The 57,671-nt window shown below is 61.6% G+C and carries 48 protein-coding genes and 5 pseudogenes (2 of these 53 only partly in view); 19 read left to right on the top strand and 34 right to left on the bottom strand.

Going from position 1 to position 57,671, the window contains the following annotated elements:
• From xylA to MF410_RS22000, 5 genes are all read right to left on the bottom strand, one after another.
• A protein-coding gene (xylA, locus tag MF410_RS22020; protein ID WP_097628684.1) for a xylose isomerase crosses the window boundary here: on the bottom strand, positions 1–707 show its 5' portion. It extends 604 nt beyond the left edge of the window; only the first 707 of its 1,311 coding nucleotides appear in the window; the start codon lies at positions 705–707; the stop codon falls past the left edge of the window.
• Positions 708–871: 164 nt separating this feature from the next.
• Entirely contained in the window at positions 872–2,326 is a 1,455-nt protein-coding gene (gene xylB, locus MF410_RS22015) for a xylulokinase (RefSeq protein ID WP_097628683.1), read from the bottom strand.
• 19 nt (positions 2,327–2,345) lie between these two features.
• The gene (locus tag MF410_RS22010) at positions 2,346–3,368 is read right to left on the bottom strand and encodes a LacI family DNA-binding transcriptional regulator (RefSeq protein WP_097628682.1); all 1,023 of its coding nucleotides are present in this window, start codon (positions 3,366–3,368) and stop codon (positions 2,346–2,348) included.
• Positions 3,369–3,575: 207 nt separating this feature from the next.
• Positions 3,576–5,174 (bottom strand): DHA2 family efflux MFS transporter permease subunit, encoded by a 1,599-nt coding sequence (locus MF410_RS22005; RefSeq protein WP_097628681.1) that lies wholly within the window; start codon positions 5,172–5,174, stop codon positions 3,576–3,578.
• Positions 5,175–5,201: 27 nt separating this feature from the next.
• Complete coding sequence (locus MF410_RS22000; RefSeq protein ID WP_097628680.1) at positions 5,202–6,422, bottom strand: HlyD family secretion protein; 1,221 nt, start codon at positions 6,420–6,422, stop codon at positions 5,202–5,204.
• A 152-nt stretch (positions 6,423–6,574) separates the two neighbouring features.
• Between MF410_RS22000 and MF410_RS21995 the strand changes: the two genes are divergently transcribed.
• From MF410_RS21995 to lysS, 5 genes are all read left to right on the top strand, one after another.
• Positions 6,575–7,255, top strand: a complete 681-nt coding sequence (locus MF410_RS21995; RefSeq protein WP_097628679.1) for a TetR/AcrR family transcriptional regulator — start codon at positions 6,575–6,577, stop codon at positions 7,253–7,255.
• A 105-nt stretch (positions 7,256–7,360) separates the two neighbouring features.
• Entirely contained in the window at positions 7,361–8,200 is an 840-nt protein-coding gene (locus MF410_RS21990) for an AraC family transcriptional regulator (protein WP_097628678.1), read from the top strand.
• Between the two features lie 157 nt (positions 8,201–8,357).
• Positions 8,358–9,107 (top strand): TerC family protein, encoded by a 750-nt coding sequence (locus MF410_RS21985; protein WP_097628677.1) that lies wholly within the window; start codon positions 8,358–8,360, stop codon positions 9,105–9,107.
• Between the two features lie 242 nt (positions 9,108–9,349).
• Positions 9,350–10,804 carry a glutamate--tRNA ligase gene (gltX, locus tag MF410_RS21980; protein WP_097628676.1) on the top strand — a complete coding sequence of 485 codons (1,455 nt, stop codon included), beginning with the start codon at positions 9,350–9,352 and terminating at the stop codon, positions 10,802–10,804.
• A 109-nt stretch (positions 10,805–10,913) separates the two neighbouring features.
• Positions 10,914–12,407 carry a lysine--tRNA ligase gene (gene lysS / locus MF410_RS21975; RefSeq protein WP_097628675.1) on the top strand — a complete coding sequence of 498 codons (1,494 nt, stop codon included), beginning with the start codon at positions 10,914–10,916 and terminating at the stop codon, positions 12,405–12,407.
• A gap of 167 nt (positions 12,408–12,574) precedes the next feature.
• Here the strand turns inward: lysS and MF410_RS21970 are convergent.
• Positions 12,575–13,316 (bottom strand): annotated as a pseudogene (locus MF410_RS21970) (hypothetical protein).
• A 179-nt stretch (positions 13,317–13,495) separates the two neighbouring features.
• Between MF410_RS21970 and MF410_RS21965 the strand changes: the two are divergent.
• The 6 genes and pseudogenes from MF410_RS21965 to MF410_RS21940 all read left to right on the top strand — a co-directional run bounded on the left by MF410_RS21965 (position 13,496) and on the right by MF410_RS21940 (position 20,096).
• Positions 13,496–14,405 (top strand): annotated as a pseudogene (locus tag MF410_RS21965) (LysR family transcriptional regulator).
• 121 nt (positions 14,406–14,526) lie between these two features.
• Entirely contained in the window at positions 14,527–15,687 is a 1,161-nt protein-coding gene (locus MF410_RS21960; protein ID WP_097628673.1) for an ABC transporter substrate-binding protein, read from the top strand.
• A 220-nt stretch (positions 15,688–15,907) separates the two neighbouring features.
• On the top strand, positions 15,908–16,894 hold the full coding sequence (locus MF410_RS21955; protein ID WP_097628672.1) for an ABC transporter ATP-binding protein: 987 nt from the start codon (positions 15,908–15,910) through the stop codon (positions 16,892–16,894).
• Positions 16,891–17,853, top strand: coding sequence for an ABC transporter permease (locus MF410_RS21950; protein WP_097628671.1), 963 nt, complete (start codon positions 16,891–16,893; stop codon positions 17,851–17,853). Before MF410_RS21955 ends, MF410_RS21950 begins: the two co-directional genes overlap by 4 nt.
• Positions 17,843–18,655: an ABC transporter permease gene (locus MF410_RS21945; RefSeq protein ID WP_097628670.1), complete on the top strand. Its 813-nt coding sequence runs from the start codon at positions 17,843–17,845 to the stop codon at positions 18,653–18,655. The genes MF410_RS21950 and MF410_RS21945 overlap by 11 nt, the downstream gene beginning before the upstream one ends.
• Positions 18,656–18,668: 13 nt before the next feature.
• On the top strand, positions 18,669–20,096 hold the full coding sequence (locus tag MF410_RS21940; RefSeq protein WP_097628669.1) for a gamma-aminobutyraldehyde dehydrogenase: 1,428 nt from the start codon (positions 18,669–18,671) through the stop codon (positions 20,094–20,096).
• Positions 20,097–20,237: 141 nt separating this feature from the next.
• Here the strand turns inward: MF410_RS21940 and MF410_RS21935 are convergent, their stop codons facing one another.
• Positions 20,238–20,861 carry a YjbE family putative metal transport protein gene (locus MF410_RS21935; RefSeq protein ID WP_239620054.1) on the bottom strand — a complete coding sequence of 208 codons (624 nt, stop codon included), beginning with the start codon at positions 20,859–20,861 and terminating at the stop codon, positions 20,238–20,240.
• Between the two features lie 273 nt (positions 20,862–21,134).
• On the opposite strand from MF410_RS21935, the gene MF410_RS21930 reads away from it, so the two are divergent.
• A complete protein-coding gene (locus MF410_RS21930) occupies positions 21,135–21,308 on the top strand; it encodes a DUF1328 domain-containing protein (RefSeq protein WP_003590176.1) in 174 nt (57 codons plus the stop codon).
• Positions 21,309–21,829: 521 nt separating this feature from the next.
• Here MF410_RS21930 and MF410_RS21925 read toward each other — a convergent pair.
• Genes MF410_RS21925 through MF410_RS21915 form a run of 3 tightly spaced genes read right to left on the bottom strand, consistent with a single transcriptional unit; the run spans position 21,830 to position 23,792 of the window.
• A complete protein-coding gene (locus tag MF410_RS21925) occupies positions 21,830–22,276 on the bottom strand; it encodes a DoxX family protein (protein WP_165503906.1) in 447 nt (148 codons plus the stop codon).
• A gap of 59 nt (positions 22,277–22,335) precedes the next feature.
• Positions 22,336–22,800 (bottom strand): tetratricopeptide repeat protein, encoded by a 465-nt coding sequence (locus tag MF410_RS21920; RefSeq protein ID WP_179867173.1) that lies wholly within the window; start codon positions 22,798–22,800, stop codon positions 22,336–22,338.
• Between the two features lie 17 nt (positions 22,801–22,817).
• On the bottom strand, positions 22,818–23,792 hold the full coding sequence (locus MF410_RS21915) for an MBL fold metallo-hydrolase (protein ID WP_097628666.1): 975 nt from the start codon (positions 23,790–23,792) through the stop codon (positions 22,818–22,820).
• 298 nt (positions 23,793–24,090) lie between these two features.
• Between MF410_RS21915 and MF410_RS21910 the strand changes: the two genes are divergently transcribed.
• Positions 24,091–24,840 (top strand): sigma-70 family RNA polymerase sigma factor, encoded by a 750-nt coding sequence (locus MF410_RS21910; protein ID WP_097628665.1) that lies wholly within the window; start codon positions 24,091–24,093, stop codon positions 24,838–24,840.
• Positions 24,837–25,634, top strand: a complete 798-nt coding sequence (locus MF410_RS21905; protein WP_097628664.1) for an anti-sigma factor — start codon at positions 24,837–24,839, stop codon at positions 25,632–25,634. Before MF410_RS21910 ends, MF410_RS21905 begins: the two co-directional genes overlap by 4 nt.
• A 70-nt stretch (positions 25,635–25,704) precedes the next feature.
• On the opposite strand, the gene MF410_RS21900 is transcribed toward MF410_RS21905, so the two are convergent.
• Together MF410_RS21900 and tal are read right to left on the bottom strand one after the other, a co-directional pair.
• The gene (locus MF410_RS21900; RefSeq protein ID WP_097628663.1) at positions 25,705–26,373 is read right to left on the bottom strand and encodes a DUF1345 domain-containing protein; all 669 of its coding nucleotides are present in this window, start codon (positions 26,371–26,373) and stop codon (positions 25,705–25,707) included.
• A 93-nt stretch (positions 26,374–26,466) separates the two neighbouring features.
• Positions 26,467–27,432, bottom strand: coding sequence for a transaldolase (tal, locus tag MF410_RS21895; protein WP_097628662.1), 966 nt, complete (start codon positions 27,430–27,432; stop codon positions 26,467–26,469).
• 417 nt (positions 27,433–27,849) lie between these two features.
• Here tal and MF410_RS21890 point away from each other — a divergent pair, with 417 nt between their 5' ends.
• Positions 27,850–28,875, top strand: coding sequence for a sugar-binding transcriptional regulator (locus MF410_RS21890; protein WP_097628661.1), 1,026 nt, complete (start codon positions 27,850–27,852; stop codon positions 28,873–28,875).
• A 96-nt stretch (positions 28,876–28,971) separates the two neighbouring features.
• Here the strand turns inward: MF410_RS21890 and MF410_RS21885 are convergent, their stop codons facing one another.
• Together MF410_RS21885 and MF410_RS21880 are read right to left on the bottom strand one after the other, a co-directional pair.
• Entirely contained in the window at positions 28,972–29,844 is an 873-nt protein-coding gene (locus MF410_RS21885) for a bifunctional helix-turn-helix domain-containing protein/methylated-DNA--[protein]-cysteine S-methyltransferase (RefSeq protein WP_088937521.1), read from the bottom strand.
• Between the two features lie 78 nt (positions 29,845–29,922).
• Positions 29,923–30,419, bottom strand: a pseudogene (locus MF410_RS21880) (DUF2244 domain-containing protein).
• Here MF410_RS21880 and nth point away from each other — a divergent pair.
• Entirely contained in the window at positions 30,418–31,224 is an 807-nt protein-coding gene (nth, locus tag MF410_RS21875) for an endonuclease III (RefSeq protein WP_179867169.1), read from the top strand. The pseudogene MF410_RS21880 and the gene nth overlap by 2 nt on opposite strands.
• A 28-nt stretch (positions 31,225–31,252) precedes the next feature.
• On the opposite strand, the gene MF410_RS21870 is transcribed toward nth, so the two are convergent.
• Complete coding sequence (locus MF410_RS21870; RefSeq protein WP_097628659.1) at positions 31,253–31,966, bottom strand: sulfate transporter family protein; 714 nt, start codon at positions 31,964–31,966, stop codon at positions 31,253–31,255.
• 235 nt (positions 31,967–32,201) lie between these two features.
• On the opposite strand from MF410_RS21870, the gene MF410_RS21865 reads away from it, so the two are divergent.
• The gene (locus tag MF410_RS21865; RefSeq protein ID WP_097628658.1) at positions 32,202–33,056 is read left to right on the top strand and encodes a MurR/RpiR family transcriptional regulator; all 855 of its coding nucleotides are present in this window, start codon (positions 32,202–32,204) and stop codon (positions 33,054–33,056) included.
• A gap of 4 nt (positions 33,057–33,060) precedes the next feature.
• Here MF410_RS21865 and MF410_RS21860 read toward each other — a convergent pair whose 3' ends face one another.
• The 9 genes and pseudogenes from MF410_RS21860 to MF410_RS21820 all read right to left on the bottom strand — a co-directional run bounded on the left by MF410_RS21860 (position 33,061) and on the right by MF410_RS21820 (position 42,974).
• The gene (locus MF410_RS21860; protein ID WP_097628657.1) at positions 33,061–34,644 is read right to left on the bottom strand and encodes an FGGY-family carbohydrate kinase; all 1,584 of its coding nucleotides are present in this window, start codon (positions 34,642–34,644) and stop codon (positions 33,061–33,063) included.
• On the bottom strand, positions 34,644–35,333 hold the full coding sequence (locus MF410_RS21855; protein WP_097628656.1) for an HAD family hydrolase: 690 nt from the start codon (positions 35,331–35,333) through the stop codon (positions 34,644–34,646). The genes MF410_RS21860 and MF410_RS21855 overlap by 1 nt, the downstream gene beginning before the upstream one ends.
• Before the next feature lie 97 nt (positions 35,334–35,430).
• The gene (locus tag MF410_RS21850; RefSeq protein ID WP_097630115.1) at positions 35,431–36,912 is read right to left on the bottom strand and encodes a mannitol dehydrogenase family protein; all 1,482 of its coding nucleotides are present in this window, start codon (positions 36,910–36,912) and stop codon (positions 35,431–35,433) included.
• 83 nt (positions 36,913–36,995) lie between these two features.
• Positions 36,996–37,995: pseudogene (locus tag MF410_RS21845) on the bottom strand (ABC transporter ATP-binding protein).
• A 17-nt stretch (positions 37,996–38,012) separates the two neighbouring features.
• A complete protein-coding gene (locus tag MF410_RS21840) occupies positions 38,013–38,843 on the bottom strand; it encodes a carbohydrate ABC transporter permease (RefSeq protein ID WP_064819036.1) in 831 nt (276 codons plus the stop codon).
• 1 nt (position 38,844) lies between these two features.
• Positions 38,845–39,717 (bottom strand): sugar ABC transporter permease, encoded by an 873-nt coding sequence (locus MF410_RS21835; RefSeq protein ID WP_131711872.1) that lies wholly within the window; start codon positions 39,715–39,717, stop codon positions 38,845–38,847.
• Between the two features lie 137 nt (positions 39,718–39,854).
• Positions 39,855–41,165, bottom strand: a complete 1,311-nt coding sequence (locus tag MF410_RS21830) for a sugar ABC transporter substrate-binding protein (protein WP_183854881.1) — start codon at positions 41,163–41,165, stop codon at positions 39,855–39,857.
• Positions 41,166–41,309: 144 nt separating this feature from the next.
• On the bottom strand, positions 41,310–42,260 hold the full coding sequence (locus MF410_RS21825) for a sugar-binding transcriptional regulator (protein WP_003582447.1): 951 nt from the start codon (positions 42,258–42,260) through the stop codon (positions 41,310–41,312).
• A 135-nt stretch (positions 42,261–42,395) separates the two neighbouring features.
• A complete protein-coding gene (locus MF410_RS21820; RefSeq protein ID WP_179612313.1) occupies positions 42,396–42,974 on the bottom strand; it encodes an exopolysaccharide biosynthesis protein in 579 nt (192 codons plus the stop codon).
• Between the two features lie 264 nt (positions 42,975–43,238).
• On the opposite strand from MF410_RS21820, the gene MF410_RS21815 reads away from it, so the two are divergent.
• Entirely contained in the window at positions 43,239–44,162 is a 924-nt protein-coding gene (locus tag MF410_RS21815) for an ROK family protein (protein WP_239620052.1), read from the top strand.
• Here MF410_RS21815 and MF410_RS21810 read toward each other — a convergent pair.
• The 10 genes and pseudogenes from MF410_RS21810 to MF410_RS21765 all read right to left on the bottom strand — a co-directional run.
• A pseudogene (locus MF410_RS21810) lies at positions 44,155–46,061 on the bottom strand (family 20 glycosylhydrolase); the annotation flags it as partial. The gene MF410_RS21815 and the pseudogene MF410_RS21810 overlap by 8 nt on opposite strands.
• Before the next feature lie 173 nt (positions 46,062–46,234).
• Positions 46,235–49,381: an efflux RND transporter permease subunit gene (locus MF410_RS21805; RefSeq protein ID WP_097629985.1), complete on the bottom strand. Its 3,147-nt coding sequence runs from the start codon at positions 49,379–49,381 to the stop codon at positions 46,235–46,237.
• A 25-nt stretch (positions 49,382–49,406) separates the two neighbouring features.
• Positions 49,407–50,546 carry an efflux RND transporter periplasmic adaptor subunit gene (locus MF410_RS21800; RefSeq protein WP_222135235.1) on the bottom strand — a complete coding sequence of 380 codons (1,140 nt, stop codon included), beginning with the start codon at positions 50,544–50,546 and terminating at the stop codon, positions 49,407–49,409.
• Between the two features lie 50 nt (positions 50,547–50,596).
• Positions 50,597–51,205 (bottom strand): TetR family transcriptional regulator, encoded by a 609-nt coding sequence (locus MF410_RS21795; protein ID WP_097629983.1) that lies wholly within the window; start codon positions 51,203–51,205, stop codon positions 50,597–50,599.
• Positions 51,206–51,406: 201 nt separating this feature from the next.
• Positions 51,407–51,838, bottom strand: a complete 432-nt coding sequence (locus tag MF410_RS21790) for an OsmC family protein (RefSeq protein ID WP_097629982.1) — start codon at positions 51,836–51,838, stop codon at positions 51,407–51,409.
• Between the two features lie 150 nt (positions 51,839–51,988).
• Complete coding sequence (locus MF410_RS21785; RefSeq protein ID WP_131711856.1) at positions 51,989–52,768, bottom strand: SDR family oxidoreductase; 780 nt, start codon at positions 52,766–52,768, stop codon at positions 51,989–51,991.
• The gene (locus MF410_RS21780) at positions 52,769–53,659 is read right to left on the bottom strand and encodes an aldose 1-epimerase (RefSeq protein WP_097629980.1); all 891 of its coding nucleotides are present in this window, start codon (positions 53,657–53,659) and stop codon (positions 52,769–52,771) included.
• Entirely contained in the window at positions 53,656–54,606 is a 951-nt protein-coding gene (araH, locus tag MF410_RS21775) for an L-arabinose ABC transporter permease AraH (protein WP_097629979.1), read from the bottom strand. Before araH ends, MF410_RS21780 begins: the two co-directional genes overlap by 4 nt.
• A 17-nt stretch (positions 54,607–54,623) precedes the next feature.
• Positions 54,624–56,129 carry an L-arabinose ABC transporter ATP-binding protein AraG gene (gene araG / locus MF410_RS21770; protein WP_097629978.1) on the bottom strand — a complete coding sequence of 502 codons (1,506 nt, stop codon included), beginning with the start codon at positions 56,127–56,129 and terminating at the stop codon, positions 54,624–54,626.
• Positions 56,130–56,194: 65 nt separating this feature from the next.
• Entirely contained in the window at positions 56,195–57,178 is a 984-nt protein-coding gene (locus MF410_RS21765) for an arabinose ABC transporter substrate-binding protein (RefSeq protein WP_097629977.1), read from the bottom strand.
• Between the two features lie 212 nt (positions 57,179–57,390).
• Between MF410_RS21765 and MF410_RS21760 the strand changes: the two genes are divergently transcribed.
• A protein-coding gene (locus tag MF410_RS21760) for a FadR/GntR family transcriptional regulator (RefSeq protein WP_097629976.1) crosses the window boundary here: on the top strand, positions 57,391–57,671 show its 5' end (the start). The gene runs 475 nt beyond the window's last position; only the first 281 of its 756 coding nucleotides appear in the window; it begins with the start codon at positions 57,391–57,393; its stop codon lies off the right edge, out of view.

Genomic DNA, 57,671 nt, shown 5'->3' with positions numbered 1-57,671 from the left:
TCCTGCGGCTTCGGCTCGATCAGGATCGTGCCCTTGTAGCCGATCTTGTGCTTGTATTCGACGACGAGGTTGAGGAAGCGCCCGAGCTGGTCGAGCTCCCGCTTGAGATCGGTGTTGAGCAGCGTCTCGTAACCTTCGCGGCCGCCCCAGAGCACATAGTTCTCACCGCCGAGCTTCTGCGTCGCGTCGATGCACGTCTTCACGGTCGCCGCTGCGAAAGCGAAGACATCGGGATCGGGGTTGGTCGCCGCGCCCGACATATAGCGGCGGTTGGAGAAGAGGTTCGCCGTGCCCCAGAGCAGCTTGGTGCCGGTCGCGGCCTGCTTTTCGGCGAAGTAGTCGACGATCTCATTGAGGTTTTTGGTGTTCTCGGCGAAATTTCTGCCCTCTGGACGCACGTCGGCATCATGGAAGCAGTAGTAGGGCGAGCCAAGCAGCGAGAAGAATTCGAAGGCGACGTCGGCCTTGAGCTTGGCGGCCTTCATCGTGTCCTCGAACCAGGGACGCAGGAAGGTCTGGCCGCCGAAGGGATCGCCGCCCGGCCAGGTGAAGGTGTGCCAATAGGCCACCGCAAAGCGCAAATGGTCTTCCATGCGCTTGCCCATGACGATTTCATCAGGCTGGTAGTAGCGGAAGGCCAGCGGATTGGTGCTGTCGGGGCCTTCGTATTTTACTTTCTGGATATCGCCGAAAAATCCGGTGCTCATCTTGGTCTCCTTGGGGTTCGTAATTCAGTCTTATCGGTTGTGCCATCCGGCCCCTCATCCGAGCCTTCTCCCCACGTGCGAAGGGAACTGAGGCGCCGCCGCGAATCTCTTCTCCCAGCGGGGAGAAGGTGCCGGCAGGCGGATGAGGGGCCGCCGGCCAGTTCTCAATGCGCCAGCGACTTGATCGCCGGATAGAGTGCGCGATAGCGCCTAAAGGCATCCTCGTAAGCGCCGCTCAGCGCCGACACCGGCTCGATCGTGCCTGATGTCACCGGCGGCGTGCAGACGGCAATCGGATCGGCACCCGTCGCAGCAATCAGGCCGAGGCGCGCGGCGCCGAAGGCCGCGCCGAAATCGCCATCGGCGGGCAGGTCGACCGGGACGCCGAGCGCAGTCGCGATCGACGCCAGCCAGTAATGCGAGCGCGAACCGCCGCCGATCGCCGTGACGCGGGAGATGCCGGTGCCGGCCGAACGCAGCGCTTCGAGATTGTCGCGGATGGCAAAGGCCACGCCTTCGAGCACCGCCTGGGTGAGAACGGCACGACTGCTTTCATGTTCGAGGCCGATGAAGGCGCCGCGGATGACGGCATCATTGTGCGGCGTGCGCTCGCCGGAAAGATAGGGCAGGAAGGTGACGCCGGTCGGCGCCTTCAGCGTCTCGCCGAGTTCGCCAGTGAGATCGGCCGCCGACTTGCCGGTCACCCCGGAATGCCAGTTGAGCGCATCGGTGGCCGAGAGGATGACGCCCATCTGGTGCCAGGTGTTCGGCAGCGCGTGGCAGAAGGCATGCACAGCACTTTCCGGCTTCGGCAGATAGGAGCCGTTGGCGGCAAAAAGCACACCTGACGTGCCGAGCGAAACGAAGGCAGCGCCATCGCTGACCGTGCCCATGCCGCAGGCCGAGGCAGCATTGTCGCCGGCGCCGCCGGCCACGACGACATTGCCGGATATGCCCCATTGCGCCGCAAGTTCTGCCCGCAACTGACCAGCTTGCTCGGTGCCTTCGACAAGCGCCGGCATCTGCTCCTCGGAAAGATCGGTGGCAGCGAGCAAGTCGGACGACCAGGCGCGTTTGCCGGTGTCGAGCCAGGAGGTGCCGGCCGAATCCGACATTTCGGAGATATAGTCGCCGGTCAGCCAAAGGCGCAGATAGTCCTTCGGCAAGAGCACCTTGGCGACCTTCGCGAAAACCTCAGGCTCATGCTTCCTGACCCAGGCGAGTTTCGGCGCCGTGAAGCCGGGGAAGACGATGTTGCCGGTCAGCGCGCGGAAGCGCGGATCGGCATCGAGGGCTACAGCCTCGACGTGGCTGCGCGTGTCGTTCCAGAGGATGCAGGGGCGAAGCACCTTGTCGGCGGCATCGATGAGCGTCGCCCCGTGCATCTGGCCGGAAAGGCCGATGCCCTTGACCGTGGCAAGCTCTTTCGGATGTTTCGCCTTCAGGCCGGCGACGGCCTCTTCGGTGGCACGCACCCAGTGGGACGGCTCCTGCTCCGACCAGCCGGAATGCGGGCGCGAGACGTCGAGCGAACCATTGGCCGAGCCGACGATCTTCTGATCGCCGTCGATCAGCATCGCCTTGACGCCGGAGGTTCCGAGATCGAGACCGAGATACATGGGGTATTCTCCTTTGCCGTTACGGCAGATTGTCCTTCAGGAATATGTCGAGGCGGATGCGCTCCTGCGCTGCGATGACGGCAAGGCCGTCCGCTTTGGCTTTCAATATGCGGATGGCGCTGCGCACTTCATGGCCGGCGTCCTGGTTGAGGATCGCATCGATCGTGTTGTCGATGAGCGCTGCGCGCGTATGTGCGGTCAGTTCGTGGGCAACCACGGTCAGCGTCCGGTCGGCAGCCTTCTCCTTCAGCGCCCGAATGAGGCCGCGATTGCCGGCGCCGAGGCTGTAGATGCCGACGATGCCGGCATTCCCGAGTGCATCGGCAACCAGCCTGTGGGCGACCTCGGGGTCGTCGCGGCCTTCGAGAACCGGCAGGATCGCAAGATCGGGAAATTCTTCTGCCATCACAGCGGCAAAACCTTCCAGCCGCTCGCGATGGTCGCGCACCAGCATGGAGCCGGCGAGCACGGCGATCTCACCCTTTCGCGGCCCGAGAAATCGGCCGAGCAGACGCGCCGCCGTCCGGCCGGCCGCGATATTGTCGACGCCGGCATAATGATGGCGAAGCGACCCGGTGAGATCGGAAACCAGGGTGACGATGGGAAAGCGCTCGCGCACCAGTCTGTCGACGACGGCGCGCACTTCAGGCGCATCGGTCGCGACCATCGCGATGCCGCAAGGCTTTTCCCGGGAAAGCCCTTCGAGCACGGAGACCAGGGCGGCCGGATCGAAGGCCGGCACCTCGATGATGCGGATATCGGTGCGCTCGGCCGGCGAGCGCAGAACCGCCTGCCGGATCTCGGCATTCAGCCCATGCATGAAGGAATTGTCGCTGGCGGGCAGGATAAAGACCAGCGGATAGGTGCGCCCCTTGGCAAGATTTGCGGCGGCCACGTCCCTGATATAACCGAGGTCGCGGATTGCGGTCTCGACCTTCTCCCGCGTGACGTGACGCACGCCCGGGCGCTGGTTGAGAACCCGGTCGACAGTCGCAAGGCTGACCCCGGCGGCGGCTGCGATATCGTGAACTGTTGGCCTCATCATTCCTCCTGACGAGACCATTAGCGCCAAACTTGATGTACGTAAATCAAAAAATCGAACAGGCCGATTGGCGCACTGTTTTTCCCGCCGGCCGTCTGCTTGGGACCAAGCCGACCGAGGATTACATGCTGATGACATAAGGGCTGGAAAACGGCAAATAAAAAGGTCCTCCGGAGAGGACCTTTCCATGGGGCGGCAGGCCGGAGGTCAGTGGCCGCCACCGCCTCCCCCACCTTGCGGTGCGGGTTTCTTGATCATCGCGACACCGAAGATCATCGCAACGAAAAGCGCGGTCAGGATCAGGAACACGTCGCTGAAGGACAGGATCACCGCCTGCTTGGTGGCGAGGCCGACCATCTGCTTGATCGCAACCGAGGCGCCATCCATGCCGTATGTGTTGAAATTGGCGGTCATATTGTTCATCTGGTCGATCGCCGCCGGATTGCCCCAGTCCATATTTTCCCGCAGGCGCTCGTAATGCACGTCCTGCCGGTTGGTGAGCACGGTGTTGATCACAGCAAGGCCGACGGCGCCGCCGAGGTTTCTGGTCAGGTTGAACAGGCCGGATGCGCCGCGGATGCGCGAGGGCGGCATCGTGCCGAGCGCGATGTTGTTGATCGGCACCATGCACATCATCAGCCCGAAACCGCGCAGGATCTGCGGGATGAACAGTTCGTAAAAATCCCAATCCGCCGTCAGGTGGATCATGATGTATGTGCCGGCGGCAAAGCTGATGAAACCGATCACCATCATCAGGCGCAGGTCCATCTTCGTCGACAGCCGGCCGGCGATCGGTGCGGTGAAGAACATCGCAAGCCCGGAGACGAACATCGTCTGGCCGATCATCAGCGAATCATAGCCGCGGATGCGGCCGAGATAGACCGGGTAAATATAGGTGAGACCATAGAGGCCGATACCCATGACGAAGGAGAAGATCGAGCCGAAGGAGAAATTCCGGTTCGCAAAGGCCTTGAGATCGACGACGGGGAACTCCACCGTGAAGGCGCGATAGAAGAAGATGATGGCTCCAACGCCCGAGGCGACGGCGGCAATTGCGATGGAACTGTCGTTGAACCAGTCGTTCGAATTGCCCTCTTCGAGCACATATTCCATCGTGCCCAGGAAGATGCCCATCGAGATCAGTCCCCACCAGTCGAACTTCTTGAAGAGCGACAGTTCCGGCTTGTCGAAATCGATGAAGTTCCAGGTGACGATGGTAACGATGATGCCGGGAACGATATTGACGAGGAACAGCCAGTGCCAGGAGAAAGCGTGGCTAAGATAACCGCCGACCGTCGGGCCGATGGTCGGCGCCAGCGTCGCGATCAGGCCGATGATCGGCGAAACGATGCTGCGCTTCGACGCCGGGAAGATGGTGAAGGCGGCCGCGAACACCGACGGGATCATGCCGCCGCCGATGAAGCCTTGAATGGCGCGGTAGACGATCATCTGGTCGATATTGGTCGCCGTCGCGGCGAGCGCGCTCGCCATGGTGAAACCGGCGGCCGAGATCGCGAAAAGATAACGCGTCGAAATGATCCGCGCCAGCGTGCCCGAAAGCGGGATCATGATCACCTCAGCGATCAGATAGGCCGTCTGCACCCAGCCGACCTCGTCGCTGCCGGCCGAAAGGCCAGCCTGGATTTCGGCGAGCGAGGCCGAGACGATCTGAATGTCGAGGATCGACATGAACATGCCGAGCACCATCGCGAAGAAGGCGATGAGCTTCCTCGGATCCATGCGCTCGTCGGCGTGGGCAGGCGCTGCCGGAATCGTTCCCGCTGTTGCTGTCGCGCTTCCGGCCATCGGAGAACCTCCGCCTTGTCTACAGGCTCACTTGCTCGGCGCCGTGCGGGTATCGACGTCGACGACGACGCTGAGGCCCGCGCGCAGACGCCCGCTGTCGAGCGCGTCCTGCGGTAGCGCGATGCGCACCGGCACGCGTTGTATCACCTTGGTGAAATTGCCCGTCGCATTTTCCGGCGGCAGCAGTGAGAACACCGAGCCGGACGCCGGCGAGATCGATTCGACGGTACCGACGACAGGATGGTCGCTATAGGCATCGACATGGACGTTGACCTTCGAGCCCGCAACCAGATGCTGGATCTGCGTTTCCTTGAAGTTGGCGTCGATATAGAGCTCACGCACCGGAACGAGCGCCATCAGGCGTTGGCCGGGCGAAACGAGATCGCCTTCCTGGACCGAGCGGTTGCCGACGATACCGTCATAGGGCGCCTTAAGCACGGTGAAGGAGAGGTCACGGGCGGCCTTGTCGCGCGAAATTTCCAGCGACCGAACCGAACCTTCGGCCTCCTTGCGCTGCGCCTGAAGGATGGTGATGTTGGCCTGCGCGGCGGTGATATTGGCATCGCCGCCGGCAAGATTGGCCTTGGCCTGGTCGAGCGCGATATTGGCATTGTCGAGATCGGCGGCAGTGCCGACCGACTTCGCCTGCAGCTCGCTCTGGCGCTTCTGGGTAATCTCGGCACCGCGAACGGCCGCTTCGAGTGCCACCTTTTGCGCCCGCGCCTGTACGAGGCTGGCATTGGCGCCTTCGATCTGCGCGTCGATGCGCTGCAGCGAAAGCTGTTCGGTGGCGATCTGGGCCTGCGCCTGATCGAGGGCGTTCTGATAGTCGCCGTTATCAAGCGTGGCAAGCACGTCGCCCGCTTTGACTTCCTGGTTGGCGACCACATTCACCTTCGCGACGTAGCCCGTGACCTTCGGCGAAATCGTTGCGATATCGCCCTCGATATAGGCGTCGTCGGTCGACACCATGAAGCGGCCGTTCGTCCACCATTCGTAACCATACCAGCCGCCACCCGCCAGAATGGCGAGCACGACGATCGGCAGTACCGGGCTGCGGCGCTTCTTCGGAGCTGCAGGTGCAGCGACCGGAGCTGAAGCCGGCGCCGACTGCGCGGGGGCAGACGGCTTTTCCAGGGCTTCCGCCATCGGAGCTTCGGCAACGGTAGCGACTTCGGCCTTTGCCTCTTCGGCTTCGGCGTTTTCGCTGACAATCCGCGCGACGTTGCTTTTCTGGTTGCTCGACATGACCACTTTACCGATCTTGGAGTAAATAATCGAACTGAACGGTTCGGTTCAGTTGACTTAAACCTGTTTTATCGTCATATCAAGATGTATAGAACCAATCGGTTCGATTTCTTTAAAGAAAATGCGAAACCGTGAACACGGTTAATAGAGATATGACGTTGAAACCCGACCACGCCGCCGTCTTCAGCCCTCCCGTTGGCGGAGGCAGGTTTGCCGCGGGCGAAGACCCGGCCAAGCGCCAGCAGATTCTCGCCGGCGCCAAGCGTGTCTTCATGAAGATGGGCTTCGACGCCGCCAGCATGAACGACGTGACGCGCGAGGCCGGCGTCTCCAAGGGCACCCTCTACGTCTATTTCACCAACAAGGAAGAACTGTTTTCGGCGATGATCGAGGCCGAGCGCGCCGCCTTCGTGGCGACCGTACGGACAGCCCTTGCCGAACATGACGATCCCGAAGCCGGCCTGTACGAATTCGGCATAAGCTTCGTCACCCATATGACCGATGAAAAGGTCATCAACGCGATGCGCACCGTTCTTGGCGTGCGCGACCGCATGCCGGTGCTCTGTCAACGCTTCTTCAAAGGCCCGGAAAACCTGCGCACCATCATGCGCGATTTCCTCGAACGGCAGATCACCGAAGGCAGGCTCGAGATCGACGATATCGATCTGGCTGCCGGCCAGTTTCTCGACCTTGCCAGCGGCAGTTTCTTCAAGCTCCGCCTGTTCGGAAGCATGGAAGAGCCGCCGCATCGCGACGAAATCGAGCGCGTCATCCGCGGCGCGATCCGGGTCTTCATGGCCGCCTACGGCGCGCGCCGGCACGAGAGCGCCTGACCGCATCCTTGACGGCCGCTGCCGACCGGCCGAAACTCCGCAACTACGATCAAACCCGGCTGCCGGCATTTCTCTAAGAAAGAAGCGGTAACAAGGGGAGTAAGGATGAGCGCCATCGCACGGGCGATATGGTTCATAGAGAGCCATTTCGAAAGCGATCTATCGCTGGAAGAGATATCGGAAGCAGCCGGATTGTCGCGTTACCACCTGTCACGCGTCTTCGGGCTCGTCACCGGCCACTCGATCAGCGGCTATATCAGAGGACGGCGCCTCAGCCGCGCCTTGCCGGCGCTTGTCGGCGGCTCATCCACCATTCTCGAGGTTGCGCTTTGCTCGGGCTACGGCTCGCACGAAGCCTTCACCCGTGCCTTCCGCGACCAGTTCGGCATGACGCCGGATGCGGTGCGCCGGCAGGGGCACGCCCGTAACCTTGTCTTGCTGGAGCCGATCAGAATGGACCCCGCCCACCTCAACAACCTCGAACCGCCCCGCTTCGAAACCCTTCAGCCGATGCTCTTTGCCGGCCTGCAGGAGATCTACCCCTATGGCGGCAATGCCGCCATTCCCTCGCTCTGGCAGAAGTTCAATGCCCATTTCGGCCATATTTCGGGCCAGAAAGGCAACGTCGCCTACGGCATCTGCACGCATATCGACGGCGAAGCGGAGAAATTCCGCTATATGGCCGCGGCCGAAATCTCCGATGCCGGTGATCTGCCGGCGGATTTTGCAACGCTCAAGCTTCCGGGCCAGCGCTACGTCGTCTTCACCCATCGCGGCCATGTCTCCGGCATCCCCGCGACCATGCACCGGATTTTCGGCACATGGTGGCCGACCTCCGGCCTGGAGCATGGCGAGACCCCCGACATGTTCGAACGCTACGACGAGCGCTTCGACCCCTATACCGGCATGGGCGTCACCGAAATCTGGCTGCCGATCAGAGCATGATGCCGGAAAGTGTGAGCGGTTTTCGGACGACATCATCCTCTTCTAGGGAATAAAAGTCACATCGATCTCGTATACCCCCTTGCGACGCTTGCGTGGCAGGCCGCCGACATTACATTGCGCGCGTCATTCATCATGTGACGCAAAGAGGTATACGCTGATGCAGGAAATCATGACGCTCATTCAGGATCCGGCCGCCTGGGTGGCGCTCATCACGCTGGTGGTGATGGAAGTCGTTCTCGGGATCGACAATCTGATCTTCATTTCCATTCTCACCAACAAACTGCCGCCCGAGCACCGGGAGAAGGCCCGCAAGATCGGCATCGGTCTGGCGCTGGTCATGCGCCTGGGACTGCTCGGCACCGTCGCCTGGATCGTGCAACTGACCGAACCGTTGTTCGAGGCCTTCGGACACGGCTTCTCCTGGAAGGACCTGATCCTGATCGCCGGCGGCCTGTTCCTCGTCTGGAAAGCCACCAAGGAAATTCACCACACCGTCGACCCCGTGGACCATCAGGAGGATTTCATCGCGAAATCCGTCACAACCGGCTTCGCATCGGCAATCGGCCAGATCCTGCTGCTCGATCTTGTCTTCTCCGTCGACAGCATCATCACCGCCGTCGGCATGACCCCGCATCTGCCGATCATGGTGATCGCCGTCATCGCCGCCGTCACCGTCATGCTGGTGGCCGCAAACCCGCTTGCCAACTTCATCGAGCGGAACCCGACGATCGTCATGCTGGCGCTCGCCTTCCTGCTGATGATCGGCACGACGCTGATCGCCGAAGGCATGGGCTTCCATGTGCCGAAGGGCTACATCTACGCCGCCATGGCCTTCTCGGCAGCGGTCGAGGTGCTGAACATGATCGCGCGCAACGCCCGCAAGCAGAAACGCGACGGCGCCCACTGAGACGGAAGCGGGACGGCGCGTCGCAACCGGCGCACCGTCCTCACTGCCCCGGGCCTTTGCAGACGTGGTTTTTCTTGACGCGCCCGGTTGAATATGGCCTAAGGCCAGCCGAACGGACGATCGGCGGATAGTGCGGGCGCATGCCCTTTTTCGGCCGGTTTGCCGATGAAGATATCTGCATCCTTCGGCCGCACGTCGCTTTCCCCGGAAAGCCGTCCGGCGTTCATTGACGGGCCATACCAATGACAACTTCCGGCGTCCGCGTCCGCATCGCTCCCTCGCCGACCGGCGAGCCGCATGTCGGCACCGCTTACATCGCTCTCTTCAACTACCTTTTCGCCAAGAAGCACGGCGGCGAGTTCATCCTGCGCATCGAGGATACCGACGCGACGCGCTCGACCCCGGAATTCGAGACAAAGGTATTGGATGCCCTGAAATGGTGCGGGCTGGAATGGAAGGAAGGCCCTGATATCGGCGGTCCCTACGGTCCCTATCGCCAGTCCGACCGCAAGCCGATGTACCAGCCTTACGCTGAGGAACTGCTGGACAAGGGCCACGCCTTCCGCTGTTTCTGCACGCCCGCGCGTCTAGAACAGATGCGCGAGGCGCAGCGCGCCGCCGGCAAGCCGCCGAAATATGACGGCCTCTGCCTCAGCCTGACGGCCGAGGAAGTGACCTCGCGCATGGCAGCCGGCGAGACGACCGTCATCCGCATGAAGATCCCGGCTGAAGGCTCCTGCGACTTCACCGACGGCGTCTACGGCGATGTCTCCATCCCCTGGGATTCCGTCGACATGCAGGTGCTGATCAAGGCCGACGGCATGCCGACCTATCACATGGCCAACGTCATCGACGACCATCTGATGAAGATCACCCATGTGGCGCGCGGCGAGGAATGGCTGGCTTCGGTGCCGAAGCACATCCTGCTCTATCGCTATTTCGGCTGGGACCAGCCGGTCTTCATGCATCTGTCGCTGATGCGCAATGCCGACAAGTCCAAGCTGTCGAAGCGCAAGAACCCGACCTCGATCTCCTATTATTCGGCGCTCGGTTATATCCCCGAGGCGCTGATGAACTTCCTCGGCCTGTTCTTCATCCAGATCGCCGAAGGCGAAGAGCTGCTTACGATGGACGAGCTGTCGGAAAAGTTCGACCCGGAGAACCTTTCCAAGGCCGGCGCGATCTTCGATATCCAGAAGCTCGACTGGCTGAACGGCCGCTGGATCCGCGAGAAACTGTCCGAAGAGGAATTCCAGGCGCGGGTGCTCAGCTGGGCGATGGAAAACGACCGCCTGAAGGCGGGTCTCCGCCTGTCGCAGACGCGCATTTCCAAGCTCGGCGAGCTGCCCGATCTCGCCGGTTTCCTGCTGAAGTCCGATCTCGGCCTGCAGCCGTCCGACTTCGCCAAGATCAAGTCTCCGCCGGAAGAGATCCTGGAGATCCTCAACACCGTTCAGCCGGATCTGGAAAAGATCCTGGAATGGAATGTCGAGACGATCGAGGCGGAGCTGCGCGCCGTTGCCGACCGCATGGGCAAGAAGCTGAAGGTCGTGGTTTCGCCGCTCTTCGTCGCCGTGTCAGGCTCGTCGCGTTCGCTGCCGCTCTTCGATTCCATGGCGATCCTCGGCCGCTCCGTCGTGCGCCAGCGCCTGAAGCTCGCATCCCAGGCCGTCGCCGCCCTCGTCGGCTCGAAATGACAGCCGAAGCCCTCCCCCTTGTGGGGAGGGTCAGGCCGAGCCAGCCGCCGCGCTTCGAACCGCGGAAGCATTGATTTAGAATTCGTGCCGCATCGATGAGGCGAATGACATGAACGACAAGACCGAAAACACCCTTTCCTCCGACGTGACTGAGGTGCGCGCCCAGAAGCTGAAGCTGCTGCGCGAGCAGATCGGCGACGTCTATCCGGCGCATTTCCACCGGACGCTGACCAATGCCGAGCTTGGCGCCAAGTACGAATCTCTGGAACCCGACGTCGAGACGCAGGATGTCGTCACTGTCGCCGGCCGCGTCTATTCCTCGCGCAACTCCGGCATGTTCATGGATATTCATGACGCCTCCGGCAAGATCCAGATCTTCTCGCACAAGGACGTCACCGGCGAGGAAGCCCGCGCTTTGCTGCCGATGATCGACATCGGCGACATCATCGGCGTCACCGGCATCGTGCGCCGCACCAAGCGCGGCGAGCTGACGATCAACGCCCAGAAGATCGAGATGCTGACCAAGTCGCTGCTGCCGATGCCCGAGAAATGGCACGGCCTCTCCGACATCGAGCTGCGTTATCGCAAGCGCCATCTCGACATCATGACCAACGAGGATTCGAAGCTTCGCTTCCAGCAGCGCTCGAAGATCGTCTCCGGCATCCGCCGCTTCATGGAGAATGACGGCTTCATGGAAGTCGAGACGCCGATGCTGCAATCGATCTATGGCGGCGCCACCGCCGAGCCGTTCAAGACGCATCACAACACGCTAAAGCTCGACATGTATCTGCGCATCGCGCCGGAACTGTTCCTGAAGCGCACGCTGGTCTCCGGCCTCACCGACAAGGTCTTCGAGATCAACCGCAACTTCCGCAACGAAGGCGTCTCCACCCGGCACAATCCCGAATTCACGATGATGGAGTGTTATTGGGCCTATGCCGATTACGAGGACATGATGGACCTCGTCGAGCGGCTGTTCGAAACCCTGGCGCTCTCCATTCATGGCACCGCCGAATTCGATTTCGGCGACAAGCAGCTGTCCTTCAAGGGTCCGTTCAAGCGCGTGCCGATGCCTGACGCCGTCAAGCAAGCGACCGGCATCGATTTCCTTGCGATCAAAACCGACGAGGAAGCACGCACTGCTGCCAAGGCTGTCGGCTTCGCGGTCGAGAAGGATTGGACCTGGGGCGAGTGCCTTGCCTTCATCTTCGAGGAAAAGGTTGAATCCACACTGATCCAGCCGTCCCATGTCACGCATTTCCCGAAGGACATCTCGCCCTTCGCCAAGGAAGTGCCGGGCGAGCCGCGCCTGGTCGAGCGCTTCGAGACCTATTGCAACGCCTGGGAACTCGGCAACGCCTTCTCCGAGCTCAACGATCCCGAAGAGCAGCGCCGCCGCATGGTCGAGCAGCTCGAACAGGCCCATGCCCGCGGCGAAAAGGAAAAGCAGCTGGACGAGGAATTCCTCGACGCGATCGACCAGGGCATGCCCCCGGCGGGCGGCCTCGGCATCGGCGTCGACCGCCTGATCATGCTTTTGACCAACGCCCCGTCGATCCGCGACGTCATCCTCTTCCCAGCCCGCCGCAACAAGGCCGACTGACGGGAATAAACGTCAAAACAAAATAAGCGGAGTGCCGACCGGCGCTCCGCTTTTAGAGCAATTCCAGGAAAAGTGCGAAGCGGTTATCCGTCCGGAATTGCGTTAAAATAAAAGCTTAGAGCGGTTCTGCGCTTCCGTGAAAAGCTAAACCGCTCTATGCCTCTCGTTCAGTGGGTCTTTGGCGCTTCCGCCGGCGGTTCTTCAGCCGGTGCCTCGGCCACCACATCGGTGCCGGCGCCCTCGGCGGTCGGCACCGTTTCGCTTTCGGCGGCCGGTGCTGCGCCATGCGCGCCGCCTGCGGCCTTCTTGCCATTTTCCTCACTCTTGGTCGAGCCGACGGCGACCGGGTCGACGCAATCCTCGGGATCCTTGAAACCGGCGCTGATCATAGCGATCTCATCCACCGGCAGATCGATCCGCTCGCCGAAGAACAGCCCGTTTTCACTGGCCCTGCCGTCATAGTAGCGCGCGGTATAGGACTTGTCGTCGAGGCCGGGAACGGTCTTGTCGGGATGCGGGATATAGACGACATCGGCGCCGATTGCCCGGCCGCGAATGTCGGCGCGCAATGTCGGGCCGTTCTCGTCGAGCACGACCACCTGGACCAGATCCGGTTTCTGCGCGGCATAAACCGCCTGGGCGACACGAAGCGCTGTCCTGACGCGGGTCATCCCGTCGGTCGGTTCGGTCTTGATGTATTTGCGCACCCAGATGTGGTTCTGCTTCCGGATCGTCACCAGATTGACGTCGCTGCATTCGAGTTCCGTAGCCGCCACCGGCGGCACCGATCAGCCTGTCCTTGCCGACATAGACGGCCGCGCCGCCGGAAACGCCCGCCAGAAGAGCGACTCCACCGATGATGATTGCCAATTTCCGGGAAGGCCGGAACATGCGCAGTAAGGCCTTCACGCCAACTGCTCCGCCATCTGAAACTCCAACGCAGGACAAGTGCTGATAATGCTAAGGAAATGACGTTTCCGAAAGTTTAAGTGAGGGTGCGAAGCCTGCGCCATTTTGAGAAAAGACCAAAACAGGTCCGCTTTTTTCAGCCGCTTGCCACGGCCTGTTTCGCCATGCTCTAAACGCTGATGGCCTTCACGCTTCGCCAGGTTCAATATTTTGTCGCCGTCGCCGAACAGGGCTCGGTAACGCGCGCCGCGCAGAACCTGTCGATCTCGCAATCCTCGGTGACGGAGGCGCTGAAAGAGCTTGAAACCGACCTCGGCGTTGCGCTCTTCGAGCGCCATCCGCGCGGCCTGACGATCACCCATAACGGCCACCAGTTCCTGCGTCACGCGACGAAGATTCTGGCCTCCGTCTCCGATGCGCGCACCAGCTTTTCCGGCCAGCAAAGCGCGCTTTCCGGCACGCTGAACATCGGCGTCACCTCGCTTGTCGCCGGCTATGTGCTCTCCGACCTCCTCGCGCGATACCGGCGCGCCTGCCCGGGCATCGAGGTCAGCGCCATCGAGGATAATGGCGGGTACCTCGAACATCTCCTGGTCGGCGGCGAACTCGACGTCGCCGTCATGGTGATCTCGAACCTGCGCGACCGCATGGCGCTGCAGGCCGAGATCCTCGAAACCTCGCCCTGATCGGCTCTGGCTGCCGATGGGCCATCCGCTGGTATCGGCCGACATCATCTCGGTCGCCGACATCGCCCGCGAACCGCTGATCATGCTGACGGTCGACGAAATCGAGGAGAATACCGGCAAGCTGCTTTCGGCCCTCGGCGCCCGCCCGCACGTCGCCTTCCGCACCCGCTCGGTGGAAGCGGTGCGCAGCCTGGTTGCCACAGGCGCCGGCGTGGCGCTGCTGCCCGATCTCGTCTACCGCCCGTGGTCGCTCGAAGGCGACCGGATCGAAAGCCGCGACGTCTCCGGATCGTTGCCGGTCGTCCAGGTCGGCATGGTCTGGCGCAAGGGCTCCAGCCTGCCGCAGGCCGCACGCGATTTCGTCGGCATCGCCGAGAGTCTCCGCTCCGGCCGCATCCGCTGATATCGGAATTTCCGATAACGCCTTTCTGATAAATGAATTTGCGAAAGCGGTTTTTTCGGCTCACCTTCTTCCTCAGGGAACAAACCGCCACGGAAAGTGGCACCAGACCGGGAGACTGATGATGACGCATCTCTTGAAATCCTGCACGGCAGGACTCGCCTGCCTGAGCTTCGCGACACAGGTGATCGCCGCCGAACCGCTGAAGGCGCTCGGCAAGGGCGAAGGAGCAGTCAGCATCGTCGCCTGGGCCGGCTATATCGAACGCGGCGAGACCGACAAGAACTATGACTGGGTCACCGATTTCGAAAAGGAGACGGGCTGCAAGGTCTCCGTCAAGACCGCCGCCACCTCGGATGAAATGGTATCGCTGATGAACGAGGGCGGCTTCGACCTTGTCACGGCATCGGGCGACGCATCGCTGCGCCTCATCGCCGGCAAACGTGTCCAGCCGATCAACACCGATCTGATCCCGAGCTTCAAGACCGTCGACGAGCGCCTGCAGAAAGGCCCGTGGTATACGGTCGGCGACGTGCATTACGGCGTGCCCTATCTCTGGGGGCCGAATGTGCTGATGTATAATACCGACGCCTTCAAGGACAAGGCGCCGACCAGCTGGAACGTCGTCTTCGAGGAGCAGACCCTGCCGGACGGCAAGTCGAACAAGGGCCGCGTCCAGGCCTATGACGGCGCGATCTATCTCGCCGACGCCGCCCTCTATCTGATGGCCCACAAGCCGGATCTGGGCATCAAGGATCCTTACGAACTGACCGAAGACCAGTACAAGGCGGCCCTCGACCTGCTGCGCGGCCAGCGCAAGCTCGTCTCCCGCTACTGGCACGATGCAATGATCCAGATCGACGACTTCAAGAACGAAGGCGTCGTCGCTTCCGGTTCCTGGCCCTTCCAGGTGAACCTGCTGCAGGCCGACAAGCAGAAGATCGCCTCCACCTTCCCGGATGAAGGCGTCACCGGCTGGGCCGACACCACCATGCTGCACGCCGACAGCGAACACCCGAACTGCGCCTATATGTGGATGGAACATTCGCTGCAGGCCAAGGTCCAGGGCGACGCCGCCGCCTGGTTCGGCGCTGTCCCCTCGGTTCCCGCCGCCTGCAAGGGCAACGAATTGATGGGCGACGCCGGCTGCGCCACCAACGGCTTCGATCACTTCGACAAGATCAAGTTCTGGAAAACCCCGGTCGCCAAATGCGCGACACAGAGCGAATGCGTGCCCTATCATCGCTGGGTGTCGGATTATATTGGCGTGATTGGCGGACGGTAATAGCCAGGTCAGCTTGTGTGGTTGAAGACCCCGCCCCGAACCCCTCCCCACAAGCGGGAGGGGCGACAAGTGGCACCGCCGAATCCTGCCGAAACACCAAGGTATTTGCGAAACGGTACGGCAGGTTAAGCCCCTCCCCCTTGTGGGGAGGGGTTTGGGGCGGGGTCTTCACTGGCCAAGACCAAAGCCCTCTATGAACATGAAAGGCCCGGAGCTCCCAATGACGTCAGCCGTCCGCTTCCAGCAGGTATCGCGCCATTTTGGCCAGGTTCGCGCCGTCGACGGCGTCGATCTCGAGATCGCGCCGGGCGAATTCTTCGCCATGCTCGGTCCGTCCGGCTCCGGCAAGACGACGTGCCTGAGATTGATCGCCGGCTTCGAGCAGCCGAGTGCCGGCCATATCCAGATCTTCGGCGAGACGGCCGACGGCGTTCCGCCCTATCGCCGCAACGTCAACACTGTGTTCCAGGACTACGCGCTCTTCCCGCATCTGAACATTCTCGACAATGTCGCCTACGGGCTGATGGTCAAGGGCGTCGGCAAGGCGGAGCGGATGAAGGCGGCGGGCGATGCCCTGGAGCTTGTCAAGCTGCCGGGCTATGGCGCACGCCGCCCCGGTCAGCTGTCCGGCGGCCAGCGGCAGCGCGTGGCACTCGCCCGCGCCCTCGTCAACAAGCCGAAGGTGCTGCTGCTCGACGAGCCGCTCGGCGCGCTGGACCTGAAACTGCGCGAGCAGATGCAGGAGGAGTTGAAGAGCCTGCAGCGCGCGCTCGGCATCACCTTCGTCTTCGTGACGCATGATCAGGGCGAAGCATTGTCCATGGCCGATCGTGTCGCCGTCTTCAACAATGGCAACATCGTCCAGGAAGGCACGCCGCAGGATATCTACCGCCGCCCGAAGACCCGCTTCGTCGCCGATTTCGTCGGCTCCTCGAATGTTATCGCGCCGGAGCTGATGGCCGCGCTCGGCGGCGAGAAACGCTGGGCGAGCTTGCGGCCCGAAGCGATCCGCCTGGCAGGCGACGGCATCGAGGCCACAGTCGAACATGCGAGTTTCCTCGGTGCCGCCACCCGTCTCGGCGTCGATCTCAGGGGCAGCCGGCTGCATGTGATGCTGCCGGCTGGCGCGCCTGTGCCTGATGTCGGCACCGGTATCCGCCTCGCCTGGCAGCCTGCCGATATCCATTACATGGACGATGCGGCATGACAGCGCTCACCATCTCCAACGCCAAGACATCGATCCTTCCCGGCCGCAGCGGTTTCTTCGGCCGGATGTCGGATGTCTTCTGGCGGCACCCGAAGTTGTTGCTTTTCCTGATGCTGACGCCGCCGCTGCTCTGGCTCGGCATCATCTACATCGGCTCGCTGATCGCCCTGCTCTTGCAGAGCTTCTTTTCGATCGACGATTTTTCCGGCCTGGTAAATTACGAATTCACACTCTCGACCTACGCCCAGTTGCTGAGCCCGACGAATTTCGACATCATCATCCGCACGGTCGTGATGGCCGCGCTCGTCACCATCGCTTCCGCACTGATCGCCTTTCCGATCGCCTATTACGCGGCACGTTATGCGCAAGGCAAATGGAAGGTACTCTTCTATCTCGGCGTCATGTTGCCGCTCTGGTCGAGCTATCTCGTCAAGGTGTACGCCTGGAAGCTGATCCTCGCCAAGGAAGGCATCCTCACCTGGATCTTCGAGAGGCTACATCTCTCCTGGCTGCTCGACGGCATCCTCAATCTGCCCGTCGTCGGCGGCAATTCGCTCTCGGTGAGCTACCTTGGCACCTTCATCGTCTTCGTCTACATCTGGCTTCCCTATATGATCCTGCCGACGCAGGCGGCCCTCGAACGTGTGCCAGGCAACCTGATCGAGGCCTCGGCCGATCTCGGCGCCACGCCGCGCCAGACCTTCCGCACCGTGCTGCTGCCCTTGGCGCTGCCCGGCATCGTCGCCGGTTCGATCTTCACCTTCTCGCTGACATTGGGCGACTACATCATCCCGCAGATCATCGGCTCGTCCAGGCTGTTCATCGGCCAGGCCGTCTACGCCCAGCAGGGAACCGCCGGCAACGTGCCGCTCGCTGCCGCCTTCTCCGTCGTGCCGATCGTCATCATGGCGCTTTACCTGTCGCTCGCCAAAAAGCTGGGGGCCTTCGATGCGCTCTGACCTCAAGAGATCGCCGCTGCCCTTGAAGATCGCTGCCACCGGCGGGCTGCTCTTCCTGCACCTGCCGATCCTGCTGATCTTCGTCTATGCCTTCACCATCGAGGAGAAGAGCTATCAATGGCCGCCGCCCGGCCTGACGCTGCAATGGTTCGCTGTCGCCTGGAATCGGCCGGACGTCTGGTCGGCGCTTGGCCTTTCCGTGCAGGTCGCCGTCATCGCCAGCGCGATCGCGCTCATCCTCGGCACACTCTGCGCGGCTGCCGTCAGCCAGACGAAGTTCTTCGGCCGCGAGGCGATCTCACTGCTGGTCATCCTGCCGATCGCGCTTCCCGGCATCATCACCGGCATTGCGCTGCGCTCCGCCTTCAGTCTGTTCGACATCCCCTTTTCGGTCTGGACCATCGTGCTCGGCCACGCCACCTTCTGCGTGGTCGTCGTCTACAACAATGCGGTCGCCCGCTTCCGGCGCACCTCCGGCTCGCTGATCGAGGCGTCGATGGATCTCGGCGCCGACGGCTTCCAGACCTTCCGCCATGTCATCCTGCCGAATATCGGCACCGCCCTTCTCGCTGGCGGCATGCTGGCTTTCGCATTGTCCTTCGACGAGGTCATCGTCACCACCTTCACTGGGGGCCAGCAATCGACTCTGCCGATCTGGATGCTCGAAGAGCTCATCCGCCCGCGCCAGCGGCCCGTCACCAATGTGGTCGCCATGCTCGTGGTGCTCGTCACCTTTCTGCCGATCCTGGCAGCCTATTACCTCACCCGCGACGGCGACCAGATTGCCGGCGCTGGCAAATAACAGGGAGAACATCATGGATACGCAGATGCTGATCGGTTCCCGCTTCGAAAACGGCACGGAGACGGAAGAGCACATCCTGAACCCGAAGACCGGCGAGACGGTGATCGACCTTCCCGAGGCCTCGCTCTCCCAGGTCGACGCCGCCGTCGATGCCGCCGAAAAAGCCTTCAGGAGCTGGTCGCAGACGACGCCGGGCGAACGTTCCGGCTACCTCCTGAAGATCGCCGACGCCATCGAAAAGGATGCCGCCGGCTTCGCCACGCTGGAGGCGCTGAACTGCGGCAAACCGATCAATTCAGTGCTCAACGATGAAATTCCGGCTATCGTCGATTGTTATCGCTTCTTCGCCGGCGCCGTGCGCAATCTGCACGCACCGGCCGCCGGCGAATATCTGCCCGGTCACACCTCGATGATCCGTCGCGATCCGATCGGCATCGTTGGCTCGATCGCGCCGTGGAACTATCCGCTGATGATGATGGCCTGGAAGCTGGCCCCGGCGATCGCCGGCGGCAATACCGTCGTCTTCAAGCCCTCGGAGCAGACGCCGCTGACGGCACTGAAGATGGCCAAGCTGCTTTCCGAAATCCTGCCCGAAGGCGTCGTCAACGTCATCCTCGGCCGCGGCGAGAGCGTCGGCAACGCGCTGATCAATCATGCCAAGATCGGCATGGTCTCGATCACGGGCGATGTCGCCACCGGCAAAAAGGTGCTGCAGGCTGCCGCCAAGACGGTCAAGCGCACCCACCTGGAACTCGGCGGCAAGGCCCCCGTCATCGTCTTCGACGATGCCGATATCGACGCCGTCGTGTCAGGCATCCGCACCTTCGGCTATTACAATGCCGGCCAGGACTGCACGGCCGCCTGCCGCATCTATGCCGATGCCAGGGTCTACGACAATTTCGTCGCCGATCTTTCCTCGGCGGTATCGAGCATCCGCTTCAACCAGGCCGACGATACTCAAAACGAGATCGGTCCGCTGATCTCCAGGCGCCAGCGCGACCGCGTCGAAAGCTTCGTCGCCCGCGCTTCCGAGCACAAGCACATGGAGGTCACCACCGGCGGCAAGGTCTCGGGCGACAAGGGCTTCTTCTTCACCCCGACGGTCATTGCTGGCGCCCTGCAGGACGACGAGATCGTCCGCCGCGAGGTCTTCGGCCCGGTCGTCTCGGTCACCCGCTTTTCCGATGCCGACGATGCCGTCGCCTGGGCAAACGACAGCGATTACGGCCTCGCCTCCTCGGTCTGGACCAAGGATATTGGCCGCGGCATGAAGACGGCCGCCCGGCTGCAATATGGCTGCACCTGGATCAACACGCATTTCATGCTGGTCAACGAAATGCCGCATGGCGGTCTGAAACAATCGGGCTACGGCAAGGACATGTCGACCTACGCGCTGGAGGATTACACCGCCGTGCGCCATGTGATGATCAATCACGGCTGACCTTCGTTAGAGCATGATGTTTCTCATGACATCATGCTCTAACTCTTTAATTTAGAACAGGATTCGGAGGGAAACCCAGACCCCACGATCCGTCGTTGCCGGCGGAGATGGGCGTTCTGCATTGGTTCGCCCCGGCGGATCTCAGGCTGTGTGGTTATAAAGCGCCAGCAATTGACCGCCGCCGCTCCAGATCATGTCGATCGCGACATAGACGATGATCGCAAGGCCGAACCAACCGATCCACCGATAGCAGTTGAGCAGCCTGGCGACGAAATTCGACGCGACGCCCATCAATAGCACCGAGAGGATCAGCCCGAAGATCAGCGCGCTCATATTGTCCTTGGCCGCCCCGGCGACGGCGAGCACATTGTCGAGCGACATCGAGACGTCGGCGAAGATGATCTGGCCAATCGCCTGCCGGAAGAGTTTCGGCTTGATATGCACGACGGCTTCGCCGGCATGAGCCCCCTCCGCGCCCTCCGAAATGAGCTCGCGGCCCATCGTCCAGCAGATCCAGAGCAGCATCAGGCCGCCGGCGAGCGTGATGCCGGTAATCGCCAGAAGCTTGGCGGCGATGACCGCGAAGACAATGCGGATGACGGCGGCCGCCGCGATACCGACGGCGATCGCCTTGCCGCGCAGCTCGCCGACGAGGCCGGCGGCAGCCATGCCGATGACGATGACATTGTCTCCCGACAGCAGGAGATTGATCATGATCACTTCGAAATAGGCGGAAAACGTATGCTGATCCAGAAAAGCTGGCATGGTGATCGAGCTTTCATCGACGGGGCAATCGACAGTCTCTTCAAACAGATCGGACAGGCTTTGAAAAGACCCGTATTCCCAATGCATGTCGCCCGGAAGTGTGCAGCGGTTCCGGGAAATAACGACATGCATAAAAACAGAGGACTAAAGCGCGTCGCATGAATCGAATTCGATGCGGCGCGCTTTAGGGAGAGAACGTCATTCCATTCCAAACGATCCGGAACAAATTGCCCGTTGCAGCGTCTTTCTCAGGCAACCGCAAAGGATGACGTCATGCTGAAATGGGCTCTGATATTTTTCGTAATTTCGATCATCGCCGGCTTTTTCGGTTTCTCCGGCGTCTCGGCAGCCACGGCGACGATCGCCCGCGTTCTCTTCGGCATCGCGCTGGTGATCTTCCTGATCTTCCTGGTTCTCGCGCTGATGGCCGGCCAGGCGGTCTTCTAGATTCCCCCAAACACAGGATTTGGGAGAGATGGATGGGCGGCAGCTTGAGACAGCAAGATCGTATGACTTGCGCTTGCCGCCGCGAGCCTACTGACGCGCCTCTGGCGGGATAGTGCCTGTCGTCGTATACCCGGCCTTCTGGCGGACACTCCTTGACTGTTTTGCACATCCGCTTTTCGAGCCTGCGGTCTATTTCAACTGGGGGACGCGACCGCTTTTATCAGTCATGTTCGGCCGAAGCTGCGCAACATAGCAGAAATATGCCGTCGGATCGCAAGACGTCGAAGAGTCTTGGCGCCGATACAGCAACCGCGGCATATCCGTTCGCATTCAATTTCGAGACGATATCGTTGCAGCGCCCTTTCCCAGAAAGACGAGAGTTGGCTTTTGCTGTTTGTTTTGCGCGGAAGGCATCACTGGCACACTCCTGACCTGTCGCCATAAGTGTAGCCGCAACGATGCCGCCGTTTGTTCGGTTTTATTCGATTTTATTGCGCCGCAGGATGCTCGCAGAGCCTCGACTACAGCACCGCGCGCAGCCAGGGATGCAGTCCATTTGTTCGCTTTCGCAGCAGATTGTCGATCGATATCGATCCTGCGCCCGACGCCGCCAGGACGAACATGCCGCCGGCAATCGCCAGGTCCTTCTCGAAATGCAGAAGCTCGTTCTGGCTCGCAAGATTGGTGTGGAAGAGCAAGGCGGTCGCCAGGCAGAAGAACGCCAGCGCCAAGGCGCCAAGCCGGCAGAGAAAGCCTGTCGCAATGGACAGGCCGGCACCGATTTGAAGGGCGATGGTGGCGAAGGCAACCGGCGCCGAGAGCCCGAGTTTTGCGAAAGTATCGACGGTCGCGGTGATATCCGTCGCGAGCGACCAGGCTTCATGCAGAAAGATCAGTGACAGCAGAAGCCTGCCGAGGAGAAGAATGAGATCGGCCAGTCCGGGCCGGCTTGAGGCGCTTTCCATCATATCCTCCGGTTTGAGACGGGCAGGCGGTCGTGCCGCCTGCTCTTGCGTTCATATGCTCGTCATTTGCCGCCCTTGGCCGCAATGGCCTTTTGCAGGTCTTCGAGTTCTTCGCAGCCGCTCGGGCAAAGTTGCTTCAATGATGACACCTGCTCCTCGGCCTTCGTCATCTCGCCTGTCTCGATATAGAGTTCGCCGAGATATTCACGCGCTGCCTTGTGATCGGGCTGAAGCTCCAGTGCCTTGGTGTAGTAGGTCAGGGACGTTTTGTAGTCGCCCGTCTTGCGCAGCGTATATCCCATCAGATTATAGACATCCGCCTGCTGGTTGTCCTCGGCAAGGCCGCGAAGCTCTGCCAGGGCGCCGTCGTAATCCTTGGTATCGATCTTGGCGCGCACCGACGACAGGTCGGGAGCGTCCGTCGATTCCATATTGTCGACGGCAAAGGCGGGAAGCGCCGTCACCGCGGAAAAGCCCGCGCATATGGCACAAAGCCAGATGAATCCGAGAATTGCATATTTCATGATGGTCTCCTTTCGGCCTTTCAGGCCTGGACTGTCGGTGTAAAGCCATAGGCATTTCCGTCCTTGACGAACCTGCCCGAGCCGGGGAAAGGGAAATGCGAGCCGCAGATCGCGATATTGTCGGCGATGATGCGGTCGATCAGGCGCCGGCGCGTGCCGACGGCCATCGGCCCGTCCTGGTCGTAGCTGCCTTGCCATTCGGGATGCGGCGCAAGCAGGGCCGGCACATACATGATGTCGGCCGAGACAAGCAGTTGCTTGTTGCCGGAGGTGACAAGATAGGCCGAATGGCCAGGCGTGTGGCCGGGCGCAGCGAGAAGAAGCACTCCCGGTGCAACCTCGGCCCCGTCGTCAACCTGCTTCCAGTTCTTCCATGTCGGAAAAACCTCGGCGATGCGTTTGCCGGCCGGTCTGCGGCCCTCCGCAAGCTTCTCGACCCGGCCGGGCTCGGTCCACCAACTGTATTCGACGGCGTTGACGATGAGTTCGGCGTTCGGGAAGACTGGATCGTTCGTTCCCTTTTCCATCAGCCCCCAGACATGGTCCGGATGGAAATGCGAGAGCATGATCGTGTCGATCTTCTTGTAGTCGATGCCGGCGGCCGCCATGTTCGCCGGCAGATGCGTGGCATTTGCCTGCCATTGACCGACGCCCGAGCCCGCGTCCATCATGATCAGACGGTCGCCGAGCTTCAGGACGACCACTGTCAGCGGAATCGGCATGAATTCGGTCGTGAGCCCAGCCTTGGAAAGCGCCTCCTTGGTGTCCTCGATCGAAGCGTTCTTGATGAAAGTCGGGTCATGCGGCTTTTTCCAGATGCCGTCATAGATCGCCGTGACTTCGACATCCCCGATCGTGTATTTGTAGAAGCCGACCATCGGCTCCAGCGGCGTTGCGGCGAGCGCCGGCATGACGAATTCGAGGTTCGACGACAGACCGAATGCAGCCGCCGCGGCAGCCGATCCCAGGACGGCGCGACGTGACATGGTAAACATGATTATGCCTCCTCTCGTTGATGGCATTTCTGGTGGCGAAGACTGGATTGTTCAGATGTCCTCGCTGCCGAACTAGATCGCCGGCACGGCGCACTTATTCCCAATCTCGGGAGTATTTTCTTCAAGCTGTTGAAAATGTTGTTCTATTTCTATCGCGCACGACTGACGCCCGCCTGCATGCAAAAAACTGGCGTCGACATGGAATAAAACCGCTTGCCGATCGGTCTAGACCGCAAGGGGCCGCATTGCATGCCTGCGGGTCCGACGCCCGAATTCGGCTGCTGTTGAGGCGGGGAGAATGATGACAAACATCCAGATCACCTATCCTCTCGGACCGACCGATTTGCTGCTGGCCCGGCATGCGCCGGCAGCCCGCATTCCACGATCACCGCTGGCCGTCTTTCTCGGCGGTGCGGCGTGGCTGTTCCATTTCATGGTCTCGGATAAATCGCGCAGCGATCGGGGCGCTTCGGCAACCGAGACGAGCGTGCAGCATGAATTCATGCAGCCCTTTCAGGACATCATCGTTCCCCATCTTGATGCGGCTTATAATTTTGCCCGCTTCCTCAGCCGCGATGCTGATGCCGCGCAGGATATTGTCCAGGAAGCCTTTCTGCGCGCCTATCGCAATTTCGAAACCTATCGTGGCGGCGACCCGCGCGCCTGGCTCTTTGCCATTGTCAGGAACTGCTGTCATGTCTGGCGCCAGCAGGATCGCCGCAAAGCGCGGTTCGAGCAGTCTTTGGGCAATGACGGCTATGCTGACCTCGACGAAGGCGGCGAATACCAGATCGCCTCGGAGGAGGATTCGCCGGAGACTGCGACGATCCGACGAAGCGAACAGCAGTGCGTACGCGCTGTCATCAGCCGGCTTCCGGAGGCGATGCGGGAAATCCTTGTCTTGCGCGAGCTTGAAGATCTTTCCTACCGACAGATCGCCGAGATCATCGATGCGCCGATCGGCACGGTCATGTCGCGGCTTGCCAGGGCGCGCCGTGAATTTGGCGAAGCCTGGGATGCATGCAGCAAAAGAGAGACGGCACCATGAGTGAAGCCCAGGAGAAAGACTGCCCGGAATGGCGCATCATGCTGCACGGCTTTGTCGATAACGAACTCGATTCCGTCCATACAGCGCAATTCGAGGCTCATCTTGCCAGCTGCGCGAATTGCAGGGCGGAGATGGAAAAGGTTCGTGCCGTGAGAAAGATCATCGATCAGGATGGCATCAAATGGAAACTGCCGGAGGCGCTGCGCTCGCAAGTGCTGTCAATGCTGTCTTTCGAACAGGCAGCCGCATCCGGCCTGCCGCTCCGGCGCCAAGCGCCAGTCTGGCGGCGCACGCTGGATTTCCTCCGGCAATGGAGCTTCGTGCCTTCGCTCGCGGCGCTGGGAGCAGGCGCCTTCCTGTTCATCAACGCACCGTCGCCGGCCTTGCTTTTGCAGGACCAGATCATGGCTAGCCATGTCAGGTCGATGATGGCCGATCATCTGACCGACGTGCTGACCTCGGATCAGCACACGGTAAAACCGTGGTTCAACGGCAAGATCGATTTTTCACCACCGGTCAGCGATCTCGCCAAGGGCGGTTTTCCGCTGATCGGCGGACGTGTCGACTACATCGGTGATCGCGCCGTTGCTGCTCTCGTCTACCGACGCCACGGCCATATCATCAACCTGTTCATCTGGCCGGCGGCCGCGGCCACCCAGACGACGACGGTGGATGACGGCTACAACATCAAGCAATGGTCGGACGGAGGGTTGGTGTTCTGGGCGATTTCGGATGTGGCTGCAGGCGATCTGGCCGAGTTCGAGACCCTCTTCAGGGCAGCGGCAAAGGGTTAATGCATGTCGCCCCGAAGTGTGCAGAAGTGTGCAGCGGTTCGGGGATAACGATATGCATCAATACAATGAGCTAAAGCAGGCTCGCACCGACATTGATCGCCAGCGCCAGGATCGTCGTATTGAAAAGGAACGACAACACGGCATGCAGCAAGGTCAGCTTACGCATGCTGGTCGAGCTGACCGCGACATCCGCCGTCTGCGCGGCAACGCCGATGGTGAAAGAGAAATAGAGAAAATCCCAGTAGCCGGGCTCTTCGATCCCATCAGGAAACTTCAGGCCGCCCTCCCCGTCTGTCCCGCCATAGAAATAATGGGCGTAGTGGATGGTGAAGAGCGTATGCAGAAACATCCAGGAGATCAGGATCGTCAGCACCGCAGCACCTGCCCGTGCCAGCGCCGCGTCGGGCGCCGCTTCCTTGATGGAATGAAGCTCGAGGCCGATGCCGGCGATGCTGGCAAGGGCTGCGCCGATCGAAAGAGCCAAAAGAACCGTATCGGAAAAATCGAGATCCTCGGCCTTTTTCCGGATACTTTCGACTGTCGCCCGCAGCATCTTGCGCCAGCTGAGCACGACAAAAACGCCGGCGCTGACATTCCAGCCGAACAGGATGTTGCCGGCGCTGACGTCGCGCGAGGTCACAGCCAAGAAGACCACCAGTCCGGCAAGGACTGATATGATGAAGCTCGCATGCTTGTAGGCAAATACTGCAAGCGAATTTGCCCGTACCTCATCCGCCATACCAGTCTCCGACAGCATATGTCCTTGATAACAGCACGAAAAAGGCGCGCCTGCCAGCCGGCAGCCGCGCCTTCGATTGCATCCCGCGCCCTATCAGGCGGCTGCGAGCTGCAGTTCCTTCTGCACCATGGTGCGCAACGTTCCGAGATCCTTGGCGAAAGCGCGGATGCCTTCGGCGAGTTTTTCCGTCGCCATCGCATCTTCGTTCATCATCCAGCGGAAGGTCTTCTCGTCGACAGAAACCTTCGGATCCGGCTTGCGGCCTTCCGGCGAAAGCTTGCGCTCCAGCTTGCCTTCATCCTTGGCGAGTTCGTCGAGCAGGTTCGGGCTGATGGTCAGGCGGTCGCAACCGGCAAGCGCTTCGATTTCGCCGGCGCTGCGGAAGGAGGCGCCCATGACGATCGTCTTGATATCGTTCGCCTTGTAGTAATTGTAGATTTCACGGACGGAGATGACGCCCGGATCTTCCTCGGCGGTGTAGTCCTTGCCCGTTGATTTCTTGTACCAGTCGAGGATGCGGCCGACGAAGGGCGAGATCAGGAACACCTTGGCGTCGGCGCAGGCGATTGCCTGGGCCTTGCTGAAGAGCAGCGTCAGATTGCAGTCGATGCCTTCTTTTTGCAGCACCTCAGCGGCGCGGATGCCTTCCCAGGTGGAAGCGAGCTTGATGAGAATGCGGTCCTGATCGATGCCGCGTTCCTTGTAGGCGGCGATGATCGATCGCGCCTTGGCAAGCGAAGCCTCGGTATCGAACGAAAGATCGGCGTCGACTTCGGTCGAGACACGGCCCGGGACGAGCTTCACCAGGGCTGCGCCGACGGAGATGGCGAGGCGATCGGCGACAGCGGAAGAAACGGCTTCGGAATTGCCGCCCTGCTTCTTGCCCCAGGCGATGGCTTCCTTGATGGCATCGGCAAACATCGGCGTGCCCAGAGCCTTCAGCACGATGCTCGGGTTCGTCGTGCAATCCACAGGCTTCAGTCGGGCGACGGCTTCGATATCGCCGGTATCGGCGACGACAGTGGTAATCTCGCGGAGTTGGTCAAGCTTGGATGTCATGGTCAATAATCCTTGTTGAACTTGGGCTGCGACCGGCGCGAGTTCCGCCCGGCAAAGGTGATCTACCGACAGATTGTCTGCATGCTGCAGGCGAGAATGCGCGCATCCGTCACGGATGATTCATAAACGTGAAGCAAAGTAGCCCTGTTCCCGGGCAAACCGCACGCCGAACGTAAGCGATACCGCCTGCGGCTGGAAGGCCGGTCGTGACTTTCGGCATGCCCGCACTATGTCCTCCTCGGACGGACAGAACGACTTTTATCGTCAGGACTATCGCCATCCGGCCAGGGAAAAGTCAAGGACATTTGTGCATTTCAATTGACATAAGTGTCACGCCCGTCATTATCCAGGCACAAGCGTATCGCTGCGACCTTTCATCTCGTGAGGGATTCAGGGCAGGAATTGTGCGGAGGAGATGTGGTCAAGCTTAAACGCGGCACGCACACGGCCTTTTCGGAAGCATCCTCGCTGCGGCTGAGGGCTGCATGGCTCTATTATAATGAGGGTCTGACCCAGAAGGACGTCGCCGAACAGCTCGGCATCAGCCGTACCACCGTGATCCGCCTGCTCGACGAAGCGATGAAGCGTAGCGAAGTCCAGATCTGGATCAACGATTCAATCGGCGACTGCGTCGAGCTTTCGGTGAGACTGGAGCGCGCCTATGGCCTTGACGAGGCAATCGTCGTGCCGTCACCGGTCGGCAGTGACGTCAATTCGCTGGCAAAGAATGTCGGGTTGGCGCTTGGCCAGTTTCTCTCCGAAGCCATTCCGGACGACTATACGATCGGCGTCGGCTGGGGCCGAACCATGACCGCCTCGCTGTCAAGCTTCCGGCCGCCGCGCCGCGCCAATTGCAAGGTCGTCTCGCTGCTCGGCGGCATCGTCGCCGTGCACCAGACGAACCCGATCGATTACACATGGCGGCTGGCCAATCAGCTCGGCGCCGAATGTTATATGTTCTTGGCGCCGCTTCTCGTCGATTCCGTCGAGACCAAGCGCAATCTGATCGAGAAATGCGGGCTGGATACGATCTACCGTCTGGCCGAGAGCCTCGATCTGGCGATTGTCAGCTGCGGCGATATCGGCCCGCATTCGACCTCGCTGTCGGAGGGCTGGATCTCGAAGGCCGAGCTGCGGGAGCTGATCGCTGCCGGCTGCGTCTGCGACACCATGTTCAACTTTCTCGACAAGGACGGCAATTCGGTCGACCACTCGATCAATCGGCGCGTCATGTCCGTCGATCTCGACACGCTGAAGGAGGCCAAGCATATCGTGCTCTCCTCCGGCGGCGCCCACCGCGCCGTCGCCATCCGCGCGACGATCAAGCGCATCGGCTGCAACACGCTGATCACCGATGAAAGCGCGGCACGGGCGCTGCTGGAATTAGCCGACACATCTCCGGCTGCCTCTTCTCCCCAGCGGGGAGAAGTGCCGGAGCGATAGCGAGGCGATGTGGGGTGAGCGACGCCGGGAGCGAACGGTCGGAGCGACAAGCGACGAACGCGTTGCTGCTAGGTCCCCATCCTCCGGACCCTGCTATCAGGCGTGCGCCGACTCCCAGCCAAGCATCGCCCGCTTGCGGGTCAAGCCCCAATGGTAGCCGGTCAGCGCGCCATTCTTGCCAACCGCCCGATGGCAAGGCACCACGAAGGAGATCGGGTTCGCCCCGACCGCCGCCCCCACGGCGCGCTGCGCCGTCGGCCGGCCGATATCCTTGGCGATATCGGAATAGGTAACCGCCTTGCCGAACGGGATTTTCATCAGACTTTGCCAGACGCTGACCTGGAAATCCGTGCCGATCAGCACGACCCGCAGCGGCTGTTCCGAGGACCATTTGCCGGGCTCGAAGATGCGGGCGGCATAGGGAACCGTCGCCTGCAGGTCCTCGACATATTGGGCATTCGGCCAACGGCAGGTCATATCCTCGAGGCAGGCTTTCTCGTCGCCGGAATCGCTGAAGGCAAGGCCGGCAAGGCCGCGGTCGGTGACCATGATCAGCGCGATGCCGAAAGGGCAGATGTGGAAGCCGTAGCGGATGGTAAGACCGCCGCCCTTCGCCTTCCATTCGCCAGGCGACATCGCCTCATGGGTTACGAAAAGATCGTGCAGCCGGCTCGGGCCGGAGAGGCCGACCTCGATCGAGGTCTCCAGCAGCGGCATGTCTTCCTTGCGCAGCAGCCGCTTGGCGTGGTCGAGCGTCACTGCCTGCAGGAAGCCCTTGGGCGACAGGCCGGCCCAGCGGGTGAAGGTCTTCTGCAGCTGTGTCGGCGACTGGTTGAGCCGCGCCGCGATCGCCTCCAGCGAAGGCTGGTCGCGATAATCCTCGGTGATGAGTTCGATCACCCGGCGGACAATGTCATAGTCAGGGCCGTCAGGCGTTATGTCTGTCTGCAGGTTCGCAATCATATTCATCGTCTTTCTCCTTGTCGTAAGGAGATAATCAATTGGCTGTTCGCAAACCACCCGTTTCTTGCGCACCGCGAGGTAAGTTCAGATACGCTGCTTGACCGTGGCCAGCGCCCCCTTGAAGGCCTTGGCGAAGCTTTCACGATCATCGGGGTTGAGGAACGAGCCGATATCGGTGCGCCGACCCTCGCCGAAGATCTGCATCGAGAGAATACCGATCTCCTGATGCCGGCGAACGAGGAAGCGCGTCCAGAACGGATTGAAATGGTGCTCCACCATCCGCCCCGATGGCGCAAACTTGCGTACCGATACGTCGGTACGCGACACCGTGATCTCCTCGCGCGCTCGTCCGGAGCGGTAGTTCAGCCAGAAGGCGCCGTAAAGCAATGCGAAATCCAGCCCGAAGAAAAAGCCGATCGGCCAGGCGCCGGTCGCGATGAAGAACATCCCATAGAGGAAGCAGACGGCGCCGGACAGGATCAGCAGCACCCGGAAGCCCCGGCGGCCGAGCGATCGGTGGGGAAAAGCTCGGCAGCGAAAACAGGCTGCTCGTTGAGGCTGTCGGCGTTGCTTTCCATCATGGCTGCTGAGTATAGATTCACCATGGCGAATCCGAAACTCAAATCCGTTACCAGACCGTCGCAAAACTCGAATGTGATCGCTCGCCGCAAACCGGCGGCGACGGTGAAGACCGCCTATTCGCTCGCCGAGCGTGAGGAGATCTTCCACCGCTTCTCGGTGCAGCGGCCGGAGCCGAGGGGCGAACTCGAGCATAGCAATCCCTTCACCCTCGTCGTCGCCGTCGCACTGTCGGCGCAGGCAACCGATGTCGGCGTCAACAAGGCGACCCGCGCCCTCTTCAAGGTTGCCGATACGCCGGAAAAGATGCTCGAACTTGGCGAGGAGCGGTTGCGCGACTATATCAGGACGATCGGCCTCTATCGCAACAAGGCGAAAAACGTCATCGCCCTCTCGCAGATGCTGGTCGATGATTTCGCCGGCAAGGTGCCGGAGACACGCGACGAACTGGTGAAATTGCCGGGCGTCGGCCGCAAGACCGCCAATGTCGTGCTCTCCATGGCCTTCGGCCAGGCGACGATGGCCGTCGACACCCATATCTTCCGAATTGCCAATCGCATCAAGCTTGCCCCCGGCAAGACGCCCGACGAAGTCGAGGCGCGGCTGATGAAGGTGATCCCGCAACATTACCTCTACCATGCCCATCACTGGCTGATCCTGCACGGCCGCTACACCTGCAAGGCGCGCCGCCCCGAATGCGAACGCTGCGTCATCGCCGATCTCTGCAAGTCGCCGGAAAAGAGTTGGGATGTGCCGGCGCCGCTCGTCGAACTACCGCCGCAGGTGATCGGCGAGGCCGTCGAGTAGAGCAGGTCGCCGTCCTGCCCGGCTAACCTCACGCCCGAAAACCCGCGTCGCGGGCGGAAATCATCTTGTGCAGATGCACCATCATGCCGGCGGCAAACAGCGGGGTCAGAAGGTTGACGAAGGGGATCGCCAGAAAAAGCGCGATCACCAGCCCGCCAAGAAATACGGTGGAGGCGTGTTTGGCGCGGAAGAGCCGCGCCTCCTCAGGCGACCGGAAGCGCATGGCGGCGAATTCGAAAAATTCCCGTCCGAGCAGATAGCCGTTCACCAGAAAGAAGGCGACCAGATTGACGCCGGGGATGAACAGCAGCAGCAAGGCGACGATATTGCCGAGGATCACCACGCCGAGGAATTTGATCGAGCTTGCCATCGCCGGGCCGAGCGGCATGGCGGTCCCCGCCGCGTCCTTGGGATAATCGCGTTTTTCGATGACATCGGCGACATCGTCGAGGAACAGGCCGGCGATCAGCGCCGTGACCGGCGACAGCAGCAATGCCAGCATCAGCGCAAGACCGATACCGGCAAGGATTGCGAAAATCAGGGCGAGCCACCCGGCCCAATCCGGCACATCGGGAAAGAAGCTGGTGAACCAGGGAAAGAGGAAGGCCATGAAGGCCCCGCGCAGCGCGAACCATAGACCGACCAGCACGAGAATCGTCAGCCCGAGCACTTTCCAGAAGACCGAACGTGTTTCCGGCGCGAACAAATTGGTCAGCGATTGTCGAGCGGCGTCAAGGATCATGTCTCAGCTTTCTCCGGTTGCGCCGAAGATGTAGGAAAGATTGATGCCACCCACAAGAGAGAATAAAATTGCAGGCGGTAATAGAAAACTTGTCGAAAATTAAATGCTAATATAGTATTGTCACGTATCTGAATATGCATGGGCCTGAGAAGCAGCTTCCGAAATAGTTGCAAAGACAAGGGGTCGCAACAGCGCATCCGCGGAACGCCTCTAAGGAAAAACGGGGGAGGCTGACGTGGAAGACTTTGTGCAAAAACTCAGGCAATACGCAAAAAACGGTACTCCGGCCGAACGCCGTATCGCGAAATATTTCACCGAACATCTGAACGACCTGCCTTTCGAGACGGCTGCGTCTGTCGCCGACCGGCTGGATCTCTCGCCGATGACCGTCGGGCGCTTCCTGCGCGCGCTCGGCTATCAGGGATTGGATAGTGTCAAAGTCGAGATTCGCGAGACCGTGACGACATCGCCGGCGCAATTGCAAAGCGCCATGAGCGAGCTGCATCAGGACGCCGCCGAGGGCAAACCGCTCGCCGTGCTGGTTGCCGAACAGATTCAGGCGCTCCACCATATCTACCATCTGACGGCGCAGCCGCATTGGTCCGAAGCCGTCAGCCTGATCAGCACTGCCCGCGAAGTGTCGATCGCCACACATGCCCGGCTTGCAAGCCTTGCCCATCATTTCTGCCAGCGGCTGACGCAAGCCCGCGACGGCGTGCGCACGCTTGACGGTGCCGACAATCGTTTTGCCGAACTCTTCGCCCGGCTGGCGGTCGACGACGCGCTGCTCGTCATCATCGACTGTCGCCGCTTCGCCAAGGCGCGGCTGCTTGCCAGGACGGCGCGGCGCTACGGTTATAAGGTCGTGCTCATTTCACCGCAGCAGGCGGACTGGATGGCGGATCAGTCGAACGTCATGCTGCCCTTGCCGCCTGCCCGCGCGCCCGACCTCGACAATCTACCGCCACTGATCGCGCTGCTTGATTGCCTGTCGGAATCCGTGATCCTCGAAGTCGGCGAAGAGGCGGCCCTTCGCCGCCGCCGCATGCTGGAATTTGCGACAGTCCTTGGCGAGACGGCCAACCACTGAACCGTTATTGCATCGTTTCCAGCTCGGCGCGATGCCTGTGCATGGCGAGAAGGCGGCGGTAGTCGCGGTCGTAGAGCGCCTGTTTTCCCTTGTCGGGAAGCCGAACGTCGCCGCCCGGATACATCGCCTCGCCAGCCGCCGCTAAATTCCCGTGCAAGCCGCAGGCGACAGATGCGGCGATCGCCGTGCCGAGCAGCACCGCCTCGTTCATCTTCGGCACCACGACCTTGCAGCCGGTGGCATCGCTGTAGAGCTCCATCAGCACCGGGTTCTTCACATGCCCGCCGGCAATATGCAGCGTATCGGGCACGTAGCCGTATTCCTTCATCATTTCGAGGATATGGCGGATCCCGAGCGCAATCGCTACCGCAGTGCGCCAGTAGAGCGTGCAGAGGCCATCGAAGGATGTATCGAGGCTCAGCCCGCTGACCACGCCGACGGCATGCGGATCGGCAAGCGGCGAGCGATTGCCATGGAAATCCGGCAGCACGAAAATGCGGCCCCCGAAGGCATCACCTTCCTCGGCCCGCAATTCGGCAATGCGTGCGACGATCCTCTGATGCAGCGCCGCCGTCGGCTCGCCGCCGGCGGCATGCATGCGCACGATGTGGTCGAGCAGCGCACCGGTCGCCGATTGCCCGGCCTCCACCAGCCAGGATTGTGGAAAGACCGCCTCGTAATAGGGCCCCCACATGCCATGGCTCGGCTTGCGTTCCCTGGAGAAGGTGACAATGCAGCTCGACGTGCCGGCGATCAGCGCCAATTGGTGTTCGCGCTTAGCAGGATCGGCGGCATACCCGCCGAGTGCACCGAGCGCGCCGGCATAGGCGTCGATCATCCCAGCCGAGACATGGCAGTCCGTGGTCAGCCCCAGCGCCTCTGCCGCACCAGGTGTCAGCCGGCCGACGCTGCCGCCGACCGGCACAGTCTCATCCGGCAGCTGGCCGCGCGCCTGAAGATCCTCGAGACCGATCCGCTCCAGGAAATCCTGCTGCCAGCCCTTTTCGAGATGGGCGAGATAGTTCCATTTCGCAGTCAGCGTACAGCGCGACCGGGCAGCCGATCCGGTCGATTTCCACGTCATGAAATCGGCGAGATCGAAGAAGTAGCCGGCCTTTTCCCATGTGGAGGGCAGCTTCTTCTTCAGCCACATCAGCTTTGGCATCTCCATTTCGGGCGACATGACAAGCCCGGAATGTTCGAGCACAGCGTGCTCCGTCGCCGTGCAGAAATCGGCTTCCTTCAGCGCCCGGTGATCGAGCCAGACGATCGTGTCGAACCGCCTCTCGCCGCCGGTGGAAACGCTGAGCTGATGGCCCTCGACATCGCGGACGACAAGCGAACAGGTGGCGTCGAAGCCGATCGCGCCGACCGAGGCTGCTGCGATGCCGGATTGCTCCATGGCGCTACGCACCGCCGTGCAGGCGGCGGACCAGATGTCTTCGGAATCGTGTTCGGCATGATTTTCGCGCGGCCGGTTCATCACGATCGGATGTTCGGCCTTGGCGAGCAAGCGGCCACGGGCATCGAAGACGCCGGCGCGCGCACTGCCGGTGCCGACATCCACCGCAACCACATGATCCCGCATCAAATCTTGATCCCGTCCAGCTTATGGTTGCGGACAAGGTGTATCAATTCAGGCATGGCGTCAAACACCACTTCCGGCGAAAGCCGGTCGAGTTCGGCGCGATAGCCGGCGAAGTTGGCATGCGATCCGCCGGTGAAGGCAAACACCGTCATCCCCGCCGCCTTGGCGGCGGCAACGCCGGCCGGGCTGTCCTCGACGACAATGCAATGTGCAGGTTCCACCCGCATTTCACGCGCCGCATGCAGGAAAAGATCGGGCGCCGGTTTGCCGCGCTTGACCATCGTCGCACTAAAGATGTCGGGCAGCCTGCCGAGCAGCCCGGTGACGGACAGCGACAGCCGGATCCGCTCCATCTGGCTTGAGGAGGCAACGCAGCAGCGAACGCCGAGCCCATCGATTGCTGCGGCGATACCGTCGATCGGCTTCAATTCAGTGCGAAAACGGGCGTAGAGATCGGTGCGGATGCGCTCGAGGAATTCCTCGCCGGCATGGACGTTGAATTCGGTATCCAGCGTGTCGACCATCGTCGACAGACTGCGGCCGAGAAAGCGCTCATAGGCCTGGTCCTCGGTGATCGAGACGCCGAGATCGTTCATCGCCCCGACCAGCACGCTAATCGAGATCGGCTCGCTGTCGACGAGCACACCGTCGCAATCAAAGATGATCAGCTGTGGTTCAGCGTCAGCCATGGAGGACCCAACCTGAGTTCAATTTCGGACGCACGACCGTCCCGCTTCCTTGCAAGGCCGGATGGACGGCGGCAATGAATGCCGTCATCCGGATTCCCTACACTGCGAGCTTGCCGTCGAGATAGAGCTGCAGCGTCTCCCGCGTGCCCTTTTCCCACAGAGTTTTGAGAGCATGGGCGAAACGCTTGCGGAAAAGTTCGGATTTCGCCACCGCGCCGAAAATATCGTCGAAGGCGAGGAAAGCCGACGGATCGTCTTTTGCCTTCAGCGCCGCCGCATGCAGGCGCTCGGCGCTGGCGTCGTTGAAGACGATATCCTTGCCGCTGTCGCTCTTGCCGGCGAAATAGCGGCACCAGAGCGCCGAGACCAGTGCCAGCCCGACGACATCCCGGCCCTGGTTGAGATTGTCGAGCGTCGATGGCAGGATGAATTTCGGCTGGCGGTTGGAGCCGTCCTGGGCCAACCGCGGAATGGTGTCGGCAATCTTCGGATTGAGCAGCCGATGTTCGATCAGCGCGAAATAATCCGTGAGCGACGTGTTCGGCACCGGCGGCACGATCGGGATGATCTCGTCTTTCTCGAGCTTGGCGAGGAAGGCGCGAATCAAAGGATCTTCCATGGAATCATGAACGAAATGAATGTCCATCAGCGCCGCCGGATAGGCGATCGCCGCATGCCCGCCGTTGAGGATGCGGATCTTCATATGCTCATAGGGCGTGACATCGGGAACGAAGGTCACGCCGACCTTTTCCAGCGCCGGCCGGCCGGCGGTGAACTTGTCCTCGAGCACCCATTGCTTGAATTCCTCGCAATAGACTGGCCAATTGTCCTCGATCTCGAAATTGTCCTTGAGGAAATCGATCTCCCGCTGGCCGGTTGCCGGCGTGATGCGGTCGACCATCGCATTCGGAAAGGCGACATTCGCCCGGATCCACTCGGCAAAGCCGGGATCCGACAATGCCGCCGTGCCGACCACGGCATTGGCGGTGACGATGCCGTTGTGGGGAATGTTGTCGCAGGACATGACGGTGAAAGGACCGATACCCCTAGCCTTGCGCACCTTCAGGCCGGCGACGATCAGGCCGAACACCGTCTTCGGCGCGTCGGGGCTGTTTCCGTCAGCGGCGATTGCCGGATGGGCCGGATTGAATGTGCCCGATGCATCGATGAAATAACCGCCCTCGGTGATCGTCATCGAAACGATGCGGATATCGGGATCGGCGAGCTTGGCGATGATCGCGGCGGGATCGCCGACCGGCAGGATGTCGATCATCGGCGCGGTGACGCGCGCCGCCGTCTTGTTGTTGTCCTGCTCGACCACCGTCGTCAGAAAATCCTGGGCTGCAAGCTTTTCGCGCATGGACGCATCCGACGGCAGCACACCGGCGCCGACGATCGCCCAGTCGTGATCCGCGTTTGAGTTGAAGAGGTCGTCAAGATAGACCGCCTGATGGGCGCGATGGAAATTGCCGACGCCGAAGTGCACGATGCCGGCTTTCAGCGACGCCCTGTCATATCCAGGGACGGCGGCGGTGCGCGCCGCGTCGGAAAGCGTTGCCAGCGATAGTTTGCACGTCATGTTTCAGTCCTCTTGAAGGTCTTGCCGAAACGGCCGGGCGCCATCGCCCGGCTCGCATGCCTGCCCCCAGCCGGCGGCCTGCCTCAGATGGCAAGGCCGCCCTCGTTGAATTTGTGAATACGCGAACGGTCCGGCGTCAGATAGACCGTGTCTCCAGCCTTGGCGGCAAAATCACCGCTGCCGCGCGCCGTCACCATGCCGATGCCGTCGGCATCGATATGCAGGAAAGTGTCGGATCCGAGATGCTCGGCGACCACGACCCTACCCTTCCAGTCGCCGCTCTCCATCGACAACAGCATGTGCTCGGGGCGGATGCCGATCGTATGGGCGCCGAGCTGTGCGGCGTTCTGGCCCGTTATGAAGTTCATCTTCGGCGAACCGATGAAGCCGGCGACGAAGAGGTTGCGGGGGCGGCTGTAGAGTTCGAGCGGCGAGCCGACCTGCTCGATATTGCCCCTGTTCAAGACGACGATCTTGTCGGCCATGGTCATCGCCTCGACCTGGTCGTGGGTGACGTAGACCATCGTCGTCTTCAGCTGCTGGTGCAGCTCGCTGATTTCGAGACGCATGTTGACACGCAGCGCTGCGTCGAGGTTCGACAGCGGTTCGTCGAACAGGAAGGCCGAAGGCTGGCGCACGATGGCGCGGCCGATCGCCACGCGCTGGCGCTGGCCGCCGGACAGCTGGCGCGGCTTGCGCTCCAGATAATCGGTAAGGTTCAGCACCCGGGCGGCATCCGTCACCTTGCGGTCGATCTCAGCCTTGTCGACGCCCGCCATCTTCAGCGGAAAGGCGATGTTGTTGCGCACGCTCATATGCGGATAGAGCGCATAGGACTGGAACACCATAGCCAGGCCGCGCTCCGACGGCGCCTTTTCGGTGGCGTCCCTGCCGTCGATGACGATCTTGCCGCCGGAGACATCCTCGAGACCGGCGATCAACCTGAAGCAGCGTGGACTTGCCGCAGCCCGACGGGCCGACGAAGACGACGAATTCGCCGTCCTTGATATCGAGATCGATCGAAGGGATGACCTTGGCTTCGCCGAAGACCTTGGAAACCTTCTGAAGGGTAATGCTGCCCATGTTTGTCTCCCTTTATCTTATTTCACAGCGCCGAAGGTCAGGCCGCGGACGAGTTGTTTCTGGCTGAACCAGCCAAGGATCAGGATCGGCGCGATCGCCATCGTCGATGCCGCCGACAGCTTGGCGTAGAACAGGCCTTCCGGACTGGAATAGGAAGCGATGAAGGCCGTCAGCGGCGCCGCCTTGGAGGCGGTGAGATTGAGCGTCCAGAACGCCTCGTTCCAGGCAAGGATGATGTTCAAAAGCAGCGTCGAGGCAATGCCGGGCACCGCCATCGGCGTCAGCACGTAGACGATCTCCTTCATCAGCGATGCCCCGTCCATGCGGGCCGCCTCGAGGATTTCGCCCGGGATTTCCTTGAAGTAGGTATAGAGCATCCAGACGATGATCGGCAGATTGATCAGTGTCAGCACAATCACCAGGCCGGTGCGCGTGTCGAGCAGGCCCGAATTGCGAAACAGCAGGTAGATCGGGATCAGCGCGCCCACAGGCGGCATCATCTTGGTCGACAGCATCCACATCAGCACGTCCTTGGTCCGCTTGGTCGGCGAAAACGCCATCGCCCAGGCGGCGGGAATAGCGATGATCAGGCCGATCAGCGTCGAGCCGAAGGAAATGATCACCGAGTTCATGAAGTGGCTGAGATAGTTCGACCGGCTCTGCACCTCCGCATAGTTCTCCGTCGTCCAATGGAAGAACAGGAACTGCGGTGGCGAGGCGATGGCATCGGCTTCCGACTTGAAGCTGGTCAGGAACGTCCAGAGGATCGGGAAGAAGATCAGGATGCCGAGCGTCCAGGCGATCGCGGTGACGATGACCTTGCGCTGCGTTGTGACTTTTCTGGCCATCTCAAGCCTCCAGATTCTTGCCGACGAGGCGGACGAGGAAGATCGCGACGATATTGGCAAGCACGACGGCGACGATGCCGCCCGCCGAAGCGCCGCCGATATCGAACTGCAGCAGCGCCTGGGCATAGACGAGATAGGTGAGGTTGGTGCTGTCGGTGCCCGGCCCGCCATTGGTGGTGACGAGAATTTCGGCAAAGACCGAAAGCAGGAAGATCGTCTGGATCAGGATCACCACGGTGATGGCCCGCGCCATGTGCGGCAGGATGATGTAGATGAATTTCGAGATCGGACCGGCGCCGTCCATTTCGGAGGCTTCCTTCTGCTCCTCGTCAAGCGACTGCAGCGCCGTCAGCATGATGAGGGTGGCAAAGGGCAGCCATTGCCAGGCGACGATCAGAATGACGGAGAACAGCGGCGCATTCGCCAGCCAGTCGATCGGCTGCAGGCCGAGCGCCTTGGCAAGATGGGCAAACAGGCCGTTGACCGGGTTCATGAACATGTTCTTCCACACCAGTGCTGCCACCGTCGGCATGACGAAGAACGGCGCGATCACCAGAATGCGCACGATGCCCTGTCCGTACATCGGCTGATCAAGCAGCAGCGCAAAGGCGATGCCGCCGATGACGGTGATCAGCAACACGCCGGCAACGAGCAGCAGCGTATTGATCAGCGCCGCGATGAAGGCCGGATCGGACAGGAAGTATTCGTAGTTGAGCAGACCGACGAAACTCTCCATGCCGGGGCTGAGCAGATTGTAGTTCAGCAGCGAGAAATAGATCGTCATCGCAAGTGGGACGATCATCCATGCAAAGAGGAGCAGCACGGAGGGCGCAATCATCAGGCGCGCCGCGGAGCGGGTATGCAAGGTTGCCATGGCAATCACCGATCTGATCTGAAGCGGGGAGCGGCCGCAGGAAGGCTTTGTCTGAAAAAGCGGCCGCCGATGCAGTTCGGGCATCGGCGGCCCAGAGGGGCGGATTGTCAAGAATCCGCCTCTTGCTCAGGAGGTTGTTATTTGATGTAGCCGGCTTTGGTCATTTCCCGGGTTGCCAGCTGCTGGGCGCTCTTCAACGCCTGATCGACCGAAATCTGGCCGGCAAGGGCTGCCGAGAACTGCTGACCCACCGCCGTACCAATGCCCTGGAATTCCGGGATCGCCACGAACTGGACGCCGACATAGGGGACCGGCTTGACGGTCGGCTTGGTCGGATCGGCCGCCTCGATCGAGTCGAGCGTCATCTTGGCAAACGACGCCGCCTTCTGGTAGTCCGCATTCGCATAGAGCGATTTGCGGGTGCCCGGAGGTGCATTCAGCCAGCCTTCCTTCTCGGCGACGAGGTTGCTGTATTCCTTGCTGGTTGCCCAGGCGACGAACTTCTCAGCCGCTTCGGCCTTCTGGGTACCTGCCGGGATGGCGAGGCTCCAGGCCCAGAGCCAGTTGCCGCGCTTGCCGAGGCCCTTGTCCGGGGCGAGCGCGAAGCCGACCTTGTCGGCGACCTGCGACTGCTTCGGATCGGCGACGAAGGAAGCGGCAACCGTTGCGTCGATCCACATGCCGCACTTACCGGTCTGAAACAGCGCCAGGTTCTCGTTGAAGCCGTTGGAGGAGGCGCCCGGAGGGCCGGCATCCTTCATCAGCTTGACGTAGAAATCGAGCGTGTCCTTCCATTCCGGCTGATCGAACTGCGGCTTCCACTTCTCGTCGAACCAGCGGGCGCCGAAGGAATTGGACATGGCCGTCAGGAAGGCCATGTTCTCGCCCCAGCCGGCCTTGCCACGCAGGCAGATGCCGTAGACTTCCTTGTCCTTGTTGGTGATCTTGCGGGCAGCGTCGGCAATGAAGTCCCAGGTCGGCGCGTCGGGCATTTTCAGGCCGGCAGCGTCGAACAGGTCCTTGCGGTACATGACCATCGAGCTTTCACCATAGAACGGCGCAGCATAGAGCTTGCCGTCTACAGTCAGGCCGCTGCGGATGGCCGGCAGCAGGTCGTCGACGTCGTAGTTGGCGCCGAGATTGTCGAGCGGCAGCAACCAGTCCTGTTTCGCCCAGATCGGAACTTCATAAGTGCCGATCGTCAGCACGTCGTACTGGCCGCCCTTGGTCGCGATGTCGGTCGTGACCTTCTGGCGCAGCACATTCTCTTCGAGGGTTACCCATTCAAGGTCGATGCCCGGATTCTTCGCCTTGAAGTCATCCGTCAGCTTCTGCATCCGGATCATGTCGCCGTTGTTCACGGTCGCGATTGTCAGCGTTTCGGCCGAAGCCATGCCGGCAAACGCCAGTGCTGAGCAGGCGCCCAGCAGAAAAGTTCTCAATGTCATATCTTCCTCCCAGAAGATGGGTGTGAGCATTCGCTTCGCTCATGGGCAATTACTCAACAAATGATACAGAATGTCAATCGGCAATCGTTGCTGCGGTGCCGAAGGAGGAAGCTATCCCATTGATTTAAAACAAGTGTTTTTTGCTCAATTCCTGAGCAAAAACTCAGCCGTCTCTTCGTCGGTAATCAGCGCGTTGATTTGCTGGCCGACAACCGCGGCCCGGATCGCCTTAAACTTGCGCTTGCCCTTGGCCAGACCGATGACCATCGACGCGTCGCGGGACGGGATCGGCGCCGACGCGACGCGTTCGTTGATCGGGTTGTCGAGCAACCTGCCATCGACGTCAAAGATCCAGCCGCAGATCTCGCCGACGGCGCCGCCGCGCATCAGCTCCATCATCTCGTCCTTCTCGAGGAAACCGTCGACGCAGAGCGGCCCGTCGATACCGAGTTCGCCGATGCCGACGAAGGTGACGTCGGCCTGCGCGCTCATATCGAGCGTCGAGCGCACCAGTTGCTGGCCGTGCAGCAGCTCCCGCTCTTCCGCCGAGGTGACGAGCACCGGCAGCGGCATCGGATAGTGCCGCGCCTTCACCGCATCGGCCATGCTGAAGATGACGTTGTAATAGGCGGCCGATCCGTCGGGGGCGATATTGCCGGTCAGTGAGACGATGCGGTGATTGGGACATTCGATCGCCGGCAGCTGGTCGACAGCCGCCTTCAGCGTACGGCCGGTACCGACGGCAAGCACGATCGGCTCGGCCCGTTTCAGCCATCGTTCGATCTCGGCCGCCGCCGCCTCGGCAATACCGACGGTCGCCGACGACCCGGAATCGCTCGGCACCACCTCCACATGTTTCAGCCCGAATTTCCGCCGCAGCTGGCTGGCGAGCTCCAGGCAGGCGGCGATCGGATGATCGAGCCGCACCTTGATCAGACGCTCGGCGACCGCCAGCGACACCAACCGCTGCGCCGATTGCCGCGAGATGCCCATCGCGGCGGCGATTTCATCCTGCGTGCGCCCGGCGACGTAATAGAGCCAGCCGGCACGTGCCGCATCGTCGAGGCGTGCCGCGGTCTCGGATCTTTTTGCCATTGAATGCCTACCACGCAAAGTGAGCCGGCGTGCCGCCGCCGAACATGATTTGAAATTGTATCGCGCCAGATCAAAACAAAAATCAGGCAAATGTCGAGCCTGTTGCAAAGAGCTCCGCCAAATAACCGACGCTGCTTAGGCAAACCATTGCATGACGAGATAGATCGCCGCCTTCACCAGGCCGTAAATCACGCCGCCGGCAACGACCAGCGACACGGCCGTCATGATGAAGCCGATCAGCGCAAAGAGCCCGTCGCGGCCCAGTATGCCGAAAGCGAAGACCGAGATCGTGATTGCCGGCAGCATGTTGCCGAGCGGCACCGGCAGCAACAGCACGATCGACAGCAGTAGGCATGCGGCCCCGGCGAGATATTCCGCCGGCGGCTCGGCGAAGATCGCCAACCTCGGCTTCAGCATCCGCTCCGCCCAGGCGAGCCAGCGATGGATGCGGCCGACAATGGTTTCGAAATCCTCCCGCCGCATCGAACGGTCGGCAATCACCCTCGGCAGCCAGGGCTTCAGCCCGAAGGTCAACTGTACCGCCAGGAAGACCAACGGCGCGCCGAGCACGGCCGACGTTCCGGGCGGCGTCGGAAAAGCGTTCGGCAGCGCGAAGATCAGCATCAACGCGCTGATCGCCCGGTCGCCCATCGTCTGGAACAGATCGCCGATCGAAATCCGCTCCCGACTCCGGTCGGCGGCCAGCTGCCGCAGGATGGATGAAAGGCGACGGCCTTTGGGACGGGGTGGACGGGGTCTTCTGCGTCTGTGGGAATCGGCGTTTTCGATGGTCATGATACCAGTGAGTGATGGACGTGCGGGCTCGGATTGTGGCCACGCAATATGCCAATTGAATGACTTGCGGAACCGAATAGCGATTGAGGCCGCGAGCGCATGGCAGACCGGCGAATGAAGGCTTGTAATTCCCCGCCAACAGTGCGAGCAGACAGCACAGACCAGAGAAACGGCAGGGTGGCAATGATCATCTCATTCGACATCGGCGGCTCCGCCATAAAGGGTGGCGTTGCCCGTTCCGAGACGGACATCGTCCCCCTCGGCCGGCGCCCGACGCCGAAGGATGATTTCGCCGCTTTCGTCGACACCCTGCGTGCCATCATCGCCGAAACCGGCGAAGAGCCGAGCCGTATTGCGCTTTCCATCGCCGGCGTGGTCGATCCCGACACGCAGCGGCTGATCTGCGCCAACATTCCCTGCATCCATGGCCGCACGCTGGCCGCCGATCTCGAAGCCGAACTCCGTCTGCCGGCACTGATCGCCAATGACGCCGATTGCTTCGCCATGGCCGAGGCCGGCCTCGGCGCCGGTCGCGGCCATCGCATCGTCTTCGGCGCCATACTCGGCACCGGCGTCGGCGGCGGCCTGATTGCCGATGGCCGCCTCGTCAATGAGGCCGGCGGTTTTGCCGGCGAATGGGGTCACGGGCCGATCATCGCCTCGGCAGCCGGCAATCCGCCTGCCGCCATTCCCGCCTATGCCTGCGGCTGCGGCCAGAAAGGCTGCGTCGACACCGTCGGCGGCGCCCGTGGCCTGGAGCGCCTGCACAAGACGCTGCATGATCTCGACCTTTCGAGCGAAGAGATCATCGCTCAATGGCAGCGTGGCGAGGAGAAGGCGACACGGACGATCGACGTCTATGTCGATCTCGTCGCCTCGCCCCTGGCGCTGACGATCAACATCACCGGCGCGACCATCGTGCCCGTCGGCGGCGGCCTGTCCAATGTCGAGCCGCTGCTTGCTGAACTCGACCACGCCGTGCGCGCCCGCATCCTGCGCAAGTTCGACCGGCCGCTGGTGGTGCGCAGCCAATGCCGCATCGAACCCGGCCTGATCGGCGCAGCGCTGCTCGGGCTGAAAGCCGAAGCATTGCTTCCTGAAGCATAGGCCACATCCGCACGATCGCTGCGAACCTGTCCCAATCCTTCCGGTCCGAGGGTGTCCATGCGGCCTCGGCGACGGCTGGAAGGCGCGGAAAGACCAGCCGGTTGAAATAGGCGCGAGAGAGAAAGTTTTCAGTCCAGATGCAAGCGTGGATGCCGCGCATCTTCTCCTGCAGCGCCTGCGGCAGTTCGCCCTCGGCTTCGTAAGCATAGGTATGTTCCGGGGCCGAATAGCCTGCCCATGCCGCGCCGGGCTCCGCCCAGGCTTCGGCCTGCGCCATGTCGAGATAATAGGCCTGTCCCGGCGTCATCACCACGTCGTAGCCTTGCTGCGCCAGCTCGACGCCGACGGCAGGCTTTTCCCACGCCATCAGCAGCGTGCCGTCGCGATCGACACCGCCGCCATGCGAGACCTCGTTCCAGCCGGCGAGCTTCCTGCCGCGCTCCGACAGCATCATCTTGATGCGTTTCAGGAAATAAGACTGCAGCTCGGCGGTGCCGGCAAGCTTCTCCCGCTTCATCAGTGCCTGACAGAGTGGCGAGCAAAGCCAGGCGCCCTGCGCTACCTCGTCGCCGCCGATGTGGATATATTCGCTCGGAAACAGCGTCACGACTTCGTCGAATACCTTGCCGAGAAATTCATAGGTGAATTCGACCGCCGGATTGAGCGCATTGTTGGCGTAACCCTGCACTGCGTGATAGCTGTCCGGCGCTTCCTGCCCGTCGACGAGCTGGGCAGCGAGAACAAGGCTGCGGTGTTGTGGCCTGGAATGTCGATTTCCGGCACGACCGCGACACCGAGCGAGGCGGCATGCGCAACGATCCGCCTTATATCATCCTGCGTGTAATGGCCGGCGCGTGTTTCCGCCCCGTCGCCGAGCTGTGGCACGAGGACCTCGTCCGGCCCGCGCCGCGCGCCGATCTCCGTCAGCGCTGGATAGGCCTTGATCTCCAGCCGCCAGGCTTCGTCGTCGGTCAGGTGCCAATGAAAGATATTGAGCTTGTTCCAGGCGAGGATATCGATCAGCCGCAGGATGTCGGCGACCGGATAGAACTGCCGGGACACATCGAGATGGCAGCCGCGCCAGTCATAACGCGGCTGGTCGGCGATCGTGCCGAAGTTGGGGAATTTAAATCGTTCGCCATCGGCGCAGGCGCCATGCAGCAGCTGCGCCAGGCTGATGAGGCCGTAGCGCCGCCCCGCGTCATCCGCGCTCGAAAGCACGATCTCATGCGCGGTGAAACGCAGCTCGTAGGCGAAGGCAGCGATCGACGATTCGGCGACGAAACGAATGCGCCGCCCGCCTTCGACGGCACTCAGCGAAAACGGCGCGTCTTCGGCTGAGTAGAGGCGCTGGTAGAGAGAAAGAACCTGGGAGAGGGCCTCGATCGCATCAGGCGGCGTCCTCTCGGCCGGATAGAGGGTGGCGGGCAAGTCACCCGCCTTCAGCCCGAGCGACAGCGGCCAGGGGAGCAGCGCGTAGGGTTCGTCGGCTTTGCCCGGCGGCAAGAGCGGCGGCGACACACCGCCATCCCGGCCTTCAAGCATCAGATCGCCGAAATCGACCGGAAGGTGACGGCCGTCGGCAAGCGTCAGATAAGCAGATTTGACGCCAGCCGTGACATGTTTCGGCTCTCGGCTCAGCCCCTCGACAGTGAACCGCCAGCGCCCGCCCGGCGGTACACTCAGCCCCTCAGGCGGCAGGAACTCATGAAAATGCGCAACCTGCCGCTTGAGGCTGGCGCCAGCGCAGACATGTTTGCCGGCAACCCGCGTCTCGGACGTATAGCAGAGCAAGAAGCCGGACAACGGCTCGGCAGAAAGATTGTGGAGCGTGAAGGTCAAGCGCCCGAAACTGCCTTCGACCGGGCGCCAGCTTGTCTCCAGACTATAATCGGCCATGTCGCGCCCTCCCCGTCAACGAACGGCCGGGATCACGGCTGGTCTTCCGGCAGTCCTTCGCAGCTTAGCCTGTTCGGGACTTCAATGGAATTGGCGCGAACTCAGACGGGGCGGACTTTGACGAAGACCTGTCGTCGGCAAAGGAAAGCGGCGCGGCTTTCGCCGCGCCGTCCTCACTCTGCTGCCAACGCCGGCGGATGTCTGTCATCCGCCTCTTCCTGGATGGCGTCGGCATCCCGACCTGGTTCGTCCCTTGCCTTCGGCTCCCGGCCGAAGAAGAGAGCGTAGCCGGCGGGCAGAACCAGAATTGTCAGCACTGTCGCAACCAGGATGCCGCCCATCATTGCGTAGGCGAGCGGACCCCAGAAGACGCCGCGCGAGATTGGGATCAGCGCCAGGACGGCGGTCAGCGCCGTCAGCATGATCGGCCGGAAACGCCGCACGGCAGCCCCGACGATCGCCTCCTGCCGGTGCATGCCGGCCTTGATGTCCTGGTCGATCTGATCGACCAGGATGATCGAATTGCGCATGATGATGCCGAGCAGGGCGATGACGCCGAGGATCGCCACGAAGCCGAAAGGAGCGCCGCTGATCAGCAGGGCGGCGGCCGCACCGATGATGCCGAGCGGCCCGGTGGCGAGCACCAGCATCGCCTTGCCGAAATGCTGCAGCTGCACCATCAGCAGTACGATGATCACCGCAAGCATGATCGGCGCCTTGGCGGCGATCGACATCTGGCTTTCCGCCGCGTCCTCGGCGCCGCCCTGGATTTCGACCTTGTAGCCGGCAGGCAGGCTGTCGCGCATGTCCTTCATGTCGGCATACATTTTCATCACCACGTCGTTCGGCTGCACCCCATCCGGCAGCGTCGCCCGCACGGTGATGGTCGGCAGCCTGTCGCGCCGCCATTCGATGCCCTGCTCCATAACCGGCACGACCTTGGCAAGCTGCGAGACCGGCACGAAACCGCCGAAATCCGTCGGCACATAGACCGAGTTGACCGCCGACAGCAGAGAACGGCTGGCGTCCGGCTCGCGGGCAACGATCGAGACCGTCTCCTCGCCGTCACGGAAATCGTCGAGGGCGGCACCCGACATGGCGGTCTGCAGCATCTGGCGCACGCGCTGCGAGGTGACGCCGAGCGCCCGGGCCCGGTCCTGGTCGATCACCAGCTTCATTGCCGGCACCTGTTCCAGCCAGTCGTCGTGGATGGCGCCGAGCATGGGGTTGGCCTGAAAGCGCGCCTTCACCTGATCGGCGATTGCCCGCACTTCTTGGCGGTCGGGCCCCATGACCCGCATCTGCACCGGCCAGCCTGTGGGCGGGCCAAGGAAGAGCCGATCGACCTTGCCGCGAATCTCCGGGAAATCTTCCGCAAGGATCGTCCGCAGCTTGACGATCAGCCGCTCGCGCGCCGGTTCGTCATTGGCCATGACGAGGAGCTGGGCGAAGTTCGGATTGCGCAACTGCTGGTCGAGCGGCAGGAAGAAGCGCGGCGCACCTTCGCCGATATAGGTGGCGATGAACCGCTTGTCAGGATCATCCATCATCTTCGCTTCCAGCGCCTTGGCCTGGACCTCGACCTCCTTGATGCTGGTGCCCTCGGGTAGCCAGAGATCGACGAGGATTTCCGGCCGCGACGATTGCGGGAAGAAATTCTGTGGAATGAACTGGAAGGCCCAGAGGCTGGTGGCAAAGGTGCCGAGCGTCAAGAGCAGCACGATAACCCGATGGCGTACCGCCCAGCCGACCGTGCCGCGCAGACGCCGATAGAAGCGCGTGTCGAAGGCGTCGTGATGCTCGCCGGCGTGATGGCGCTGCTTGAGGATCATATAGCCGAGCCACGGCGTGAAATAGACCGCGACGAACCAGGAGGTGACGAGCGCGATGCCGACGACATAAAACAGCGAACGCACATATTCACCGGCCGTCGATGCCGCGAAGCCGACGGGTATGAAGCCGGCCGTGGTGATCAGCGTGCCCGTCAGCATCGGGAAGGCGGTCGAGGAATAGGCGAAGCTTGCAGCTTCGATCTTGACCAGCCCCTCCTCCAGCTTTCGCTCCATCATCTCGACGACGATCATCGCATCGTCGACGAGCAGGCCGAGCGCGATGATCAGCGCTCCGAGCGAAATGCGCTGCAGGTCGATGCCGAGTTCGTACATCAGCGCGAATGTGGCGGCGAGCACCAGTGGAATGGCGATGGCGATGACCAGGCCCGAGCGCCAGCCGATCGACAGGAACGAGACCACCAGCACAATGACCAGGGCTTCGCCGAGCGCATGCATGAATTCGCTGACCGCATCCGTCACCACGTCGGGCTGATTGGCAATCTGATCGACGGCAACGCCATAAGGCAGCGCCTCCTCGAAGCGCTGATAGGTCGCCTCGACGCCCTTGCCGACGTCGGTGACGTTGAAGCCCTTGGCCATCACGACGCCGACCTGAACGCTGTCATGGCCGTTGAAACGATACTTGCGCTGATAGGGATCTTCGAGCCCGGAACTGACGGTGGCGATATCGCCGAGCCGCGTCACCTGGCCGCCGGCGCGAAGGCGCAACTCGCGGATATCCTCCGCCTTCTTCACGTCGCCTTCGACGGAAATGCGCACTGAGCGCAGGCCGGTATCGACGGAACCTGCCGGATCGACATTGTTCTGGCCCTTGATGGCGTTCTGCAGATCGAGGATCGTCAGGCCTCGCTCGGCAAGCGCTTTGGACGAGACGTCGATATAGATCTTCTCAGGCTGGTCGCCGATGATCACCGCCTTCTCGACACCAGGTGTCGTCAGCAGCATGTCGCGCGCCTGGATCGCGAATTTCTTCAGTTCCGGATAGGAATAGCCCTCGCCGCTGATCGAATGCAGCGTGATGAAAGTATCGCCGAACTCGTCGTTGAAATAGGGGCCGAGCAGGCCCTGCGGCAGCTCGCTGGAGATGTCGCCGACCTTCTTGCGCGCCTGGTAGAAGGCATCTGCCACGTCCTTCGAATTCGTGTCGCCCTTGACCTGCAGGGTGATGATCGCACTGCCGGCCCGCGTATAGGACTTCACCCAGTCGATATGCGGCGTTTCCTGCAGCTTGCGCTCGATCTTGTTGACGACCTGGTCTTCCATCTCCTGGATGGAAGCGCCCGGCCAGATCGCCTGAACAACCATGACGCGGAAGGTGAATTCGGGATCCTCGCGCTGGCCCATGCGCATCAGACCGAGCACTCCGGTGATGATGATCAGCCCGAAGAGGAAGCGGGCTATGCTCGGATGGCCGATCGCCCAGCGAGACAGATTGAAGGGCCGCTTTTCGGTGGTGTTGGCGTCCATGGTTTTATTCCCTTTTGCGACGCGATCAGCGGACGGTCTGTTCCGTATCGGCGAGCGCCGACTGCTGGTCCGGCACCTTCACCTTCAGATTTTCGGTCATGAACTGCGTGCCGGCCGCGACGACGAGATCGCCGGTATCGAGGCCTTCGGTTACATGCACGCCGTTGCCGGTGAAATCGGCGACCTGGATGTCGCGGCCATGCACGGTCGCCGTATCGCGGTCGACGGTCCAGACCATCTGCTTGCCGTCTTTCTCAGCCAGTGCGCTGAGTGGGATGGAGACATAGCTGTTGCCGTTATCGACATCGGCCTCGATCGTCGCCGTCATGCCGAGCAGCACGCGCGGATCGTTCGGCAGGCTGACCCGCACCGCGAAAGTGCGCGACTGCTGGTCGGCGCTCCCGGAAACCTCGCGCACCTTGCCGTCGAGCAGCAGCTTTTTATCGGCCCAGAAGCTTGTCTTGACGGTCTTGCCCGGCTTGAATTCGGCAATGTCGTTTTCCGGAATCGCGATCTGCACTTCCTTCTCGCCGTCGACGGCAACGGTGACGACGGCCGTGCCGGAGCCGACGACCTGACCGGTATCGGCATTGATTGATGTGACGATGCCGTTCTGGCCGGCCTTGAGCTCGGTGTAGCTCACCTGGTTCTTCGCCTGGTCAAGTGCGGAGAGCGCGGCATCGCGCTGCGAAATCGCCTGGTCGTGGCTGAGGGCGGCCTGCTCGAGCTGCGATTTCGGAGCGACGCTCTTGTCGAAAAGCTGCTCGGCGCGTTTATTGGCAAGATCGGCGGTTTCGACGCTTCTTTCGGCCGCGGCGAGATTGGCTTCCGCCGTCTTGACCGCCAGCTGGTAATCAGTGGCGTCGACACGGGCGAGAACGTCACCCGGCATCACCCGGTCGCCGATATCGACGAGGCGCTCTGTGATCTTGCCGGCGACGCGAAACCCGAGGTTCATCTCCGTGCGCGCCTTGACCGAGCCGGAATAGTCGAGCTTGCGGGTATCGCCGGCCTTGGCGATCTCGACGACCTTTACCGGCCGGATGACTTGCTTGACCTCAGCCTTCTCTTCCGAGCAGGCGGAAACGCCGATGCCGATGGCGCCGACAAACACGAGGCGGGCGACGGACGGCATGCGATGGCTGAGGGTCTTGAGCGAAAACATCTTCCGCACTCCTGGATCGTTTCGGGGGTCTTGGCGGCGGCTGCCGCCCGTTATTTCTTCAGCGCCCTGATCACGTAGTCGATCAGTTCGTCGACACTCGCGCGGTTGGTTTTGGCAAGACATTGCGCCACCATCTGCGGATGGCAGAGATTGATCGTCGCCGCGCCGAAGCAACGTGACGCGACGACCGGGTCCTGCTCGGCGAACTCGCCCGCAGCAATCCCCTCGGCAATTATTTCGGCAATCAGATCATGGACGCGGTCGATATGTTTCTCGATGACATGCCAGTCGCGCTCGATCGCGACGATGATCATCTCGTGGACCTTCATTTCGTCGAGCATCAGATCGAGCGTCAACTGATGCTGGGTCTCGACATAGCGGCGCAGCCGCTCGCTGGCGCTGATCGGCTGATGGCGGATGTCGTAGGCGATTTGATAGGCGGTGGCGAGCATGCGGCCGCAGAGCGCCTGGTGGATTTCCACCTTGGAGGCAAAGAAACGATAGATATTGGCCGGCGACATGCCGAGATCGCGGGCAATGTCGGCCACCGTCGTCTTGCTGTAGCCATAGTGACGAAACAGCCGCTCGGCCGCATCAAGAATGCGGGTGACATTCTCCTGCCGGATGACGTCGAGCGTATTTTCCGTGATGTCGTCCATGGTTTTGATGCCCGAATTACGACTGACGATTTTTGAATTTCGTCAGTCGTAAAATATCAGGCATCATTTGTCAATACTCCGCCGAGGAGCGGGCGTCGTCAATCGATGGACGGTCAGGGTTTAGAGAGAGATGATGAACACCCGGTAAAATGGAAAGTGCCGCGGCTCGGAAGCACGCGGCACATCGTCGGCGGCAGGATATCAGCTCAGCTTGACGTCGAGCGTGATCGGAACGGCGGCGAGCGCCTTGGAGATCGGGCAGCCGGCCTTTGCCTTGTTGGCAAGTTCGGTGAAGGTCGCCTCATCGGCGCCGGGAATACGGCCGGTGAGCGAAAGATGGATGGCGGTGATGGCAAAGCCGCCCTCGACGCTTTCGAGCGTTACCTTGGCGGATGTTTCCATATGCTCGGCCGTAAAGCCGGCTTCCCCGAGGATCAACGACAGCGCCATGGTGAAGCAGCCGGCATGGGCAGCACCGATCAGCTCTTCCGGGTTGGTGCCGGCAATGCCTTCGAAGCGGCTGGCAAAGCCGTAGGGATAGTCCTTCAGGGCGCCGCTCTGCGTCGAGATCAGGCCTTTGCCGTCTTTGAGGCCACCGGTCCAATGGGCCGAAGCCGTACGATTGATCTGCATGCCGTCCTCCTGTTTCGATTGTGCTTCGAGCAAGCGGCAGGGCGCCGCTCCATGCCTTCGGGAGTTCTGAGAGCCTCCCCGATGGACAATATAATGCTCTATCTTGAGAAGACGACAGGCCTGTAAAAATCAGCAGCGGCCGAAGCGTTTTCAGGCCGGATGCTGCAGCACGCCGAGACCGCCGTCGATCGTCAGGCAGGTGGCGTTCATGAACGGGCACTCGTCGGAGATCATGAAAACGGCAGCCATGGCGATCTCCTCAGGCGTGGCGATGCGCCCGCCGGGATGTAGCTTCATCGTCTCGGCTTTGGCCGCCTCCGGATCGGCAAAGCCGTTCCAGTAGTCGATCACTTTCTGCGTCGAGACATAGCCCGGCGCCAGCGCATTCACCCGGATGTTGTGGGCCGCATATTCGAGACCCAGGGATTTCGTCATTCCCAGCAGCGCGTGTTTTGCCAGCGGATAGGGAAATGTGTGCGGGATGATGGTGAAAGCATGCGTCGAAGCGATATTGAGGATGACGCCGCCGCCCTGTTCGATGAGGCCAGGCAGCACCGCCTTGCAGCAGTTCCACGCACCCTTGAGGTTGATGTCGAAGCAGCGGTTCCACAGCTCGTCGGTCGTCTCGAGTGGTTCGGCGAAGACATTGACGCCGGCATTGTTGACCAGCGCGTTCAACTGCCCGATCTCTTCATTCGCCTGAGCGACCAACGTCGTGATCGTTCCCGCATCGGTAATGTCGGCCGGCAGATAGCCGAGCCGGCCACCAATGCTTTGGAGCTCTTTCGCTGACTTCGCCAGCAGTGCGGCGTCGCGATCGACGAGAAAGACGGCCGCATCCTCCCTCAAGAAGGCCTTCGCCATCGCAAGACCGATGCCCTGCGCGGCGCCAGTTATCAGAATGTGCTTGCCCTGCAGCCGGCCGCCCATCTATCTCCCCTCCGATTGTGCCGGCAGCGCCGCCATCAGGATCGTCACCGAGCCGGCAAGGATTTCGCCGGGCGCAAGCGGCATGAGCCCGCCGAAATCAGGCAGATGGTGGCCATTCGGCAGGTGGCTCATCGGCTCGAGGCAGAAGAAGTCGTTCCGGTCGACCGGCATATAGAGCATGAAGCGATCGAGCGCGCCGTCGGCTTCCAGCGCCGCCTGAAATCCAAGGTCCGGCCAGGCGATGGCGGCCCGCCCGTTCCAGCCCTCGAAGGCATTGTTCATCCATCTCTGCGGCAAGAGCTTTTCCGATCTGAAATCGAAATAGTCGGGCACAGGAGCGGGCACATCAGGCAGGTGGTCCGGCCGCTCGCTCCAGTAGCGATCGGCCGCAATCGTGAGCCGCGTCTTCGGCGTCCGTACGAAGAAAGGGTGTTGACCGAGCCCGAAGGGAAGCGCCGCCTCGCCGCGGTTTTCGACGGAGAGCGCCAGTATCAGCGCATCGCCAGCGACCCGAACCTCCTGCCGGGTGAGATAGGCGTAGGGTGAAACCCTGTCGGCGGCCCGGGAAAAGACGAATTGCGCATATTCTGAACTGCAGTCTTCAACCTGCCAAAGGCCGAGCCAGCCGTCACCGTGCCGATAGAGCGGGTCTGAGGTATTCGGCTGGAAGGCGTAGTCGCGTCCGGCAAAAGACATGCTGTTGCCTTCGACGCGATTGCCGAATGGCACCATCGCAAAATTCGCCATCGCTCCGTCGGGCCCGCCGGCCGCAACGAGAAAGGGGATGCCTCGAAACGTCGCGGCGGTAACCGCGGCACCTCGGGGGCTGACCCGGACGGTGAGATCGCCGTGCCTCAGTTCGATGTCGCTTACGGTCTGCCCTTCACTCATCCGCGTCGTCCTGCAGCCGAAGATCGCAAATTGTCGAGCAGCACGGCGATCAGCAGGATCAACCCGCGCACGACATACTGATAGAATGCCTGGATATTCAGCAGATTCATAACGTTTTCGGCAATGCCCATGATCAGTACGCCGACGATGACGCCGCTCATCGCCGCCCGGCCGCCGGCCAGCGAAACGCCGCCGAGAACGCAGGCCGAAATCACCGACAGCTCAAGTCCGGTCGCCGCATTCGGCTGGCCGGAGGTGATGCGCGAGGCAAGCAGGATGCCGGCAATGCCGCAGATGAGGCCCTGCAGCGCAAAGATCCAGATGCGCGTGTTGACAACATTGACGCCGGCAAGCCGCGAGGCTTCGGGATTGCCGCCGATCGCCAGCGTGTTCTTGCCGAAGACGGTCCGGTTGAGCACGAAACCGAAGAGGATGAAAAGCATCAGCATGATCCAGATCGGCGTCGGCACCGTCAGAAAGCGCGACAGGGCCAGCTGATAAAAGGCCGGATCATTGATGCCGACGGCACGGCCATCCGAGGCGATCAGCGCCAGCCCGCGCACGATCTGCATCGTCGCAAGCGTGGTGATCAGCGCGTTGATGCGGAACCGGGCGATGACGATGCCGTTGACGAAGCCGACGACGGCGCCGCACAGCAGAGCAGCGAGCAACCCGAGAGGGATGGAGCCCGTGGCGTTCGAGACCATCACGGCGATCATGCCCGAGAAGGCGACGATCGACCCGACCGAAAGATCGAAATCGCGCGAGGCGAGGCAGAACATCATCGTGCAAGCAACGATACCGATGGTGACCACCGACTGCAGCAGCCCCAGCATGTTTCGCTCGGTCAGGAAGTTAGGCACGAAGAGCGAGACGATCACGAAGGCGGCGGCGAAGATCACCACCAAGCCCTGTTCGCCGAGAAGGATTTTTTTCAACGCATTCATCGTCCGTATTCCTGATCTTAAATGGTGCCGGCGGCATTCTTGTCGGGCAGTGCTGCCGTCAGGATGGCGCGCTCGTCGAAATCCTGCCGGGCGACATTGGCCGCCACCCTGCCCTGGCACATCACCATGATGCGATCGCAGATGCCCATGACCTCGGGCAATTCGCTTGATATCACCACGATCGCCATGCCGCCGGCCGCAAGTTCGTAAAGGATCTCGTAAATTTCCGATTTCGCCCCGACGTCGATTCCGCGCGTCGGCTCGTCTATGACCAGGACCTTGATCCCCTGCTCGGAAAGCCAGCGGCCGAGAATAACCTTCTGCTGGTTGCCGCCGGAGAGATTGATGATGTCCTGCTTGCGCGACGGGGTTCGCACCCGAAGCCGGGCGATAAACCGATCGGCCAGCGCCGCCTCTTTTCTCGGACTCAAAATGCCGAGGGGCGAGAAGTGCCGGCGCGACGAAATCGCGATATTCTCTTCGATCGACCGGCCCTGGACGATGCCGTCGAATTTGCGGTCCTCCGGGCAGAGCACCATGCCGGCCTTGATCGCCGCCTTCGGACTGTTCGGCAAGACGACAACGCCGTCGATGGCGACCTGGCCTTGATGCCTGGCATCCACGCCGTAGAGCAGCCGCGCCATCTCGCTGCGACCGGCGCCGATCAGGCCGAAGAAGCCGAGAATCTCACCCCGGCGGACGGAAAAACCGATCGGGTTGCGCAGCTTCGGTCCCGACAGCCCCTTGACCTCCAGCCTGATGTCGCCGAGCGGACGTTCGCGCCATCCCCAGACATTGCTGATCTCGCGCCCGACCATTTCCGAGATGATCTGCTCCCGCGTCGTCTCGGTGATATCGGAATGGTGGGCGGCAAGCCTGCCGTCGCGAAGCACCGTGAGGCTGTCGCAAAGCCGAAAAATCTCGTCGAGACGATGCGAGACGTAGAGAATGACCGTTCCCTTCGCCTTCAGCCTGTCGATGAGGGAAAACAGGATTTCGCTCTCGCGCGAGGAGAGCGAGGAGGTCGGCTCGTCAAGCGCAATCACCCGCGCGTCTAGCATGACCGCCTTGGCGATCTCGACCATCTGCCGCGCGCCGATCGAAAGCGAGGCGACCTTGGCCGACGGATCGACATCGATGCCGATTTCCTCGAGCTTCGTCCGCACCGTCTCGATCAGCCGTGTCGAATGGATGACGCCGCCCTTGGCGGGAAAGCGCCCAAGCCAGAGATTCTCGGCGACCGTCAGCTCCGGAACAAGCTGCAGTTCCTGATGGATGACGACGATGCCGGCATGAAAAGCGTCACGCACGGATCCGTATTTCTGCTCCTCGCCATCGATCAGGATGCGGCCGTTATCGGCAGCCTGATCGCCGGACAGAACGCGGATCAGCGTCGATTTGCCGGCGCCGTTCTCGCCCATCAGGCCATGCACCGCGCCCTTCTCGACGGAGAAGGAAACATCCGCCAGCGCCTGCACGCCGGGATAGCCCTTGGAGATATGGTTGAATTCGAGGAAAGCCATCACCGCTCCACCGAGAGGATCCGGCGGCACGCTGAGCGGCCGCCGTCTATATCATCCTGGAAGGATTACTCGATGCCTAGATCCTTGCGGACCTTGTCGTAATCGCCGCGCAGCGCCAGCGAACCGGAGGTCAGCGTCAGCTTTTCCGGCGCCTTGTCGTTGGCGATCCAGTCGTACATGTTGAGCGCCGTCTCGTAGCCGTGGCGCTTCGGCGAGATGATGACGGTGCCGAAGAAGCCAGTCGCCGCCGGCTTCTTGAACTCGTTGATCGCCGATTCCGCGCCGCCGATGCCGACACCGATGACGTTCGTCGCCGGAATGCCGACCGATTCGGATGCACGGACGGCGCCGAGGACGGCTTCATCGTTGAGGCCGAAGGCGACCCAGTATTTCACGTCGGCATGCTTGTTGAGAACGGTGGTCGCCGCGTTGAGCGCCGCTTCCGTATCCGTCTTCGCCTGAGGCGCATCATAGATGTTTTCGGCCGGGAAGCCGGCGGACTTCAGCACCGACATCGCGCCTTCGACGCGGTCGACGGCCGTCGGCAACTGGTCATAGGAGACCCGCACGGCGCCGACATTCTTCATGTCCCAACCGCGCTTCTTGATTTCGTCTACGATCGCCTGGCCGACGGTCTCGCCGATCTTGGTGGCCGAAATGCCCATATGCGGCACCTCTTCCAGCGGCTTGCCGTCGGCGCTGACGAGGCGGTCGTCGACCGTCATCAGCTTCAGCTGGTTGGCTTCGGCCTTGGCGACGATGCCGGGGCCGAGTTTGACGTCGGGCGTGCAGATTATGAAGCCCTGCGCACCTTGGGCGCCGAGATTGTCGATCGCCGACTGGACCTTCTCGCCATCTTCGGCGCCGATCTTGACGACGGTGAAGCCTTTTTCCTTGGCGGCCTGGTCGGCGAACTTCCATTCGTCCTGGAACCACGGCTCCTCAGGTTGCTTGACAATAAACCCGATCTTCACGTCTGCGGAAAATGCCGAGCCGGCTGCCAGAATGGCGAAAGTGCCAGCCAGAATGGCTGCTTTGAACAAGCGCATGTCTCTCTCCCTAAACTCCAAAAACGAGCAGCTGCCTCCCAGGCAACGTCCAATGAATTATGATAAATCATCATACCAGTCAATTGCCAATGTATGATGATTGGAATAATAGGATTATTGACGAGATGCCGGGGAGGAAGCGTCGCAAAGCGGATCGAATTCGGATAATCAGGTTCGATTGCCTAGCACGCGAGACAGAGCGGAGAGGTGAGTTGGAAACAATCGAGCGACAGGGCGGGGCCGAAAGCCGCCGCATCGAGCGCCGCCCGCGCGTACGCCGCAACGTCACGGCGGCGATCGCTCAGGATATTTGTGCGGACCGCTATCCCGCGGGCTCGCCGCTGCCCCGCGAGAACGATCTCTGCGAGCTCTACGGCGTCAGCCGCACCGTCATTCGCGAATCGCTGAAAGTGCTGGAATCCAAAGGCCTTGTCCGTGGCAAGCCGCGCATCGGAACCACCGTCTGCGACAAGGACGATTGGAATATCTTGGA

This window comes from Rhizobium sp. C104, from assembly GCF_022354505.1.
Classification (GTDB): Bacteria; Pseudomonadota; Alphaproteobacteria; order Rhizobiales; family Rhizobiaceae; genus Rhizobium; species Rhizobium redzepovicii.
The sequence above is the reverse complement of the archived record's forward strand: the minus strand, read 5'-3'. Positions and strand labels throughout refer to the sequence as shown.

What these genes read in the sequence shown, in the direction of transcription:
- xylB (WP_097628683.1), bottom strand. Translation starts at nt 2,326, where the DNA reads ATGTATCTCGGTCTCGATCTCGGAACCTCCGGCGTCAAGGCGATGCTG.
- MF410_RS22010 (WP_097628682.1), bottom strand. Translation starts at nt 3,368, where the DNA reads ATGAGGCCAACAGTTCACGATATCGCAGCCGCCGCCGGGGTCAGCCTT.
- MF410_RS22005 (WP_097628681.1), bottom strand. Translation starts at nt 5,174, where the DNA reads ATGGCCGGAAGCGCGACAGCAACAGCGGGAACGATTCCGGCAGCGCCT.
- MF410_RS22000 (WP_097628680.1), bottom strand. Translation starts at nt 6,422, where the DNA reads ATGTCGAGCAACCAGAAAAGCAACGTCGCGCGGATTGTCAGCGAAAAC.
- MF410_RS21995 (WP_097628679.1), top strand. Translation starts at nt 6,575, where the DNA reads ATGACGTTGAAACCCGACCACGCCGCCGTCTTCAGCCCTCCCGTTGGC.
- MF410_RS21990 (WP_097628678.1), top strand. Translation starts at nt 7,361, where the DNA reads ATGAGCGCCATCGCACGGGCGATATGGTTCATAGAGAGCCATTTCGAA.
- MF410_RS21985 (WP_097628677.1), top strand. Translation starts at nt 8,358, where the DNA reads ATGCAGGAAATCATGACGCTCATTCAGGATCCGGCCGCCTGGGTGGCG.
- gltX (WP_097628676.1), top strand. Translation starts at nt 9,350, where the DNA reads ATGACAACTTCCGGCGTCCGCGTCCGCATCGCTCCCTCGCCGACCGGC.
- lysS (WP_097628675.1), top strand. Translation starts at nt 10,914, where the DNA reads ATGAACGACAAGACCGAAAACACCCTTTCCTCCGACGTGACTGAGGTG.
- MF410_RS21960 (WP_097628673.1), top strand. Translation starts at nt 14,527, where the DNA reads ATGACGCATCTCTTGAAATCCTGCACGGCAGGACTCGCCTGCCTGAGC.
- MF410_RS21955 (WP_097628672.1), top strand. Translation starts at nt 15,908, where the DNA reads ATGACGTCAGCCGTCCGCTTCCAGCAGGTATCGCGCCATTTTGGCCAG.
- MF410_RS21950 (WP_097628671.1), top strand. Translation starts at nt 16,891, where the DNA reads ATGACAGCGCTCACCATCTCCAACGCCAAGACATCGATCCTTCCCGGC.
- MF410_RS21945 (WP_097628670.1), top strand. Translation starts at nt 17,843, where the DNA reads ATGCGCTCTGACCTCAAGAGATCGCCGCTGCCCTTGAAGATCGCTGCC.
- MF410_RS21940 (WP_097628669.1), top strand. Translation starts at nt 18,669, where the DNA reads ATGGATACGCAGATGCTGATCGGTTCCCGCTTCGAAAACGGCACGGAG.
- MF410_RS21935 (WP_239620054.1), bottom strand. Translation starts at nt 20,861, where the DNA reads ATGCCAGCTTTTCTGGATCAGCATACGTTTTCCGCCTATTTCGAAGTG.
- MF410_RS21930 (WP_003590176.1), top strand. Translation starts at nt 21,135, where the DNA reads ATGCTGAAATGGGCTCTGATATTTTTCGTAATTTCGATCATCGCCGGC.
- MF410_RS21925 (WP_165503906.1), bottom strand. Translation starts at nt 22,276, where the DNA reads ATGATGGAAAGCGCCTCAAGCCGGCCCGGACTGGCCGATCTCATTCTT.
- MF410_RS21915 (WP_097628666.1), bottom strand. Translation starts at nt 23,792, where the DNA reads ATGTTTACCATGTCACGTCGCGCCGTCCTGGGATCGGCTGCCGCGGCG.
- MF410_RS21910 (WP_097628665.1), top strand. Translation starts at nt 24,091, where the DNA reads ATGATGACAAACATCCAGATCACCTATCCTCTCGGACCGACCGATTTG.
- MF410_RS21905 (WP_097628664.1), top strand. Translation starts at nt 24,837, where the DNA reads ATGAGTGAAGCCCAGGAGAAAGACTGCCCGGAATGGCGCATCATGCTG.
- MF410_RS21900 (WP_097628663.1), bottom strand. Translation starts at nt 26,373, where the DNA reads ATGGCGGATGAGGTACGGGCAAATTCGCTTGCAGTATTTGCCTACAAG.
- tal (WP_097628662.1), bottom strand. Translation starts at nt 27,432, where the DNA reads ATGACATCCAAGCTTGACCAACTCCGCGAGATTACCACTGTCGTCGCC.
- MF410_RS21885 (WP_088937521.1), bottom strand. Translation starts at nt 29,844, where the DNA reads ATGAATATGATTGCGAACCTGCAGACAGACATAACGCCTGACGGCCCT.
- nth (WP_179867169.1), top strand. Translation starts at nt 30,418, where the DNA reads ATGGCTGCTGAGTATAGATTCACCATGGCGAATCCGAAACTCAAATCC.
- MF410_RS21870 (WP_097628659.1), bottom strand. Translation starts at nt 31,966, where the DNA reads ATGATCCTTGACGCCGCTCGACAATCGCTGACCAATTTGTTCGCGCCG.
- MF410_RS21860 (WP_097628657.1), bottom strand. Translation starts at nt 34,644, where the DNA reads ATGCGGGATCATGTGGTTGCGGTGGATGTCGGCACCGGCAGTGCGCGC.
- MF410_RS21855 (WP_097628656.1), bottom strand. Translation starts at nt 35,333, where the DNA reads ATGGCTGACGCTGAACCACAGCTGATCATCTTTGATTGCGACGGTGTG.
- MF410_RS21850 (WP_097630115.1), bottom strand. Translation starts at nt 36,912, where the DNA reads ATGACGTGCAAACTATCGCTGGCAACGCTTTCCGACGCGGCGCGCACC.
- MF410_RS21840 (WP_064819036.1), bottom strand. Translation starts at nt 38,843, where the DNA reads ATGGCCAGAAAAGTCACAACGCAGCGCAAGGTCATCGTCACCGCGATC.
- MF410_RS21835 (WP_131711872.1), bottom strand. Translation starts at nt 39,717, where the DNA reads ATGGCAACCTTGCATACCCGCTCCGCGGCGCGCCTGATGATTGCGCCC.
- MF410_RS21830 (WP_183854881.1), bottom strand. Translation starts at nt 41,165, where the DNA reads ATGACATTGAGAACTTTTCTGCTGGGCGCCTGCTCAGCACTGGCGTTT.
- MF410_RS21825 (WP_003582447.1), bottom strand. Translation starts at nt 42,260, where the DNA reads ATGGCAAAAAGATCCGAGACCGCGGCACGCCTCGACGATGCGGCACGT.
- MF410_RS21815 (WP_239620052.1), top strand. Translation starts at nt 43,239, where the DNA reads ATGATCATCTCATTCGACATCGGCGGCTCCGCCATAAAGGGTGGCGTT.
- MF410_RS21805 (WP_097629985.1), bottom strand. Translation starts at nt 49,381, where the DNA reads ATGGACGCCAACACCACCGAAAAGCGGCCCTTCAATCTGTCTCGCTGG.
- MF410_RS21800 (WP_222135235.1), bottom strand. Translation starts at nt 50,546, where the DNA reads ATGTTTTCGCTCAAGACCCTCAGCCATCGCATGCCGTCCGTCGCCCGC.
- MF410_RS21795 (WP_097629983.1), bottom strand. Translation starts at nt 51,205, where the DNA reads ATGGACGACATCACGGAAAATACGCTCGACGTCATCCGGCAGGAGAAT.
- MF410_RS21790 (WP_097629982.1), bottom strand. Translation starts at nt 51,838, where the DNA reads ATGCAGATCAATCGTACGGCTTCGGCCCATTGGACCGGTGGCCTCAAA.
- MF410_RS21785 (WP_131711856.1), bottom strand. Translation starts at nt 52,768, where the DNA reads ATGGGCGGCCGGCTGCAGGGCAAGCACATTCTGATAACTGGCGCCGCG.
- MF410_RS21780 (WP_097629980.1), bottom strand. Translation starts at nt 53,659, where the DNA reads ATGAGTGAAGGGCAGACCGTAAGCGACATCGAACTGAGGCACGGCGAT.
- araH (WP_097629979.1), bottom strand. Translation starts at nt 54,606, where the DNA reads ATGAATGCGTTGAAAAAAATCCTTCTCGGCGAACAGGGCTTGGTGGTG.
- araG (WP_097629978.1), bottom strand. Translation starts at nt 56,129, where the DNA reads ATGGCTTTCCTCGAATTCAACCATATCTCCAAGGGCTATCCCGGCGTG.
- MF410_RS21765 (WP_097629977.1), bottom strand. Translation starts at nt 57,178, where the DNA reads ATGCGCTTGTTCAAAGCAGCCATTCTGGCTGGCACTTTCGCCATTCTG.